This window comes from Streptomyces sp. NBC_00249 (assembly GCF_026342355.1).
Lineage (GTDB): Bacteria > Actinomycetota > Actinomycetes > Streptomycetales > Streptomycetaceae > Streptomyces.
This window is the reverse complement of record NZ_JAPEMV010000012.1, coordinates 56,743-112,524: the sequence shown is the minus strand read 5'-3', so window position 1 is coordinate 112,524 and position 55,782 is coordinate 56,743. Positions and strand designations below refer to the sequence as shown.

Sequence of the window (55,782 nt, the reverse complement as noted above, 5' to 3'; positions counted from 1 at the left end):
CGCGCCCACCCAGTTGCTTCACGAAACCGACGAAGGAGACCGACATGAGCACCGACACCGTCCTCAAGGCCCTCACCGCCGACATCGAGGAGGTCGCCGCCCTGGTCGCCGAACTCGACGAGCGGGCCTGGCGGACCGCCACCCCGGCTCCCGGCTGGACCGTCGCCGACCAGATCGCCCACCTGACCTTCGTCTTCAACCTCGCCAAGACGGCCGCCGCGGCCCCCGACACCTTCAAGGCCATCGCCGCCTCCGCCTCCGGCGACTTCGACGGCGCCGTCAACGCCGCGCTCCGGCAGTTCGACGGCCTGCCCCCGGCCGGGCTGCTGGCCCGCTTCCGGGCCGAGGGCGAGGCCTCCGTGGCGGCCCTGGCCGCGGTCCCCGCAGGACAGGTCGTCCCCTGGCTGGTCAACCCGCTGCCGCCGGTGGTGCTCGCCTGCGCCGGGATCATGGAGCTCTTCGCCCACGGACAGGACATCGCCGACGCCCTCGGCGTGCGCAGGGAGCCCACCGACCGGCTCCGCCACCTCGTCGACTTCGCCTTCCTGACCCGCGACTTCGGCTACGAGTCCCACGGCCTGACCCCGCCGGCCGGCCCCTTCCGCTTCGAGCTCACCGCCCCCTCGGGCGAACTGTGGACCGTGGGCCCCGAGGACGCCGCCGACGTCATCAGCGGCCCGGCGCACGACTTCTGCCTGCTGGTCACCCGCCGCCGGCACCGCGCCGACCTCGCCCTGACCGCCACCGGCGAGGAGGCGGACCGCTGGCTGGACATCGCCCAGGCCTACCGCGGCCCCGCCGGAGAGGGCCGCGAACCCGGCCAGTTCACGGACTCCGCGGCGTAGGCCGTCTCTTCCGGATCCGAGCCCACCGAGGAGGACCCCATGAGCGGCACCGGAGCGGACCGCGTCACCGTGATCGGCTGCGGAATGATCGGCACCTCCATCGGGCTGGCCCTGACCGGCGCCGGGGTGGCGGTGTCCCTGGAGGACCGCGACCCCCGCGCGGTCGCCCAGGCCCGGCTCATGGGCGCCGGTGCCCCCCTCACACCGCGCACGCCGCCCGCCGACCTCGTGGTCGTCGCCACCCCGCCGTCCACGGTCGTGGACACCCTGTTCGCGGCCCAGGCGCGGGGCCTCGGCCACGCCTACACCGACGTCGCCAGCGCCAAGGGCCGCATCTGGGCGGAGGCGGAACTGCGCGGCTGCGACCTGCGCGGCTACGTACCGGGACACCCCATGGCCGGCCGGGAACTGTCCGGGCCCGCCGCCGCCCAGGCGGACCTGTTCGCGGGGCGGCCCTGGATCCTGTGCCCCTACCCCACCGTCGAGCCGCGGGCGCTGGAGGCGGCCGACGCCCTGGTCACCCTGTGCGGCGCCCACCGCAGGGACATGACCCCCGCGGACCACGACCGGGCCGTCGCCGCCCTCTCCCACGCCCCGCAGCTGGTGTCCTCGGCCCTGGCCGCCCAGCTCGCGGGCCTGGACCCGGACGTGCTCGCGCTCGCCGGCACCGGCGTACGCGACACCACCCGGATCGCGGGCGGCGACGCCCGGCTGTGGGGCGACATCCTCGGACAGAACGCGGTGGCCGTCGCCGACGCGGTGGACCGGATCGCCCGCGAACTCGCCGTCACCGCACGGGAACTGCGCGAGCCCGGCGCCACCGGCTCGGCCGCGGTCGACGCCCTGCTCGACCGCGGCAACCTCGGCAGGGCCGCCCTGGTGGCACTCCGCCGCCCCCGGACCGGCCCCGCCGGACCCGCCGTGCCCGGTGCGTGACCGGGGTCAGAGGGGTTGCGGGGTCCGCAGGGTCTGCGGGGTCTGCCACCGCCCCGCGACGCGCGTGGCGGCGGCCATCGCCGCCCAGGACGTGAGCTCGATCAGCTCCCGGTCGCCCGGGTGCCGCGCCCGCAGCGCCGCCACGTCGGCGTCGGTCACCTGGTACGGGGCGAAGGCGGTGAGCAGCGCGAGCCGCGCCGCCGGCCGGTCGACGCCGGGCAGCGTCGCCAGCGGCTCCGTGAGCCAGGCCCGGCTCGGGCCCACCGGGCCGCCGTCCCACCCGTCGAGCAGCTCGCCCAGCCGTTCCCGTACCGACCGGGGCACCCAGCGGGCGGCGGCGTCCACGGCGGCCACGGCCCGGCCGAGCGCGTCGGCCACGACCGGGTTCTCCCGCGCCCACGGCCGGCCCGCCGGCGCGGGAGTCCCGGGCAGCAGGCGCAGGGACTCGCCCGGCCGCAGCGGCCCCGGCCCGACCGGCCGCATGGCCCGGGTCACCGTCCGCATGACGGGGGCACGCACGAAGCCGGGAGCCGCCGCGGGCATCGGGGAGTCGGCGAGGAAGACGGCGACCATCCGGTTGAGGTAGTGGAAGGTGAAGGCCACCCCGCAGATCTCCGGCGCCGCGGAGGCCGGGAACGGCAGCTCCCGCCCCGCCCCGGGGGCGCGGCCCGACCCCCGCGCCCACGCCCCGACCGCGTCACCGTCCGCCGGGACGGACGCCGGGGCCAGCCCCTCCAGCGCCGCCTGGTGCACCTCCACGCAGTACGGGCAGGAGTTGGCCCGCGACACCTCGGTGGCCACGCGCTCCTTGACCGCCCGGCCGACCGCACCGTCCACCAGGAGCGTCTCGCGCAGCATCAGCCAGCCCGCGGCGAGCGGGCCCGGCGCGGGCGAGTGCAGCGCCAGCGGCGGCGCCAGCACCCCGAAGTCCCGCTCGGCCTGCCCGTACACCTCGGCCACCAGCCCGTGCGCACGGCCCGGCCGCACGGGCCGTACGTACCGGACATCCTTGAGCGCACCCCGCAACACCGCACGTACGACCGGCCTCACAGTCATCCACCTCCCGAATCCTTCATGTCCCACCCACCGGTCGGCGGGAGGGCCGGGCACGCGGCGCAGTGGTCGCCGCGGTCCTCCTCCACGGGCGGCGCGGGGAGGGGGTCGGCGGCCGGCGCGCCGCCACCGAGCACCACCTGGTCCACGAACAGCCGGATCAGCGCCGTCGCCGCGCCCTGCGCCGCCGAGGCGGTGTAGAGGTGGGACGTACGGGCCGCCGCGAGGACCGCCGTGGCCGGCGCGTGCCGCGTCCCGTCCCCGTACTCGGCCGTGTCCTGTTCGGCTTCCGCAGCCGAAGGGCGGATTTCGCTCATGACCTGCCTCCCATGCCGGATCGGTCGCCGTGGCCGCGGTACGGCCACGGAGTGCAGAGCGGTGCGCGGTGGCCGGCCCGGCCGCGGGTCAGCGCAGGACGACACCCCCGTACCGGCCGACCGCCCGCAGCAGTTCCCCCCGGGACAGGGCCGCGGCGACCAGCTCGATGTCCCCCGACATCGCGCGGTCCACGCCGAGCGTCGGCACCAGCGCCCGCACCGCGTCGTACGCGGCCTGCGCGGCGGGGCCGAGCTCGTCGAAGCACCGCCGGAGGTCGACGGCCTGGGCGGCGGCGAGGAACTCCACCGCGAGGATCCTGTGGTTGTTCTCCAGCACCTGCCGGGCGCCGCGCGCCGCGAGCAGGCCCGGGCCCGCCACGTCCCGGCCGGAGCGGCGGTTCTCCGCCAGCAGCGCGGCCACCGCGCAGCCCACCGCGGCGAACCCGTGGTGGCCGGGGCCGGCCGGGCTCGGGAGCCCCTCCCCGCCGCCGCGCGGGTGCAGCAGCCCGTCGAGCCGGCGCCCCGCCAGCTCGCCGAGCCGGCGGAGCGCGCCCGTCACCCGGTGCAGGGCGGGCGCCACCGGCCGGCCGTGGCCGTCCGCCCCGCGGGCCGGGTTGAGTTCCGCCTCCAGGACGTCCACCGCCCCGTACAGGGCGTGCCGTACGCCGCCGAGCACCTCGGGTACGCCCGCGGGGAGTACGCCCGCCGCGCGGCCGCCCTCCAGCAGTGCCCGCAGGCCGGCCGCCGTGTCGCCGCGCCCCCGGTGCGGGCGGGCGAAGCCGTCGCCCCGGGCGGGGGAGGGGCCCGCCGCCGCGCCCGTGGCCTCGGTCATCAGCGCGGCCGCGATCTCGGCCTGGCGGACCTGCCCGAGGGCGCGCGCCACGACCAGGGACGCGACTCCCGTCGTCGCCGAGGCGCCCCCGACCAGCGCCCGCCCCTCGGTGAGGGACAGCCGCAACGGCTGCGTCCCGAGCCGGCGCAGCACCTGCGCCGTTTCCTCGCGGCGCCCGTCCCCCAGGACGTGGCCCTCGCCGATGAGGGTGGCCGCGACATGGGCGAGCGGCAGCGTGTCCCCGGCGGCGCCCAGCGAGCCGATCTCGGGGACGGCCGGTGTGATGCCCCGGTTCAGGTACGCCACCAGGCGCTCCGTCACCTCGGGCCGCACCCCGGCGCACTCCCCGGCCAGTGAGTTCAGCCGGGCGGCGAGGACGGCCCGGGCCTCGTCCTCGGCGAAGTGCGGGCCGAGGCCGACGCTGTGACTGCGGATCAGATGGGCGGCCCCGCCCGCCGGCTCCCCGGCCGGGGCGCCGCGCGCAGCGAGGGGACGCGGGGTGTCCCCGCTCCCGAGAACGCCCACCGGGGCGCGCTCCTCGGCGATGCGGCGTACCGCCTCGACGGTCAGGGTCCGCCCGTCGACGACGACGTGGGCGACCCCGGTCCCGGACACCGACAACGTCCCACCCCCCACGTCGTGCCACCAGCAGGGACATTCTGGAGCGGGCCCCGCGACGGGTGCGTCTCCTGCCGTGCGCAGGTCGACGGCCCGGACACTTGGCCACGTCCCTGTGTCCCCGCGGACGCTTTGCCCTTTGGATGGACGGACGTCTCCGCGCGCCTCGGCCCGGACGAGGCGCTCCCGCCCGCGTGCTCCGCGTGAGGAGTGACCATGGTGAACAGCACGGCGCGACAGCCGCGTACGCCGAGGATCCTGCGGCTGGGCCCCGCCGCTCCCGCGCGGGGGAGAACACGGCCCGTGGACGTGTGGCTGGCGGACGCGACCCGGCAGCCGGACCTCGTCGAGGACCTCGGGCGCCGGGTGCTGGACGCCGCCGAGCGCGACCGGGCGGACACACTGCTGCGCCCCGCGGACCGCCGCTGCTACCTCACCGCGCACGTCGCGCTGCGGGTGCTGCTCGGCGCCCGCCTCGGCGTCGCGGCGGACCGGGTGCGGTTCCGGCGCGAACCCTGCCCGTGCTGCGGCGAACCGCACGGCCGGCCCGCGCCGGCCGGCACCGGCGTGCCGCTGCACTTCTCCCTGTCGCACAGCGGGGACCTCGCGCTGATCGCCTTCGCGTCGACGCCGGTCGGCATCGACGTGCAGACGGTGGGCACCGTCGCCGCCGCGGACGAACACGAGGGGGTCCTCCACCCCCGCGAGGAGGACGAACTCGACGCCTGCGCCGCGGCGGACCGTCCCGCGGCCTTCGCCCGGGCCTGGGTCCGCAAGGAGGCGTACCTCAAGGGACTGGGCACGGGCCTGGCCCGCAGCCCGTCCCTCGACTACCTCGGCTCGGGCGCGGCAGCGGCCGGCCCGCCCGGATGGCACATCGAGGACCTCGCGGTCCCCGACGGCTACGCGGGCGCAGTGGCGCTCCGCGAGGAAACAGGGCGGGCGGCGCGCCCCGCGTGAACCGCCGGCCCGCGCCGCCAGGACGGCCTACGCGTACTCGGTCGCGGCGGCGACATCGCGGCCCGCGCCGATGTCGGCGAGTGCGCTGAGCACCATCGGGGGGTGCTCGGTGAGCCGCCGCAGCAGGTGCAGCCACCAGTTCGTGCCGTAGGTGGCGTAGATCCGGCACGGCCGCCCGGCCTCGCGGTAGTGGCGGAGCAGCCGGGGCTGGACCCCGTACAGCATCTCGACGTCCTCGATCCGGTCCAGCAGCCCGCCGCGGTCGGCCGCGGCGAGCACCACCGGGTCCTGCGTGGCCAGGCTCAGCCTGACGCCCTCGTCCACCAGGCGCCCGGCCAGGGCCAGGAAGCGGTCGTCCAGGGCCGGTCCGCGGCCCAGCGCGGTCCGCGCCGGTTCCGGGAAGGCGCCCTTGACCAGCCGGATCCGCCTGCCCGGCCGGGCCATGGCGGCGGCGTCGTCCTCGGTGCGGTGCAGGTGGGCCTGGAGGGTGATGCCCAGGTTCCCGTACCGGTCCGCCAGCGCCCCGTACACGCCGAGGACGGCGTCGACGGTGCGGGAGCGCTCCATGCTGAGGACGACCTCGCTGCCCCGGGCCGCGGCGGCCGCCGCGATGCGGCCGGTGTTCTCCGCCGCCAGCTCGGGGGAGAGGGCCAGGCCCACGTCGCAGAGGTCGAATCCGAGCCGGTCGGGCGCCGCCCCGTGCGCGAGCAGTTCCAGGTACTCGACGACGATCCGCTCGACCCCCGCCGGGTCGGACCCGTCCTGGTCGGGCGGGACGAACGCGGCGCTCACCCGGTACCCCTTGGCGCGCAGCGCCCGGGCCTCCTCGAGGAACCCCGCCCGGTCGGGGGCGATGACGTACCGCCGGGCGGCGGGGGAGAGGACCTCCCGCAGCGTGGAACCGGGCACGGTGAAGGCGGTGCGGCAGCGCGCGTCGCCGGCGAGCCGGCGCAGGCCCTCGGCCGCGGCTTCCAACAGGGCGCGCTGGGAGGGTTCGTGAGTCATGGCAGCGCCTCGGCATTCTTCTCGGTGGAGGCCGCAGGTGCGGAGCGAGGGAACGTCCAGGGTTCTGGCAAAATGTTGCCACAACGGGCCGACGCTTGGCAACATTTGGGCGCGCCGAGCCCCCGGAGCCGGCCTTGGGGCGGGGGACGGCTCCGGGGAGGGCGGACTCAGGAACGGGAGTCGGTGGGCGCCTGGCGCCGTGCCTTCATGAGGGACTCCGCGGCGAGCCGCCAGATCTCCGCGGCGAGATCGATGTTGGAGGTCTCCTGGGCCTGCGCGGCGAGCCGCTGCAGCCCGGCCAGGCCTTCCTCCTCCTCGCCGGTGAGCAGGAGCAGCTGGTTGTCCAGCACGTCGAGCCGGATCCGGGTGCGGTAGGACAGCCGTACGTCGGCGCCGTCGAGCCGGTTCAGCAGGGCGCGGGCGTCCTCGAACCGGCCCTCGTGGAAGGCGAGATGCGCCCGCAGAGCCGTCAGGGCCTGCTCCAGCGCCGGAGTGCGGGCGAAGGGCAGGCCCGCCTCGGCGGCCTCGATGCACCGCTGCGCGGCATCGGGCTCCGGCGGGAACTTCTGCAGGTGCAGCTCGGCCATGGCGACCCGCAGCCGCAGCCACAGCGTGAGGTTCTCGCGGCTGTCGAAGCCCTCCAGGGCCTGTTCGAAGAGCTCCTGCGCTGCGCTGAACTCGCCCTGGCGCACCCGCAGCGCGCCCGCCGTCCAGACGGCCTCGGCCCACAGGGCGTCGGACCGTCCCTCGACCAGCCGGGTCAGCTCGTCCGCGTGCCGCCGGGCGTCGGGCAGCCGGCCGGCCTCCGCCTCCACCGACACCAGCACCAGCAGGGCCGCGGCGACGTCCTGGGAGGAGCCGCTGTGGTCCCGCGCCAGCCGGTAGGCCGTCGTCGCGGCCTCGACCGCCGGGATGATCTCACCGGACACCCGCAGGGAGCGGGCGAGCTGGGTCAGCGCCCGGGCGCGCAGCTCCGCGAGCCCGATCTCCTCGCTGACCGCGACGAGTTCGTCCAGGTAGGCGCGCTCGGCGGCCTGTTCGCCGTGGCGGCGCTTCCACTGCGCGAGCAGCCACAGGGCCTGCCAGCGCAGCATGGGGTCCTGGCCGTGCGAGGACTCCAGCGCTTCGGCCAGCTTCTCGCTCGTCTCGTCCGATTCGAGGGAGGTGGCCAGCGACAGGCTCTGCGCGAGCGAGACGGCCCGGGACTGCTCGAACTCCGCCACGGGCACCCCGAGCTGCTGGGCAAGATGTGCCACGGCGCGCTCGGTGGGCTGCCTGGCACCCGACTCCAGGCGCGACAGGTAGCCGGTCGACATGCCGTCGCCGGCCAGGGCGGCCTGCGAAAGGCCCCGCTCGGTCCTCAGTCGCTTCAGCCGACGACCAAAGGATGGCTGCTCCAGCACCTGTGTGCCCCCCACGGTGAATGGCCTGCGAAGGTTCGGTCCGGGCCGGTTTGCCGCTGCCGTGTCACATAATTGGCTTCTCTTGTGCCAGATGGTATCCAACAAATGTGCAGGCAGCAATCATTTCGCCCCCGATGCCCTGTGCGGACGAACTCCTGGTGAGGGGGTTCGGGGCCAGGCCTCTTGCCTTCAACGTTGCCAAGTCGTTGTCAGATTGGCGTGATTGTCGTACGCTCTTTGGCAATACGAGGGCTGGGAGCGCCCGCCCGATTCCCACCCGTCCGATGGTGACGATGCCTACAGGAGTGGCCTCCATGACCCCTGACCGATGCGCAGTCGTCACCGAACCGGACGGTGACGTACGGGAGTTCATGATCAAGAGCTGGAGCGAGCTGCTCGGCGCCTCCGGCCTGACCGAGCACTCCGACTTCTTCGCCCGGGGCGGCGACTCCCTGCTGATGACACGGCTGGTGCGCAGGATCGGGGAGAGATTCGGCGTCACCGTCTCCCTGTCCGCCATGTCGCAGCGCAACCTCGGCGACCAGGTCCGCCTGGTCCACTCCCTGCGCCCCCGGAGCGACTCCGCCCGCGCCTCCAGGGCCGCCTGACCGCCCCGCAGCTCCGCCCACCGCGCCCCGCCGGAACGTCCTCCGGCGGGGCGCGGTGCTGTGCGGGCCCGCTCTGACCAGGGGGTTCCGCCGGGTGGGCCCCGGCTAGTTGCCAAAGTCTGGCAATTAATTGCCAGTTCGGGCGGGCTTCGCTAGCTTCCTCACACGAAAGACGTCCGGCACGGTCAGAACCGCCCATTCCCTCGAGGAGCCCGCCATGAGAACCGTCCTCAACGCCGCCCGCCCGTCCGCCGTGGCCGCCTCCGGCGAGAACGTCGACTGGCCCTGACCCCTGGTGGCCCGGCCGCCGGCCGGCCGCCCCCCTCGCACTCCTCAGGTCCCACCGACGACAAGGAGCTCCACGATGGGCGCGCGGCAGCAGTGGACCGAGGAACAGGTCCCGGACCAGAGCGGACGGACGGCCGTGATCACCGGGGCGAGCTCCGGCATCGGCTTCGAGACGGCGCGGGCCCTCGCGCGGCGCGGCGCCCATGTGGTGCTCGCCGTACGCGACGTGGACAAGGCGGCCGCGGCCGCCGCCCGGCTGCGGGCCGCCGTCCCCGCCGCCGAACTCACCGTCGTCCCGCTCGACCTCGCGGACCAGGCCTCCGTACGGGACGCGGCCAAGGAGCTCGGCGACCTCTGCCCCGGCATCGACCTGCTGATCAACAACGCGGGCGTGATGTGGACCCCGGAGGTCCGCACCGTCGACGGCTTCGAGCTGCAGTTCGCCACCAACCACCTCGGCCACTTCGCGCTCACCGGCCTCCTCCTGGACGCCCTGCGGGCCCGCCCCGGCGCCCGGGTCGTGACGATCAGCAGCTACCTCCACAAGCTGGGCCGGATCGACTTCGACGACCTCGACGGCGACCGCCGCTACGGGCGCTACCGGGCGTACAGCCGGTCCAAGCTCGCCAACCTGCTGTTCGCCCTGGAACTCCAGCACAGGCTGGCCGGGTCCGGCGCGGACACCGTCTCGCTCGCCGCCCACCCCGGCCTCGCCGCCACCGGCCTCGGCCGTGACTTCCCCGCCGCCCTGCGCACCCTCGGCCGCCCGCTCGCCCCGCTGTTCCTCCAGCCGGCGGAACTCGGCATGCTCGCCGGGCTGCGCGCCGCCACCGATCCCACGGCCCGCGGCGGGGAGTTCTACGGCCCGCTCGGCCCGACGGAGACAAGGGGACCGGTCGGCCCCGCCCGCCCCGGCCGCTCCGCCCGCGATCCGCGCGTCCGGCAGCGGCTCTGGGAGGAGTCGGAGCGGCTGACGGGCGTCCGCTACCCCTTCTGAGACGGGCGACCTGAACGGGCGGCCCGCACGGCACTCCAGGAGATGAGCCGCAGGGGCCCCGCGGGGTGGGATGGGAACCGGCCCGGAACCGTCCCTCTACGCATCAGGAGACGATCGCTGATGAAGGCACTGGTGCTGACGGGCGGATCCGGAGTCCGCCTCCGTCCCTTCACGTACTCCACCCCGAAACAACTCATCCCGCTCGCGAACAAACCGGTCCTGGAGCACGTGGTCGCCCACCTGCGGGAGCTGGGCGCGACGGAGGTCTGCCTCCTCACCGGCGACTGGGCGGAGGTGATCGAGACGGCCATGGGAGACGGCTCCCGCTTCGGGGTGCGGCTCACCTACCTGCGGCAGGACCAGCCGAGGGGACTGGCCCACGCGGTGCGGACGGCCCGCCCCTTCCTCGGCGACGACGACTTCCTGATGTACCTGGGCGACAACATCCTCGCCGACGCCACCGGCGCGGTCGCCGCCGCAGTCGGAGAGTTCCGCGCCCGCCGCCCCGCCGCCGGCCTCCTGGTGCAGAAGGTCGCGGACCCGCGGGCGTACGGAGTGGCCGAGCTCGACCCGGACGGCGCGGTGCTGCGCCTGGTGGAGAAGCCCCCGCACCCGCGCACCGACCTCGCCGTCGTCGGCCTGTACTACTTCACCGCGGCCGTCCACGCCGCCACCGACGCCATCTCGCCCAGCGCCCGCGGCGAACTGGAGATCACCGACGCCGTCCAGTGGCTGATCGACCGGGGGGAACAGGTCGTCGCCCGCCGGTACAGCGGCTTCTGGAAGGACGTCGGCCGGGCCGACGACGTCCTGCAGTGCAACCGCCGGCTGCTGGGGGAGCTGCGCACCGACGTCAGGGGCGAGGTCGACCCGGCCAGCGAACTGCGCGGCCAGGTCGTCATCGAGGCGGGCGCCCGGGTGGTCCGTTCCCTGATCGAAGGGCCGGCGATCATCGGCGCGGGCACCCTGATCGAGGACAGCCGGGTCGGACCGGGAACCTCCATCGGACGCGACTGCGTGGTGCGCGGCACCCACCTGGCCGATTCGGTCGTGCTCCAGGGCGCCCACATCTGCACGCCCCGGGGCCTGCGAGGCTCCGTCGTCGGCCGGTTCGCCACCGTCGGCCCGGGTGAGCAGGGCGATCCCGGCCACCGCCTCGTGATCGGCGACCACGCCTCGGTCGAGATGACCGCGGCCTGAGGGCCGGGTCCGGTACGGCCCCCGCCGTACCGGGCTCCCGCCGTACCGTCAGCTGACGCTGTACATGCCGCTGCTGACGTTGACGAACGTCCCGGTGATCGCGCCGGCCAGGTCGGACGCCAGGAACGCCGCCGTACCGGCCACTTCGGACAGCAGCGGCGACCTCTTCGTCATCCGCATCTGGTCGAGGTTGGCGAGGATGCCCGCCAGGCCCGCGTCGTCGACGACGGCGCCGTGCTCGGCCAGCTTCTCCCGGGTGATCGTCTCCGGCAGGCCCGCGGTCCAGATCCCGGCGACCCGCACGCCGGCCGGGCCGATCTCGGCGGCCAGGTTGCGGATCAGCACGTCCAGCGCCGCGTCGCCCGGGCCGGTGCCGCCCATCATCGGGCTCCCGACCGCCGAGCCGCTGTTCAGCGCCAGGATCACCCCGCTGCCCCGCTCGACCATGTGCCGGGCCGCGGCCCGTGCCGTGATGAAGTTCGCCCGCAGCTGGGCGTGCGGCAGCGAGGTCACGTCCTCGACGCTCATGTCGATCAGCGGAACGCCCTGCAGGCCGGGCACCCGGATCAGGTTCATCGACACGTCCAGCCGGCCGGCCTCCCGGACCACGGCCGCCGCGTGCTCGGTCACCGCCTGCTCGTCGAAGACGTCGAGCACCGCCTCCGCGGCGCTCCCCCCGCTGTTCGCGATCTCCTTGGCGACGCGCTGGAGCGGCTCCCGGGTCCGGCCGGCCAGGTGCACCGTCGCGCCCTCGGCGGCGAAGGCGCGGGCCACGGCGGAGCCGATCGAACCGCCGGCCCCGTAGACGATCGCGACCTTGTCCTTCAGCAACATGTCGTTCTCCCGTGCGTCGGGCACGCGCCCCTATGGCCGTGCGCCTGAAGAGGTAGACGACCGGCCCCGGCGAAACTCATCGGTCCCGGGACGTCGAACACCTGCGCGGGGAGTGATCGCATCCGGTCCGTTGACGCGGGCGCGGAGGGAACACGAAGGGAAACGCGAAGGGAAAACGCGTCCGCGCCCCGGCGGACCGGGGCGCGGACGCGCGATGTCGAGCGGCTGTTCCTCCGGAGCCGGTCAGCCGAGACGGGCCCGCAGCAGCGGCACACCCGCGCCCGACACCTGCTCCAGCCCGGCCTCCCGGTGGGTGAGCACCAGCAGGAACGCCGCGCTGCGGCCCGTCACCACCGGCCCCTCACCGACGTCCCAGGACGAGTCGCTCGCCACGAACCGGATGCCGCGCAGCTCCTTGCGGGGGTTGAACGGGAACCGCAGCCGCCACAGGCTCTCCAGACCCGCGCGGGCGGCGTCCGGCACGATCTCGATCTCCCGGCCCAGTGCGAGGGCGATGTCCTGGCTGTGGGTCAGCACGTCCATCACCGTCGTGTCCGCGCCGGCGCCCGGCGCGGGCGGGACGAGCCGCGACCCGGCGTGCTTGCGCAACCGCGCGGTGAGCTCGCCCACCGGCTCGCGGGCCGTCCGCACCGCCGACTCCCTGATCATCCGGTGGAACGAACCGCCGGAGCGCACCAGCTCCTTCATCCACCCGCCGGCCGTGAGCGTCGGCGGCAGCGTCAGGTGCGCCGCCACGTCACGGACCCGCCAGCCGTCGCACAGCGACGGGGCCTGCCACTCCTGGTCGGACAGGCCGTCCAGCAGGTCGGCCAGCCGCAGCCGGGCCGCCTCGACCTGCGCCCACACGGCGTCCTGCGCCGGGCCGTCAGCCATGGCCGCCTCAGCTCGCCGGCTTGCGGGCACAGAGGATCACGTAGCCCATGTGCTCAGGACCGGGCGCGAACATGTCCTTCTGGCCCTGCTTGACCGCGTCGACGAACTCCGCGCCGAACTCCGCCACCAGCTCCTCGCGCAGCGCCTCGGTGCGCGCGACGTAGCGGTTGCCCATGCCGTAGACGCGGTGGCCGCACTGCGTCCACTCCTCGACGACGAAACCGAGGCCGCGCACGACCTCCAGCCAGCCGTCGGCGGTCATCGGGCGGCGGCTGCGGAAGAACGGCGGCAGCTGGGCGTCGGGGTGCACCATGGTGGTCTCGGTGATCGCGAGGCGCCCGCCCGGCTTGAGCACGCGGTAGAACTCCGACAGGGCCTTCGCCAGGTCCACCGAGTGCGACAGTGCCTCCATCGCCATCACGGCGTCGAAGTGGCCCTCGTCGTACGGCAGTTCGTGGTAGTCGCGGACCTGGAACCGCACCCGGTGGAACAGCCCGGCCTTCGCCGCCCGCTTCTCCGCCGCCTCGCACTCGGCCGGACTGATCGTGATGCCGGTGACGCGGGCGCCGACCTCACGGGCGATCTGGGTCGCCGGCGCGCCGACCCCGCAGCCCGCGTCGAGCAGGTGCTCGCCGCGGCGCAGCCCGAGGATGTCGACGACCTTGCGGGTCAGGCGCTTGCCGGCCTCCTCGACGCTGGCGTCGTCCTTGTCGTCGTACCAGTAGCCCAGGTGCTCGTACCCGTCGTTGAACATCGTCGCCATCCGGCACGAGCTGTCGTACAGCTCGGCCACCTCGGCCGGTGTCCAGTCCGATTCGCTCATGGAACGTCCCTTCGCTGCCCTGCCAATCCTGGTCCCAAGTCTCGTTGTCCTGACGGGAGTTGGTCGTCTCCGGAGTTGCGCAGTCGGGCCCGGTGCCGCTCAGACGACCTCGGCCAGCAGCCGGGCGAGCCGTGCGACGCCCTCGGCGATCCGCCCGGGCTCCAGGGCGCTGCACGACAGCCGCAGCGCGTGCGTCCCGCCGTCGGCGTAGAAGAACCGCATGGGCGTCCACAGCACCCCGTACCGCTCGGCGGACAGCTCCAGCAGCTTCTCGTCGGCCGGCACGGGCACCTCCAGCACCACGAAGAACCCGCCGCTCGGCGCCGTCCAGCGGATGCCCCGCCCGGCCGCGTCCGGGAAGTGCTCCTCCAGCGCGGCCAGCAGCGCGCGCAGCCCGCGCCGGTAGAAGGCGGTCTTCTCCCGGGCGGCGGCCCGCAGGCTACAACCCGACTCGACCAGCAGGCCGCCGATCACCGCCTGCGCCACCGGCGAGGTGTTGACCGTGAGCATGCTCTTGACCGCCGACAGCTCCTGGGCGAGCAGCGTGCGCCGCCCGTCGCGGGCGACGACCGGCTGGTCGGCCACCAGGTATCCGACCCGCGCGCCGGGGAAACAGGACTTCGCGAACGAGCCGAGGTAGACCACCCGCGTGCCCCGGTCGAGGGCCTTGAGCGAGGTACGGGGCCGGTCGTCGAGGCCGAACAGGCCGTACGGGTCGTCCTCCAGCACGATCAGGTCCTCGGCCTCCGCGACGTCCAGCAGCGCCCGCCTGGCCGCCGTCGGCAGCGAGACACCGGACGGGTTGGAGAAGTTCGGTACGACGTACAGCGCCTTCGGGACGCGGCCCCCGGCCCGTACGGCGCGCGCGGCCTCCGCGACGGCCGCCGGATCGAGCCCGCCGGGCCCCTCCGGCACCGGTACGACCTCGATCCCGAGCAGCCGTGCCGCGCCGCTGAGCCCGACGTAGCAGGGCTCCACGGCGAGCACGACGTCGCCGGGACGCGCGCACAGGCCGCGCAGCGCGATGACCATCGCCTCCTGGCAGCCCGTGGTGACCGCGATCGCCTCCGGGTCCGCGGTGATGCCCTCGTCGTTCGCCAGCGTCCGCGCGATGAGCTCGCCGAGCACCCCGTTGGTCCTGCCGTACTGCATCAGCTGCGACCGGATCCCCTCCGGCGACGTCCCGGACGCCGCGAGGTGCTCCTCGAAGACGCGCAGGTACCGGGGGAGGTCGGCCGGACCGTGGAAACCGTCCCAGGGGCGCCCGGCCGCGAGGGAGATCGCGTCCGGGAAGCGGCCGGCGATCTCGTTGAGGAAGTTCATCGACGTCGCCACCGGGTCCCACACCGAGATGTGCAGCGACTCACGGGCCAGCTCGACCACTACGCGGCCCTCCCGCCCGGCGTCCCGCCCGGTGCTCCGCCCCGCGCCGCCGCGTCCGCGGCCGCCGCGGTCAGCTCGACGAGCCGGCTGCCGACGTCGACCACGGGCAGCGGGCACGCCGCGAGCACCTGCGGCAGCACCGCGGTGAAATGGGTGCACGCGAGCACCACGGCGTCGAACCGGGCGCGCCCGGCCAGCCGCAGCGTCTCGGGCAGGTTCGACGCGTGGAACGCCGCGGCCGGATCACCCGCCTCGACGGCCCGCACGAGCGCCGGGTCGCTGACACCGAGCGCGCTGTGGGCCGCCGACCGGGTGACCCGTTCGTAGCCCACCACCGCCGACCCGTTGCCGGTGACGACCAGCGCGCGCCGGTGGGCGGCCGCGACCTCGCGGTACACGGTGGCCGGGGAGATCACGCGGACCGCCGGGACCCGGGCGGCCGCCTCGTGGTCGACCACCGCCGAGAGCGAGTTGCAGAACAGCATCGCCACCCGGTGGCCGCGCGCCCCGAGGTCGCGCACCAGGGCGAGGTACGCGGCCCGCAGCGCGTCGGGCCGCTCGTACTGCAGGGCGTCCTGCTCGTCGGGGGACCCGGCCATGGGGTACGCGGTCGCCGGGTACCCGGCGCCGCGCAGCAGGCGCGCGCCGATCCCGGCGTCGAAGGGGGTACCGGCGACCACTGCGATCCCCATCTCCATCGCGCCTCTTCCCTCACGCGGTCGGGACACCTCTCCTAGGGCCTGTCGTCAAACTCCGGTCTGCCCCGCCCTCCGGGCGACGACACGAGTTTGACGACAGGCCCTAGTGCTGTGACCGGAAAGGTTCACCGTGTCGCGGCGCCCGGCACGGCACCTCGCCGCGTTGTCGGGCCACCCGAGTACGTCCAGTACGAGCGGCGGCCCTCCGCCTTGCGAGGTACCGCACCGGACACCGCGACCCGGCAAACCTTTCCGGCCACAGCACTAGAGCCTGACGGCGGGGCGGGAGGGGATCAACTCCTGCCGTGCGCAGACCGGACCACCTTGCCGGGGTTGAGGATGCCGGCCGGGTCCAGGGCCTGCTTGACGGCCTGGTGGACGCGTACGCCGACCGGACCGAGCTCGTGCGCGAGCCAGTCCCGCTTGAGCAGGCCGACGCCGTGCTCCCCGGTGCAGGTGCCGCCGAGGGCCAGGCCGAGCCGCATGATCTCGTCGAACACCGCCCGCCCCCGCGCCAGCACGGCCGGATCGGACCGGTCGACGACGATCACCGGGTGGAGGTTGCCGGTCCCGGCGTGGCCGACCACCCCGACCAGCACGTCGTGGCGGAGCGCGATCCCCTCGACCCCCTCGACCAGCTCGACGATGCGCTCGCGCGGCACGGCCACGTCGTCGACGACGAGACCGCCCCCGCCCCCGGGGAACCGCCGCGCCGCGAGGTGTTCCATCGCCGGATGCGCGAGCCTGCGGGCGGCGAGCAGCGCGTCGGCCTCCACCTGGTCGGTCGCCAGGTGCAGCTCGCCCGCCCCCGCCCGCTCGCAGTGCGCGGCCATGGCCTCCAGTTCGCCCCGCGCGGCGGGCCCGGCGTCGGAGGCGGCGAGCAGCAGCGCGCCGGCCCCCGTGTCCAGCCCGGACGGCCGGTACTCCTCGATGGCCCGCAGGTGCGTGCGGTCCAGCAGCTCCAGCAGGCTCGGGGTGACCCCGGCGGCGGTGATCGCGCTGATCGCCCGGCAGGCCGCCGCCACCGTGGGGAACAGCGCGACGAGCGTACGGTCCGGCCGCCGCGGCGGCCGCAGCCGCACGACCACCTCCGTGATGACGCCGAGCGTGCCCTCGGACCCGGTGAACAGCCCCGTCAGGTCGTATCCGGCGGTCCGGTTCAGCCCCTGCCGCCCGCACCGCAGGACGGAGCCGTCGGCGAGGACCACGGTCAGCCCGGCCACGTACCGGCCGGTGACCCCGTACTTCACACAGCACATGCCGCCCGCGTTGGTCGAGACGTTCCCGCCGATCGTCGAGGACTCCCACGAGCCGGGGTCCGGCGGGTAGTCCAGCCCCGCCCGGGCCGCCGCCCGGCTGAGGTCGGCGTTGACGACCCCCGCCCCCACGACCGCCAGGGACGCCCCGGCGTCGATGCTGATCCCCTTGAGCCGGGTGAGCGAGACGACGACGGCGCCGTCGACGGCGTTCGCCCCGCCCGTGAGCCCCGTCCGCGCACCCTGCGGCACCACCGGCAGCCCGTGCGCGGCGGCGACCCGCACCGCGGCGGCCACCTCGGCGGTGTCCCGAGGGCGTACGACGACCAGGGGCAGGCCCGCCGGGCAGAGGTCGGCCTCGTCGCGGCTGCCCGCGCGGAGCACCTCCGGGTCGGTGAGCACGCTGCCCGGCCCCGGCAGTGCGGCCCGCAGGTCCGCGACGGCGTCCGTCGTGAGCGTCATGCCGTCCACCATAAACAGCCCCCGCCGCCAACCTCCTTGTCCCGTACGGAACTTGCCCGACCACCGCAAACAGGGAGATGTCCACGACGACGGCGCTCCCCACACTGAATCGCGACAGGAAGTCAGGGCGGATTGGAGATTGACTGTGTCCCGGTTGGTACACGAGCTTTTCGCCGCACAGGCCGCCCGCACTCCGGACGCCGTGGCGGTGCGGTCCGACGAGACGACGCTCACTTATCGCGCACTGGACGAACGGGCCGACCGGCTGGCCCACCACCTGGTGACCCTCGGCGTCAAGCCGGGCGCCCCCGTCGCCGTGCTCCTGGAACGCTCGGCGGAGGCCGTCGTCGCCCTCCTCGCCACGCTGAAGGCGGGCGGGGCGTACCTGCCGCTGCACTCGGGCTACCCGGCGGACCGGCAGCGCTGGATCGTCGAACAGTCCGGCGCCGAGGTCCTGCTCACCGACGAGGCGACCACCCGGCGCGGCCTGCCCGACGTGGCCCGTACGGTCCTGGTCACGGCCGGCCCGGCGGCCGACCCGACGGCCGGCCCGGCACGCTGCCCGGTGACCGACCAGGCCCCCGCCACACCGCCCCAGGTGGCGGTCGGCGAGGACGACCTCGCCTACCTCATGTACACCTCGGGCTCGACCGGACACCCCAAGGGCGTCGCGGTCCGCCACGGCGGCACCGCCGACTTCGCCCTCGACCCCTGCTGGGACACCGGCCACCACGAACGGGTCTCGCTGATCGCGCCGACCGCCTTCGACGTGTCCCTCTACGAGATCCTGGTCCCGCTGCTGCGCGGCGGCACCGTGGTCGTGTTCCCCGAAGGCCCCTTCGACATCGGCCGGCTGCGCGCGCACATCACCGCGCACGGCATCACCGCCCTGCACCTCACCGCCGGGCTGTTCCGGGTCGTCGCCGACGAGGCGCCCGACACCTTCGCCACGGTCCGCGAGGTGCTCACCGGCGGCGACGTCATCGCCCCCGGCGCCGTCGACCGGGTCCTGCGGGCCTGCCCGGACCTCGTCGTGCGGTCCCTGTACGGCACCACGGAGGCCACGGTCTTCAGCACGCACGCCGCACTGACCGCCCCCTACCGTCCCGGGATCACCGTCAGCTCCGGCCGGGTCTTCGACGGGGTCGAGCTGCACGTCCTCGACGAACGGCTCGACCCGCTGCCGCCCGGCGCCGTCGGCGAGCTCTACGTCGCCGGCCGCGGCCTCGCCAAGGGCTACTTCGACCGGCCCGACCTCACCGCCGAGGCCTTCGTCGCCAACCCCTTCGGCGCCGACGGCGAACGGATGTACCGCACCGGCGACCTCGCCCGGCTGTCCGCCGACGGCGAGCTCGAATTCGCCGGACGCGCCACCGACCTGGTCAAGATCCTCGGCTTCCGGGTCGAGCTGGCCGAGATCGAGTCCACCCTCGCCGCCTTCCCCGGCCTCGCGCACGTCGCCGTCGTCGCCCACGAGGCCGGCGCCGACACCCGCCTGGCCGCGTACGTGGTGCCCGAAGCCGGCCAGGACCAGCCGGACCTCACGGCGCTGCGCGAACACGTCCGCGAAGCCCTGCCCGGCTACATGGTGCCCGCCGTGTTCACCGTGATCGACCGGCTGCCCCTGACCGCCAACGGCAAGGTCGACCGCGCCGCCCTCCCGGTACCGGAGTTCCGCGGCGAGAGCGCCTACCGGGCCCCCGCCAACCCGACGGAGGAGGTCATCTGCCGGATCTTCGGACAGGTGCTCGGCCTGCCCGAGGTCGGCGTCGAGGACGACTTCTTCGACCTGGGCGGCCACTCCCTGCTCGCCATGCGCCTGCTCAACCGCATCCGCGCCGAACTGGGCGTCGAGGTGGAGATCCGCACCCTGTTCAACACACCGACGGTGGCCGGCCTCGCCGAAGTGGTGGCCGTCGAGCGGGCCGCGTAGCACCGCCGACCCCTTTGGAACGAGAGGGACACAGATGAGCCAGACCATGGCCGACCAGGCCACCAACCCCTTCGACGACCAGGACGGCAACTTCACGGTCCTCGTCAACGCGGCCGGAGAGCACTCGCTGTGGCCCGCGGGCATCCCCGCGCCGGGCGGCTGGCACCTCGCCCACGGGCCCACCCGGCGTGCCGCCTGCCTCGCCTACGTCAACGAGGCATGGCCGCACCTCGGCGCCCGCGCCTGACGCGGACCAACCACTGAAACCGGAGAACTCATGCCCACGTCCGATCCGTACACCTTCGACGACCTGAGCCTGGACCACATCCGCTTCCACGTCCGGAACATCGAGACCACCCTGGCCTGGCTGATCGGCGGCTACGGCCTCGCGGTGCGCGCGGTGTCCCGGCCCGGGGCGGGCTCCGGCGCCGAGGCCGGTGCGCGGTCGGTCGAAGTGGGAGCGAACGACATCAGCATCGTGCTCACCGAAGCCGTCAGCGACAACCACGCCGCCGCCCGGTACGTCGCCCGCCACGGCGACGGGGTGGCCGACATCGCGCTGCGGGTGCCCGACGCCGCCGCCGCCCACGCCACCGCCGTCGCCCGCGGCGCCCGGTCCGTGGCGGCGCCGGCCCGGCACGGCGAGCTGGTGACCGCCTCGATCGGCGGGTTCGGCGACGTCGTCCACACCTTCGTCCAGCGTCCGGACGGGGCGGGCGGCCCGGTCGTACCCGGCCTGCGCCCCGTCCCCCGGGACGTCGCCACCCTGGAGAACAGGCTGCTGTCCGTCGACCACTTCGCGGTGTGCGTACGGCCCGGCGACATCGACGACACCGTCGCCTTCTACCGCGACGTCCTCGACTTCCGGCTCACCTTCACCGAGAAGCTCCAGATCGGGAGACAGGCGATGACGACCAAGGTCGTCGAAAGCCGCTCCGGCGACGTGACCCTGACCCTGATCGAACCCGACACCACCCAGGAACGCGGCCACATCGACGAGTTCCTCGACGACCACGGCTGCGCGGGCGTCCAGCACCTCGCCTTCGCCACCGACGGGATCGTCACCACCGTCGAGGACCTCCGGCGCCGCGGCGTGGCCTTCATGGGCACGCCCGACACCTACTACCGCACCCTGCCGGACCGCCTGGTACCGACCCGCTACACGGTGGACGAACTGCACGGCCAGCAGATCCTCGTCGACGAGGACCACGGCGGCCAGCTCTACCAGATCTTCGCCAAGTCCGTGCACCCCAGCAACACGATCTTCCTCGAACTCATCGAGCGGATGGGCGCCCGGAGCTTCGGCAGCGGCAACATCACCGCCCTCTACGAGGCCGCGGAGCGCGAGCGCAGCGCCGCCCGCGACGAGTCCCAGGCCGCCTGACCCCGGCATCCGACGAGCGCGAACGGAAACGAGTACATGGACCTACCCGGCGACCGCGCACCCCTTTCCACCAACCTCGACATGCTCCGCATGTTCGACAAGGGAGACCAGGACGGCTCCTTCGGCCCCCGGCACCTCGTCATCCTCGCCTGGCGGCTGTCCGGCGCACTGGACCTGACGGCCTTCCAGGGCGCCGTCGACGACGTGGTGGAACGCCACGAGATGCTGCGCACCCAGATCGTCCGCGACGACGGCGAGCCCTACCAGAAGGTGTACCCGCCGAGCCCGCCCGAACTGGTCGTCGTCGACCTCCCGCCCGACGAGTTCCGCTCGGACGACGAGCGGGTGGACGACTTCGTCAACGAGATCGAGGCCACCACCATGAGCGTGGCCCAGCTCCCGCACCTGCGGGTCGTGCTCGGCAGGATCGACAAGAAGGCCACCGTGTGCGTCCTCGTCACCCACCACGTGGCGAGCGACGGCGTGTCCCTGCAAGTGGTCATCCGCGACATCGCGAACTCCTACGCCGCCCGCCGGGGCTTCCCGGTCCCGGCCCCCGCGCCGGCCAGGCAGTACCGCGAGTTCACCGCATGGCAGCGGGAAGCGCTCGCCTCCCCGAAGGCCCAGGAGTCCCGCGACTACTGGCGGGACGCGGTGCGCGACGCCGAGCTCACCGACCTGCCCACCGACCACCTCCTGCGGCCCGGCGACCCCGCCCGCTACGCCGTGCACCGGTTCGTCCTCGACCGCGAGGTCACCTCGGCGACGACGGCGTTCGCCACGGCCATGCGCAGCTCCCCGTTCATGGTGATGACGGCGGCCTTCCACGTCCTGCTCCACCAGGAGACCGGCGTCGACGACCTGGTCTCGGCGATCATCACCTCGGGCCGCACCGAACCCGAGTACAACGAGACCGTCGGCCCGTTCTTCAACATGCTCCCGCTGCGCACCGCGCTCGGCGACTGCCGCAACTTCATGGAGCTGGTCCGCCGCACCCGCGAGGCCTGCCTCGCCGCGTACACCCACGAACTGCCGTTCGCGCAGATCGCCGCGCAGGCACCCACCCTCACCAGGACGTACGAGCGGCCGGGCACGGCCGTCTGGGCCTTCCAGGTGCTGCAGTACCCGGGCGCGACGGACGCCGAGCTGATCGGCGACGTGGAGTACACCGCGATCCGCAAGCGCCACGCCTCCTACCCGGTCACCTCCGACATCCCCAACGGCGTCCTGTGGGGACTGGACGTCCTGCCGTCCGGCGAGATCGCCGGCACCGCCAGGTTCAACACCTTGGAGTACGACGAGACCACCCTGACCAGGATGGTCGAGCGGTTCGCCCGCATCCTCCGCGGCGGCGTCTCGGACCCGGGGTCCCCGCTGTCCGCGCTGTGACCCGACGTCGGACGAGCCCCCAGGAACCCCAGGAACCCCAGGAACCCCAGGAACAGGAATGGAGAGTCCAGTGATCGCAGACGACGAGTTCGACGTCGTGGTGATAGGCGGAGGCCCCGGCGGTGCGGCGACCGCGGGCCTGCTGGCCAGGAAGGGCCACCGCGTCCTCGTGCTCGAACGGGAGAAGTTCCCGCGCTACCACATCGGCGAATCGCTCATCACCGGGCTGATGCCCACCCTGGAGGAGCTCGGACTCCTGGAGCGCCTGGAGGCGCTGGGCTTCACCAAGAAGTACGGCGGCACCCTGCTGTGGGGCAAGAACCAGGGCACCTGGGGCTTCCGCTTCACGGAATCCGCCCTGTACGACCACGCCTACCAGGTGCGCCGCGCCGACTTCGACGCGCTGCTGCTCACCCGCGCCCGCGAACTCGGCGTGACCGTGCTGGAGGAGACCGCCGTCAAGGGCCCGGTCTTCGAAGGCGGCCGGGTCGTCGGCGTGACCTACACGCAGAAGGGCAGCAAGGAGGTCCGTACCGCGCGCAGCAGGATGCTCGTCGACGCCTCGGGCCAGACCCACCTGCTGGGCCGGGAGTTCGACCTGGTCCGCTACCACGAGGACCTGCGCAACATCGCCACCTGGTCGTACTGGCAGGGCTGCAACCTCTACGGCGGCACCAAGGCCGGCGACATCGTCGCGGAGAACCGGCCGTCGGGCTGGTTCTGGTTCATCCCGCTGCACGACGGCACGGTCAGCGTCGGCTACGTCACCCCGATCGACGAGTACAAGGCCTCCGGGAAGACCCTGGAGGAGCTGTACGCCGACGAGCTGCTGAAGACCGAGGAGATCAGCACCCTCATGGCCGGCGCGCGGCGCGTCACCGGCTTCCGCAACATCAAGGACTGGTCCTACACCTGCGAGAAGTTCCACGGCCCCGGCTGGGCCCTCGTCGGCGACGCCGCCGCGTTCATCGACCCGCTGCTGTCCACCGGCGTCACCCTGGCGCTGCGCGGCGCCCGGGCGCTGGCCGAGGCCGTCGACGAGGCGCTCACCGACCCGTCGTCGGAGACGGAGATCCTCGACTGGTACGAGAAGAGCTACCGGACCTTCCTGGACTCCGTGCTCGACTTCGTACGGTTCTTCTACGACCGCACGAAGCACAAGGAGGACTACTGGGACAAGGCGCAGGCACAGCTCGACCCGGAGAAGCTGCGCCCCCGGGAGATGGACTTCGCGCGGATGCTGTCGGGCCTCACGGGCATCGACGACATCTTCGACAAGCGCAAGGCGGCCTGACCGGCCGGGCCCCGGCACAGCCGAACGGCCCGGCAGCGGAGAGAACCTCCGCTGCCGGGCCGTTCGACTGCGTCCTACGAGCGGCGGCTACCCGACCCTCTCCGCGGCCCGTTCCCCGTCGCGCGCGGCGCCCTCGCGCCGGCCGCTGAGCAGCCGCACCGCCGGCCGCTCGACGAGGACGGTCAGCAGCCAGCCCAGGGCGAGCACGGCGACGACCGTCACGGCGGACTTGCCGAGCGCGCCCCCGAGCGACAGCGGCGCCGTCCAGTTGGCGGGTACGGCGGTGTGGATCGGGCCGTACGAGATGACCACCCAGTGCACCAGGTAGGCGCCGAAGGAGATCCCGCCGAGCGCGACCAGGGGCCGCGCCCCGAAGACGGTCCGCCCGCCCTCGGCCTCACGCCGGGCCGCCGCCGCGACCAGCAGGGTGAGCGGCACCGCGGTCACCGCGAACCCCGAGTTCTCCCCGGCCACCTGAGCGCTGACCGCGAGACCGGCGAGGCAGAGCAGCACCGAGACCCCGACACCGGGACCCCGCCACCGGCCGGTCGCCACCATCCGCGCCGCGAACATGCCGAGCAGGAACTCCGGCATCCGGGCCACGGGCAGGTACCCGGTGAACCAGGTCTGCCACCACGGGTCGGGAGTGCCGGCCAGCAGCGGCTCGGCCGGGAGCAGCTTGGCCACCAGCGGAACCGCCACCAGCACGAGGACCACCGCGAACGCGTACGCCCCGAGCCGCTCGGGACGGATCCGCCGGACCAGCCGGTTCAGCCACGGGAACACCGCGTAGAACAGCAGCGCGCAGGACAGCGCCCAGGTCGGACCGTTGGGGTTCCCGGTGAGGGACACCTCCGGGTCCGGGATCCAGTTCTGCACCAGCAGCAGGGTGGGGACCGTCCGCCAGACCGACAGCGCGGCGCCGGCCCCCGCGGCCAGCAGCAGCGCGCCGACCAGCGTGATCACGTGACCGGGGAAGACCCGCGCCACGCGTCTGCCCCAGAACCGGCGCGCGTCGACACCGGCGTCGTGGACCCAGGTGAGGGCGAAGCCGGTGAGGACGAAGAAGAAGGTGAAGCCCATGACGCCGAGCTTGAAGTCGTAGGACCACAACGTCTGTGCCGTCGGGTCGACCCGGAGGATCAGCGAAATCCCGACGTGGGAGATGAGGACCATGCAGAGGGCGACGAACCCGAAACCGGCCAGGGAAGGCAGCCGGGCGGGCGTGGTGCGCGAGACGTTCATGGCGATCGATCCGTCCGTTCCAGTGTCGCTGGGAGTTCCCCATGGCCGGAACACGACCCGACCGGGGGCGGAAGGGTGAAGACCGCCGCATCGTCCGGTCACGGCGGGCCACAGGGCATCTCCGCTCGTGCGCACCTCGGGCACCGGCGGCCGGAAACCACCGCCTGCCGCCTACCCGCCTACCGCCTCAGTCGATCCACGCGCGCGGCGCCGGGCCGCCGTGACCCACCGGCGGGAAGATCTCCTCCAGCGCCCGGAGCTCCTCCGGCGACAGCCGCGCGTCCAGGGCGCGCAGGGCGCTCTCCAACTGCCCCACGGTGCGCGGCCCGATCACCGGGACCGGCGCGTCCGGCCGCGCCAGCAGCCAGGCCAGCCCGACCTCCGCCGGCTCCCGGCCCAGCCCTGCGCACAGCGCCTCGTACCGTTCGACCGCGGCCCGGTGCGCGGGCAGCGCCGCCACCGCCCGCCCCTGCGCCGACTTCGCCGCCGTCCCCTCCCGCGCCTTGCGCAGCGCCCCGCTCAGCAGCCCCCCGTACAGCGGCGCCCACACCAGGACGGCGAGGCCGTGCGCCCGGGCGGCGGGCAGGATCTCCAGCTCGGGGTGGCGGGTCAGCAGGTTGTACGCGCACTGCTCGGAGACCAGCCCGGCCATGGCGCGCCGACGGGCCGCGTGCTGGGCGTCGGCGATGTTCCACCCCGCGAAGTTCGACGACCCGACGTGGCGCACCTTGCCCTGGGTGATCAGCTGGTCCATGGCCTGCCACACCACGTCCCAGGGCACGTCCGGGTCGTAGCGGTGCATCTGGTAGAGGTCGATCCGGTCGGTGCCGAGCCGGCGCAGCGACGCCTCGCAGCCCCGGACGATGTGGCGGGCGGACAGCCCCCGGTCGTCCGGGCCGTCACCCATCGGCTCACCGACCTTCGTCGCGACGACGACCTCGTCACGACGGCGCGGCGAGCCGGCCAGCCACCGCCCGATCAGCTCCTCGGTGTACCCCCGGTGCACCCGCCACCCGTACATGTCGGCGGTGTCGACCAGGTTCATCCCCGACGCCAGCGCCCCGTCGAGGATGCGGCGCGCCTCGCGCTCGTCGGTGCGCCCGCCGAAGTTCACGGTGCCGACGGCCAGCCGCCCCACCCTCAGCCCGGTACGGCCGAACGGCACCTGCCGGTCCACGCGGCTCATGCGGCCCTCCCCACACTGCTGGTCCGTCCCCCGGGCCAGTGTCGGGCGGGCCCCCGGGCGGCCGCATCTCCGTGCGTGCACAGCGCCCCGCACGAGGCAATCGGGGAGATGCCCCCGCCCGGTCCCGCCCCGGACAATCGCAGGCCTGTGCATCAGCCGGTCAGCGTGAGGAGCCATCCGTGAGTGACGGTAAAACGCTCTGCCAGACGTGCGAAGACGTCGTGGTCAGCGAGTTCTTGCCGCTCGGCATGCAGCCCGCCTGTCTCTTCCTGGACGACGAGGCGGAAGCGGAGAACGAACAGACCTGGCCGCTCGACCTCGGGTTCTGCCCGAACTGCGGCCTGGTCCAGATCATGGAGCCGGTCAGCGAACGCATCCTCTTCTCGGGGGACTACCACCACATCGCCGGCCTGACCGGCGGGTACCGCAGGCATCTGCGCGGACTCGCGGACGAACTGGCGGAGCAGCACGGCGCCGGCCCGGGCGCGACGTCACCGCGCCGCTCCGTCGTCGAGATCGGCAGCAACGACGGCAGCCTGCTGGACGAACTGGCCGGGCGCGGGTTCGAGGTCCTCGGCGTCGACCCGAACGGCACGCGGTCGCCCGCCGGGTCACCGGTCGTCAAGGACTACTTCAGCGCGGACGTCGCCGCGCGCATGGTCGCCGAGGGCGGACCGGCGGACGTCGTCGTGGCACTGAACACCTTCGCCCACATCACGGACCTGCACGACTTCCTGCGCGGGGTGAGCACCCTCATGAGCCCCCACGGGATGTTCGTGTCGGAATCCCACTACCTGCCGGACCTGCTCCAGGGCCTGCAGTACGACTTCGCGTACCACGAGCACTCCCGCTACTACGCGCTGACGTCGCTCCAGGCGAGCTTCGAACGGCACGGACTGGAGGTCTTCCGCATCGAACGGATCGACACCCACGGCGGGTCGGTCCGCGTGTACGCCGGCTTCGAGGGCGCTCGCGACGTGGACGCCTCCGTCGAGGAACTGCGCCGCTACGAGGACACCCTCGCCCTCACCGAGGAGTCGACCTACCGGACCTTCGCCGCCCGGGTGGAGGAACACCGCGACCGGCTCCGCGGCCTGCTCCAGGAGCTGAGGCGCGACGGTTCGCGGATCGCGGCCGCCTCCTCCCCGGCGCGGGCGGTGACCCTGCTGACCTACTGCGCACTGGGCCCCGCCGACATCGAGTTCATCTCGGAGATCAGCCCGCGCAAGATCGGCAAACTGTCCCCGGGCACGCACATCCCGATCGTCCACCAGGAGCGGCTGTGCGGCCCCGACCAGCCCGCATACGCCCTGCTGCTGTCCTGGCACATCGCCGACGAGCTGATGGCCCGGCTGCGGGAGGAGGGGTTCCGGGGGAAGTTCGTCGTCCCGCTCCCGGAGCCCCGGGTGATCGGCTGACCATGAGGACGCGACCGCACCCGTCGAGGGGGAGAACATGACCAGCACCGAACGCACCGAACGCACCGGGGTCACCACGTTCCGCGGGAACCCGGTGACCCTGCTCGGACCCGAGATCGCCGCCGGCGGGCGGGCCCCGGACTTCACCGTGCTCGGCAACGACATGGCACCCGTCCGGTTCTCCTCGCTGAGCGGCACCACACGGGTGATCTCGGTCGTCCCGTCGCTGGAGACGCCCGTGTGCGACCTGCAGACCCGCCGCTTCGACGAGGCCCTCGCCGAACTGGACGGGGCCACCGTGCTCACCGTGTCGGTGGACCTGCCCTTCGCTCAGGCCCGTTGGTGCGGCGCGGCGGGCACCGCGCGCGTACGGACCGTCTCCGACCACCGCGACCTCTCCTTCGGCCTCGCCTACGGTGTGGTGATCAAGGAGTTCCGGCTGCTGGCCCGCGCGGTGTTCGTGGTGGACGCCGCCGACACGGTCGTCCACGCCGAGTACGTCCCGGAGGTCGGCCGGCACCCGGACTACGACGCCGCCCTGGCCGCGGCCCGCACCGCCGAGGACGCGCGCCGGTCCGCCGCCCGCGCCGCCTGACCGCCGCTTCCCGCCGGCCGTACGACGAAGGCCGCCGCCCGGGTCCCCACCCGGACGGCGGCCTCCGCCGTGCAGTGCCCCGCGCGTCAGGCCGCGGTCCGGCCGCGCTCCCGCTCGGCCACCGCGCCGTAGTAGCGGGCGATGGCCCGGAAGGACTCCTTCGGCTCGGCCCGGTACGGCGACAGGTTGTCGAAGTAGTCCTCGCGGATCGACTTCGTGATCGTCATCGAGGCGGTGTCCAGGTCGTACTTCGGGTCCGCCGAGTGCGGGTGCGTCGGGTGGACCAGCTCGGTCACCGCGACGCTGTGCATGCCCAGCTCGTCGAAGAGGCGCAGCGAATCCAGGTGGAAGTCGGCCTGGGCCTGCTCGTCGCGGACGAAACCGGGGAACACCGTCGGCGGCTCCACCGTACGGTCGACGATGTCGAAGCCCAGCAGCCCCTTGGTGTGGCTGTCCTTGTACGTGAACGACCCGTACTCCGAGATCATGACGGGCTTGCCCCACTTGAAGTACGCGCCCAGCTCCTTGGCGTACGCCTCCCGCGACGGGTGCGGGTAGAAGTACTCGACCAGGCCGATGTAGTCGACCACCGACCAGTCGACGTCCTCGAACGGGCCGCCGGAGTAGGTGATCCCGCCCTTGAACGCCGCCCGCCCGACGTCCGCCGCCTTCGCGAGGAAGGCGTTGAGCTTGAGCGCGACGTCCTCCTGGTCGATGGGGCCGACCGGCTTCAGGAAGTGGTGGTCGGCGTCGGGGAAGGCGTTGCCCATGCGGTTGTGGTAGAACTCGCCCGGCATGATGCCCTCGGTCTGGATCGAGTGCGTGCAGCCGATGCTCAGGTGGATGTCGCCGCCCTGCCGGCGGAACGACTCGGCCAGCGTGCCGACCTCGCCGATGAAGTCCAGTACGTCCGGCTGGGCGCCGTCCATGAGCCGGGGCTGCAGCCACACGTGCAGGCCGCGGCCGATCGCGTACGCCACCGCCGCCTCGACCCGGTCGAGGGCGGTGCCGTAGATCGTGATCGAGTTCGCGTTGAGCTCGTCGGCCACCAGGTCGATCTCCGACCGCATCAGCTCGTCGCTCCACACCATGCGCGACAGGGCGCCCTGACCGGTCTGGTGGTTCGAACCGACGTCGTAGGCGACCCCGCGGTAGTGCAGCCCGCTGCCCTTCGCCGCGAGTATCGCGCGGTCCTCGTTCGCCACAGTGATCTCCTTCTCTGCTGGTCCGCGTGGACTACGCGGCGTCGGGGAGTGTGCTGTCGGAGGGCCCGGGCGCGGGGGCGGGCACGCCGCCGCCCGGAGCCGGCATGTCGCGGGAGGCCCGCAGGACGCGGGCCATCATCCACGGCTTCATCAGCGCGGCCGGCGGGTCGATGAGCCCGGCGACCCGCATGAACCCCTTGGCGACCTCGGGGTCCTTCGCGGCCGCGTACTGCACCCGGCCCACATAGGCGTTGCCCATGGTGACCTTGAACGTGCGCCTGCCCTCGACCCCCGGGAAAGCCAGGTCACCGCCCGCGGAGACCTCCCACGGGTTGTCCACGACCTTGCCGAGCGCCTTCAGGTACGTCCCCGGGTCGAACCGCCCCCCGCGCAGGTGCTCGCGGAGCGTCATGACCTCCCAGGCCGCCACGCTCATGCCCTGCCCGTACACGGGGTTGAAGCTGCACACCGCGTCGCCGAGCACGGCCAGGCCGGCCGGGAAGGCGCGCAGCCGCTCGTAGCGGCGCCGGACGCTGGCCGGGAACCCGAAGGAGGTCGCGTCGTCGATCGGCTCGGCGTCCTTGATGCCCTCGTACACGTCCGGCACCGGAAGCGACCGGGCGAACTCCAGGAACCCCTCGGGGTCGGTCGGCGGGTGGTCGCCGAGGATGCCGGTGAGCGACACGATGCACATGTCATCGGTCGACAGGCCGAAGAACGCACCGCGCGGATGGGCGGGGGAGGCGACCGGGTTGATCGACCAGGTGTCCTCGAACGAGCCGGGCACGCGGTGGTAGAAGCGGGTCGTGTACGCGAGCCCGATCCGCACCCGGTCCTCGGCGGGCCGCTCGTAGCCCATCTCCTCCAGCCACGCCGGGGTCCGCGAACCGCGGCCGGTCGCGTCCACGACGAGGTCCGCGTCGAGCACCACCTCCTCGCCGGCGCCCGCGCCGTCCCGCGGCCGCACCCGCGCGCCGGTGACCCGGCCGTGGTCCGGGGTGGACTCCAGGCCGAGGATGTCGTGGCGCTCCAGGTAGCGGACGTTGCCCAGCGCGGCCACCCGCGTACGGATCTCGTCCTCCAGGACCGGCCGGGTCGGGGTCACCGACACCAGCCCCGTCTTCGTGTACGGCAGCCGGCGGCCGTTGAAGTACCACCGCATCTCGCCGAGGTCCCCGACCGGATAGCCCTTGGCCGCCATGTCCCCGGTGAAGCCGGGGAACAGCTCCTCCAGGATCAGCTGCCCGCGGGCGTGCAGGCCGTGGGCGTGACGGGTGTGCGGGGTGCCCTTGCGGGTGGTCGAGACGCCGAGGACGGTGTCCCGGTCGACCACCACGACGTCGCGGTAGAACTCGGCGAGCACCCGGGCGGCCAGACTCCCCGTCACGCTCCCCCCGAGAACGACCGCGCGGTTTCCGACGTGGTCGCGCATGCGCGTTCCTCCTGGTTCTGCCCCGCCCGACGCCGGGGCGATGGATGTGCCGGCGGATGTGTCAGTAGCGGATGACCGCGCGGAACCGGACCTCGCCCTTGTCCACCCGGTCCACGGCCTCCGCGATCCGTTCCTTCTCGAAGACCTCCACGAGCGGCCGTACCGCGCCGGAGGCGACCAGCGCGAGCGCGTCCCGCAGGATCGGCGTCCCGTCGTGGCTGGCGCCCAGGATCCGCTGCCCCAGGCCGAAGAACGGCAGCCCCGGCGGCAGGGTGAACGCGCCCGCGGTGTCGATCCCGGCGAGCACCAGCCGCCCGCCGGGCCGCAGACCGGCCATCGCGTCGGCCGCGGCGGCGTGGGAGCGCCCGGTGGCCAGGACGACGTCCGCGCCGCCCGCCGCGAGCAGGCCGGCCCCGTCCGAGACGACCGCGGCCGCGCCGAGTTCCCGCGCGAGCCCGTGCTTGTCCGGGGACGAGGTGACCGCCACCGTGTCGTGGCCCGCCGCCCGGGAGTACTGCAACGCGAGGTGGCCGAGCGCGCCGATGCCGAGCACCGCGACCCGCTCGTGCGGCAGGACCCGCGCGGCCCGCAGGGCGCTCAGCGCGGTGTAGCCGGCGCACAGCACCGGCACCGCCTGCTCCGGGGTGACCCCGGCGGGGATACGGACGGTCTCCGAGGCCCTGGCCACGAGGTACTCGGCCTGACCGCCCTGCACCGTGAACCCGGTGGAGACCGGCGCCGCGCACAGGAACGCGGCGCGCGCCGACAGGGGCTCCTCGCGCGCGCAGTAGTCGCACGCGCCGCAGGTGCCGCGGATCCACGTGGCGCCGACGAGGTCACCGACCGACCGGCCCGTCACACCGGGGCCCACCTCGACGACCTCACCGACCGGCTCGTGCCCCGGGACCGCCGGATCGGTCGACGGGAAGGGGAGCACGCCCCGGCCGGCCAGGATGTCGTTCGAGCACACCCCGCTGGCCAGCACCCGGACCAGCACCTCACCGGGGCCGGGGACCGGCGTGGGGACCTCGCGGACCTCCCACGCCCCGCCCACCTCCGGGATCACGATCGCCTTCATCGGACACCACCTTCGTCTGCGGGGAACCGGGCCCGGCGCGGCCCACGGTGCGACGCTCGCACCCGTGTGCGCCGCGCCGCACCTTCGGACGTGCGCGATGGCCGCCGCCCGCCCCGCGCCGGGCGGGCGGGGCCGCTCATGCGGCGCCGCTGTCCGGCAGCGCCAGCCACCGGTCGTCGGCCCGCGCCCACTCGATCGTCTTGACCAGCCCGTCCCGCAGGGAGGTCCGCGGCCGCCAGCCGAGGATCCGGCCCGCCTTGGCGTTGTCCGGTACCCGGCGCCCGAGGTCCTCGTAGGACGCGCCGAGCGCGGTGGCGGTGTCGACGTCCACCACGGACGTCGTACCGGTCAGCTCGGCGACGAGGCCGACCACCGTGCCCACGGCCGTCTCCACCATGCTGCCGATGTTGAACGCCTCACCGGCCGCGGCCGGCTCGTCCGCCGCCCGGAGCGTCCCGGCCACCGCGTCGTCGACGAAGGTGAAGCAGCGCGTCTGCCGGCCCCCGTCGTACACCACCAGCGGGCGGCCGTTCAGGGCGCGGTGCACCGAGCGGCTCACCACGTACGCCGGACGCTGGCGCGGCCCGTAGACGTTGAAGTAGCGCACGATCGTCGCCGCCAGACCGTGCTGGCGTACGAAGGCGAACGTCAGGTGCTCGGCCAGCGCCTTGCTCGACGCGTACGACCACCGGTCGGAGGCGGTCGGGCCGAGGACCCGGTCGCCGTCCTCCGGCCACGGCACCGCCGGATTCTTGCCGAACACCTCGCTGGTGGAGGCGAGCACCACCTTCGCGCCCGCCCGCACGGCCACGTCCAGGACGTTGCGGGTGCCCGAGAAGTTGATGTCGATGACGTCGAGCGGCCGGGCGAGGTACTGGTCGACGCCGACCACCGCCGCCAGGTGGTGGATCACCTCCGCGCCGCGCGCGGCCCGCGCGAGCGCCGCCCCGTCGCGCAGGTCGCCCTCGACGAACCGCACCCCGGACAGCGCCGCGCCCCGCGGGGCCACCGCGTCGAAGACGGTCACCTCGTCCCCCCGGTCGCGCAGCCGCTCGACCAGGTGGTGGCCGACGAACCCGGTACCGCCGGTGACCAGGACGCGCTGCGGTGTGTGAGCGCCCATCAGCTCGCCTTCGCCCAGTCGGCGACCCGCGCGCCGCGCGGGCCGCGCACGGCCGGTCCGCGCCCGATGCCGCGGTACACGTACCCGGCCGCGGTCAGCTCGGCGATCCGCTCCTTCGGGTAGGACGCGCGGCCGTCGAGCAGCACGCAGTTCCCGGCGACCGGCAGCGCCGCGAAGTCGATGCCCGCGAACTCGCGGTGCAGGGCCAGGACCGCGACCCCGTCGGCGCCGGCGACGGCCTCCTCGACGGTGGCGCTCAGCGGTATGCCGAACAGCGCCTGGGCCTCCTCCACGTCGACGAGCGGATCGTGCAGCCGTACGGTCACCCCCGCCCGGACGAGCGCCCGGACGGTGTCCAGCACCGGGGTCGCCCGCAGGTCACCGGTGTCGTTCTTGAAGGCGAGACCGAGCACGGCGACGGTCGCGCGCGCGGGATCCTTGCCCTGCGCGGCCAGCTCGTCGGTCAGCAGGCCCGCCGTGTACGCGGGCATCCCCGCGTTGACCTCCCGGCCGGCCCCGGCCGTCAGGATCTCCACACCGAAGCGCCGCGCGGTGTTCCACACCATCCACGGGTCCTTCGTCAGGCACGACCCGCCGACCCCGACCCCGGGCCGCAGGATGTTGATGCTCCCCGTGCCCTTCTGGATCGTGTTCGCCGCCCCGATGACGTCCAGCACGTCCACCCCGTACACGGCGCAGAACTTGGCGAGCTCGTTGGCCAGCGCGATGTTCAGGTCGATCCACCAGTTGCTGGCGAGCTTGACGATCTCGGCGGCCTCCAGCGAGTCGACGGGGATCACCTCGACCTCCAGCGCCCGCTGCCAGAACGCGGTCGCGGCGCGGACGCTCTCCTCCTCGTACCCGCCCGCCACGATCGGGAAGGTGCGCAGCTCCCGCAGCGCCGCCCCCTCCGCGAGCCGCTCCGGGGTGAACGCCAGCCCGAAGTCGACACCCCCGGTGAGCCCGCTCTTCTCCAGCACCGGCAGCACGATCTCGCGGGTCGTACCCGGCGGCACCGTGCTCTTCAGCACGACGAGCTGCCCGGGCCGCAGGTGCCCCGCCAGCGCCAGGGCCGCGCCCCGCAGCTGCTCGTCGGCCAGCGAACCGTCCTCGCGGACCGGGGTGCCCACCGTGATCAGGACGACGTCGGCGGCCCCGGCCGCGGCGATGTCCGTGGTCACGCGCAGCCGGCCCGACTCCAGGCCGGCGAAGACCATGTCGGCGAGCCCCGGCTCCTCCAGCCGGAACCGCCCGCGCGCGAGCTCCTCGACGAGCCGCTCGTCGGTGTCCACCCCGACCACGTCGAAGCCGCGCTCGGCCAGGGTCGCCGCGATGCACGAGCCGACGTACCCGAAGCCGATCACGGCGACGGCCGGCCGGCCGCTCCCAGGCAGGAACCTCATGCCCGTCATCCCCTCGCCGTGGACGCCGTGTAGCGGATCGGCAGCGCCATCAGGCGGTGCACGTAGTAGCTCGGCTTCCACTCCAGGCTCGACTCCGGCACGGCCAGTTCGATGTCCTGGAGGCGGTCCAGCAGGGTGGTGAAGAAGACCTCGCCCTCCAGCCGGGCCAGCGGGGCGCCCAGGCAGAAGTGGATGCCGTGGCTGAACGACAGGTGCGGCTTCTGCCGGTCGATGTCGAACCTGCCCGGCTCCGGGAACTCGCGGGCGTCGTGGTTCGCCGCCGGCATCGAGATCACCACGTGCTCACCCGGCTCCACCACGACGTCGCCGATCGCGACGCTGTCCTTCGCGAAGTGGTAGGCCACGGTCGCCACCGGCGGGTCGATGCGCAGCATCTCCTCCACCGCCTGCGGCACCAGCGACGGGTCCGCGCGCAGCCGCGCGGTCTGCTCCGGGTTGCGGATCAGGGCCAGCAGCCCGCCCGCGATCATGTTCACCGCGGTCTCGACCGAGCCCGTCAGCATCAGGAAGATGTTCGCCCGCAGCTCGATGTCCGACAGCGTGGCGTTGTCCTCCTGGCCGTGCAGGATCGCGGAGATCATGTCGTCCCCGTCGCCGTCGACCCTGCGGTTCGCGATCAGCTCACCGAGGTAGCGGTCGAAGTACTTGCCGGCCGCGCCCAGCTCGTTCTCGTCCGTGCTCACCGCCAGACCGGTCACCACGCCGCAGTAGTACCGGAACTCCTCCCGGTCGTTCATCGGCACGCCGAACCAGTCGCAGATCACCGAGTTCGGCAGCGGCACCGCCAGCGACTCGATGACCTCGGTCTCGCCCGCCGCCACGATCCCGTCGATCAGCCCGTCGGTGATCCGCTGCACCTTGGGCCGCAGGTTCTCCAGGTACCGCGGGGTGAAGGCCTGCGAGACGAGCTGCTTCATCCGCGTGTGCCGGGGCCGGTCGTTGAAGACCATCGAGTGACGGAAGAACTCGTCGTTGTACAGCGCCAGGTACTTCTTCAGATCGGGCCCGGCATGCTCGTCGCTGCGGCCCAGCCGCGGGTCGGACAAGGCCCGGCGCGCCTCCTTGTACCCGGTCACGAGCCAGCCGGGCATACCGTCGGGCAGCAGCACCTTGTGCACCGGACTGTCGGTGCCGACCCGGTCGAGCAGGGCCACCGGGTCGGTCATCTCGGCCGCGGTCAGCGCGATCGGGGCGCCGTCTCGCTCAGACATCGTTCTCTCCTCGGTGATCTTCGTTCGGGTGATCGGGTCGGGTGATCGGGTCGGGTGATCGGGCGTCTCAACGAGACAGGTCCGGAACGGTCCACCCGTCGAGGTCGTACTCGGCCAGGCACCTGTCGACGAAGGCGCGGTAGTCGTCGATCTGACCGCCCGCCAGCTGGCTGAACAGCAGCTCGATCCGGGTGTTCTCGTGGTTGCCCGCGTAGTTGCGCTCGTACAGCTCGTGCCGGCCGGCGAACTCCGTGCCCACCGAGTCCCACAGCAGCTTCATGACCTTGGCGCGGGTCACCGCGTCGATCCCGTTCGAGCCGCGCAGGTACGTGTCGAGGTAGGGGCGGATGGCCGGGTTCGCGAAGTCGTCCGTGCTGGAGTTGATGTAGATCAACGCGCTCGCCACGTCCTGCAGGACGATCTCCCGCACGCGCGGGTAGCCGATCTGCGTGAACCACCGGTACGCCTGCCCGTACTGCGGATTGGGCAGCAGCGCCCCGTTCCGCCACGGCACCGGATTGCGCGCCGCCGCGTCCGACAGGCCCCAGAAGAGGTTCCGCCACGCCAGGACCTCGCCCATGCGGGTCTGCACCCCGCGGAAGTCCTCGGTACCGGTGATCTCCAACGCCTTGGACAGCAGCCCGGCGATGAACTCCAGCTTCACCGCGAGACGCGTGCAGCCCTGGAACGTCGAACGCTCGATGAAACCCGACTCGCCCGTGAACGTCTGGGCCTTGCCGACGTCCCCGTAGACGAGCACGTTCTCCCACGGGATCAGCACGTTGTCGAGGACGAGGATCGTGTCGTTCTCGTCCAGCCGCGAGGACAGCGGATAGTCGAACGGCGAACCCGTCGCCGACGCCTGCTTCGTGTACGACGGGCGGCACAGCAGCTTCATCCCCTTGGCGTCCATGGGGATCGTGGCCACCAGCGCGAACTCCCGCTTCTTGATCGGGAGCCCGTGATGGGCGATGAAGTTGTAGTGGGTGAGCGCCGAACCGGTCGCGACGACCTTGGCACCGCTCACCACCAGCCCGGCGTCGGTCTCCTTGCGCACGTGGACGAACACGTCCGACACCTGGTCCGGCGGCAGCTTGCGGTCCACCGGCGGGTTGACCAGCGCGTGGTTCCAGTAAAGGACCTTCTCCTGCGACTCGCGGTACCAGCGGCGCGCGTTGTCCTCGAACGGCGCGTAGAACTCGGCGTTCGCGCCGAGCGTCCCCAGGAACGAGGCCTTGTAGTCGGGGCTGCGGCCCATCCAGCCGTAGCCGATCCGCGCCCACTCGGCGATCGCCCGCTGGTCGGCGACCATGTCCTCGACGCTGTGCGGCGTACGGAAGAACCGGTGCGTGTAACCGTCGCTGCCGGTGTCGGTGGGAGCGGTCAGCACCTCCTTCGTCGCCGGGTCGTGCAGGGCGTCGTAGAGGCGCGCCGTCATCCGGATCGGGTTGCGGAACGCCACGTGCTCGGTGACGTCCTTGACCCGCTCGCCGTAGAGGTACACCTCGCGGCCGTCCCGCAGGCTCTCGACGTACTCGTCGCCGGTCAGCGGGCGGGTACGCCGGCGGCCGCCCGCCCCGGCGCCGCCGGACGCGTCCCCACCGTGCTCGGATGCGCTGGTGGCCATCGGTCAGAGCCTCCGCGCGAGCGTCACACCGTCGGCGAACGGCAGCATCACCGTCTCGAAGCGCGGGTCCACGGCGAGCTTCGCGTTGACCTCGCGTATCGTCTCGGCCGCGTAGCGCCGCAGATCGTCCTCCACGTCCTGCGGCGCGAAGACCGTGCCGTTCAGCAGCACGTTGTCCAGGATCAGCAGCCCGCCGGGGCGCAGCAGCCGCGCCGCCGTCTCCACGTACAGCGGGTACGACAGCTTGTCCGCGTCGACGAACACCAGATCGGCCTCCCCGTCCCGCACGAGCTTGGCCAGCGTCCGGCGCGCCGGGCCCAGCACGAACTGGATCCGGTCGCTGACCCCCGCCGCGTCCCAGTGCTTGCGCGCGATGTGGATCCAGTCCTCGGTCACGTCACAGGTGTAGACCCGCCCGCCCGGCGCGAGACCACGGGCGAAGCACATCGCCGACAGCCCCGTGAACGTACCGATGTCGATGACCGTGGTCGGCGCCATCGTCTTGGCGAGCGTCGTCAGGAAACCCGCCTGCTCCACCGGGGTCAGCATCTCGTACAGGTCGCCGAGCTCCTGGGTGTCGGCGATCACCGACGCCACGACCGGGTCCGGTCGCGTGCACGAGGAGACGATGTAGCTGCTGGCGTGCTCGTCGACCCGAAACGTACTCATGCGGCCTCCCACGGCCTTGGTCCGATGTCCGGCCGTCAGTGTCGGGCGGGCCCCGGGGAGGTCGCATCTCCCTGCGTGCACTGCGTCCGGCGCTCTCCGCACGACCAGAGATGCGGGCGCGGGGCGGACCGTCCGACGATCGAAAAGGTCACCTGCCCGCGCGGAACCCGGTGGGACGCCGCCGCCGATTGGAGAACCCATGCGTGTCCTGTTCACCATCTACCCGAACTCGCGCGCTCACCTCTACCCGGTGGTGCCGCTGGCGTGGGCGTTCCAGAGCGCCGGCCACGAGGTACGCATCGCCACCCACCACAGCTCCGCCGAGATGATCCTCGGCACCGGCCTCACCCCCGTCCCGCTCGGCAACCCGGAGCAGGTCCCCGTCCGGCTGACCGAGGACTGCAGCCAGCCCGAGCACCCCGACGTGGTGCTGAAGTACGCCGACGCGATGGGGCTGAGCCCCGAGGACCGCGAGCACTGGATCGTCTTCTTCCAGTACCTGATGAACCCGATATCGGACTACGTACGGGTGGACCGCACCGAGGCGAGCGACCTCGTCGACTTCGCCAGGACCTGGAAGCCCGACCTCGTCCTGTGGGACCCCACCCACCCGGCCGGCGCCGTCGCGGGCAAGGTGTCGGGCGCCGCCCACGCCCGCCTCCTGATCAGCCAGGACCAGTTCGGCTGGTCCCTCGACCGGCTCGCCGAGAGCGCCGACGCCCTGCGCGCCGCCGGCCTGGACGAGAACCCCCTCGCCACCCTGCTGGCACCGCTCGCCGAGAAGTACGGGCTGGAGGTCGACCGGGAGCTGCTCGTCGGGCAGTGGACCGTCGACCCGATGCTCGAGGACTTCCGCCTGCCGACGACCACGAAGAAGCTGCCCATGCGGCAGGTGCCCTACGTGGACCCGCAGGTGTTCCCCGGCTGGCTCCACGAGCGCCCCGAACAGACCCGCTGCGACTGCTGCGGCCGCCGCGGCGCGCGCCGGGTGGCCCTGTCGCTGGGCGAGTCGGTCCGCCGGTTCATCCCCGGCGACTGGGACCGCGCACCGAAGATCCTCAAGGCCTGCGAGGGCCTCGACGACATCGAGTTCATCGCCACCCTCGACAAGATGCAGCTGGCCGACGTCGACAAGGTCCCCAGCAACGTCCGCACCATCGACTGGGTACCGCTGCCCGCCCTGATGCCCACCTGCTCCACCCTGATCCACCACGGCGGCAACGGCACCTACGCCTCGGCCGTCGCCTTCCAGGTACCGCAGCTCGTCTGCGACATCAAGGGCGAATCGGTGCTGCTGAAGCTGGTCGAGGACTCGCCCGACGAGCTGCGCACCGGCACCTACCGCAACGGCTACGAGGCGGGCGTCCGCGAGGAGGCCGCGTCCGGCACGCACTGGGAACTGCCCGCCAAGAAGATCGAGGCGACCCCCGTGTCGGAATTCGTCATCGCCAAGGGCGTCGGGGACCGCCTCGACCACCGCGCGCAGAGCGTCGACGAGATCCGCGAGCTGATCTGGCGCACCGCCCACAACCCCTCGTACCACCACGCGGCCATCGACCTGCGCAACGAATGGCTCGCCATGCCCAGCCCCAGCGACATCCTCCCGGACCTCGAAAAGCTCGTCGTCCAGAACCGCCGCCGCGTCTGAACCCCTTCCATGACCCCCTCCCCCCACCCGTCCCCGTCGCGAAGCAACACCTCTGGAGGCCCTGTGTCGACCACGGAAAAACCCGGCCGGGAAGAGCTCGTGGCCCGCGCCGCCGCACTGGTGCCGCTGCTGCGGGCCGGCGCCGCCCGCGCCGACGAGAAGCGCAGACTCTCGCCGGAGGTGATCGAGGCCCTCGCCGACGCCGGCGTGTTCCGCCTGCGCGTACCGGCCCGCTATGGCGGCTACGAGGCCGACGCCCGCACGGTCGTCGACGTCACCACCGAACTCGGCCGCGGCGACGGCTCCGCCGCCTGGGTCGCCCAGGTCTACTCCATCCCGGGCTGGATGGTCGGCATGTTCCCGGACGCCGTGCAGGACGAGGTGTTCGCCACCCCGGACGTGCGGGTGTGCGGCACGCTCAGCCCGTCCGCGACGGCCGCACCCGTGCCCGGCGGCATCGTCGTCAACGGCAGGTGGAACTTCATCTCCGGCGCCCACCACGCCCAGTGGCAGGTGACCATCTCGGTGCTCTTCCCCGAGGAGGGCGCCCCGTACCCGGTGATGGCCCTGGTCCCGATGTCCGCCCTGCGCACCGTCGACGACTGGTACGCCAGCGGCCTCAAGGGCAGTGGCAGCATCACCACGATCGCCCAGGACGTGTTCGTCCCGGCCGAGCGCGTCATGCCGCTGCCCGCGGTGCTGGAGGGCCAGACCCTCTCGGCGAGCAGCGCCCTGATCCCGATGTACCGGAGCCCGCTGCTGCCCGTCGCCACCGCCGCGACCGTCGGCACCCTGCTCGGTCTCGCCAAGGGGGCCCGCGAGGTCTTCGCCGAACGCCTGCCCGACCGCAAGATCACCTACACCGGGTACGAGAGCCAGCGCAGCGCGCCGGTCACGCACCTCCAGGTCGCCGAGGTCGCGCAGAAGATCGACCAGGCCGAGTTCCACGCCCTGCGGCTCGCCGCGGTCGTGGACACCAAAGCCGCCGACGCCGCGCCCTGGAAACTGGAGGAACGTGCCCGCGCCCGGGCCGACGTCGGAACGGTCTGTTCCCTCGCCAAGTCGGCCGTGGAGACCCTCGCGGCGGCGAGCGGCGGATCGTCGCTGTACTGGGACGTCCCGATCCAGCGGATCGCGAACGACCTGCGTGCGGCGGCACTGCACGCCCTGATCAACCCCACCACCAACGCGGAGCTCTACGGCCGGGTCCTGTGCGGACTCGAACCTGACACGCCGTACATCTGACGGCGCGCCGAGTTCCGTGATGTCCACCCCAGCCGGCCGTTCACCGCACTCAACGGCAGTCCGCACGTTGGAAGTTGCCGCGTCATGGTGAGCCTGGGACGCTCGCGCAGCGTGCAGGTTGGTTTTCATGGCACGCAGTGGAATCGCACGGACTTCGAATGGCAGGCGCCATTGTTAGGAGAAACAAAATGACCGGCACAGACGTAGCCCCGCCCAGCGCCGACAGGCGGCAGTGGTGGGCTCTGGTTGTGCTCGCGCTGCCCACTTTCATGGCGGCCATGGACATCACAGCCCTCTTCCTCGCGCTCCCGCACATCTCTGCGGATCTCCACACGTCGAGCACACAAGAGCTGTGGATCACAGATATCTACGGGTTCCTCATCGCGGGCTTCCTGGTCACGATGGGCACGCTCGGCGACCGGGTGGGCCGGCGCAAGGTGCTGCTGGTCGGAGCCACCGCCTTCGGCATCCTCTCGGTGGTCGCCGCGTACTCGACGAGCCCGGAGATGCTGATCGTCGTCCGTGCCCTGCTGGGTGTCGCCGGTGCCACGATCATGCCGTCGACGCTCGCGTTCATCATGACGATGTTCCAGAACCCCAAGCAGATGGGCACGGCGATCGGTGTCTGGGCGACCTCGATGCTCGCCGGCATCGCCGTCGGCCCGGCCATCGGCGGCCTGCTGCTCGGGGCCTTCTGGTGGGGTTCGGTGTTCCTCATCGCCGTCCCCGTCATGCTCGCCCTGCTCATCGCCGGCCCGAAGCTGCTGCCCGACATCAAGAACCCGATGGCGGGCAAGCTGGACCCGCTGAGCGTGGTGCTGTCCCTGCTGACGATCCTGCCGGTGATCTACGGCCTCAAGGAGACCGTGAGCCACGGCTGGTCGGCCGTCCCCGTACTCGTGTTCGTGCTCGGCCTGGCCTTCGGCGTCACCTTCACCCTGCGTCAGCGCCGGCTGGAGCACCCGCTGCTGGACCTCAGCCTGTTCGGGATCCGCACGGTCAGCGGCGGTCTGGTCCTCGGCCTGATGTTCGCCATGATCCAGGGCGGCATGGGCCTGCTGACCACGCAGTTCCTGCAGATCGTCGGCGGCTGGTCGGCGCTGGAGACCGCGCTGTGGCTGCTGATCCCCGCCGGTGTCATGGTGATCGGCATCCAGCTGACCACCCCGATCAGCCAGAAGGTACGCCCGGGCGTGGTCCTGATGACCGGTCTCGTCATCGCGTCGGCCGGCATGTTCCTGCTGACCCAGGTCGAGGTCGTCGGCGGCACCGCGCTGCTGGTCATCGCCACCACCGTCGTCTACCTCGGCGGAAGCCCGATCGGCGTCCTGGTCAACCAGGTCGTCATGGGCGCCGCGCCGCCGGAGCGGATGGGCTCGGCCGCCTCGCTGCAGTCCACCGGCGGTGAACTGGGCGTCGCCCTGGGCATCGCCACCGTGGGCACCATCGCCACCGGCTTCTACACCAACGCCCTCACCCTGCCCGACAACGTACCCGCCGACGCGGCGAGTGCGGCGCAGGAGAGCATCGCCGGTGCGGCCGCCGTGGCGGGAAACCAGACCCCCGAGGTGGCCCAGGCCGTCCTCACCGCCGCACAGGAGGCGTTCACCACCGCGCTGAACTCGACGGCCGCGATCTGCGGCTTCGCGTTCCTCGCCCTCGCGGTCCTCGCCTACACCACCATCCACCGCGTCGCCGCCCCGACGCCGCCGCCCGCGGCGCCGCCGGCCGGTGAAGCGGGCAAGACGGCCGACGAGGACGCCCTGCACACCTGACCGACGGGCCTCGCGCCCCACGACCGGAACAGGCCGGACCCCGTGACCCCGGGGGTCCGGCCCTTCGCGTACCCGCCCCGCGTACCGGCCCTGACCAGCGCCGACACATGAGCAACCCAGGAGATGTCCGCACACCCGGCGAGGAGCGACCCTCGTCCCGAGGCGTTCCACAGGTCCGCTTGCATCCCGTCGACGTGGAGGTTGCGATGTCTGTTGTGGGTCCCGATCTGGATGCCTATTACGGGTCGTTCACGAGTGAGCGTGAGAAGGAGGTCCTGCAGGTTCCGCTCCGTCTGGTGTCGGCGTGGTCGCGGAACGACGCGGACGGGGTGGCGGACCAGTTCACGGAGGACGGGATCCTGATCCTTCCGGGTGACGTGTTCAAGCGGGGGCGTGAGGAGGTCCGTTCGTTCATGGCGGCCGCGTACGCGGGTCCGTTCAAGGGGACGGGCGTGACGGGTACGCCGGTGGACGTGCGGCTGGTGGGTGACGAGGTCGCCCTGGTGCGTACGCACGGCGGGATCCTGCCGCCGGGGGAGTCGGAGATCGCTCCGGAGCTGGCGGTGCGGTCGACGTGGCTGCTGGTCAAGCGGGACGGCGACTGGAAGCTCGCGGGCTACCAGAACAGCCCCCGGGGCGCGGGCGCCACCCTGCGCTGGTAACCACCCCGAACGGACCCCATCCCACCCCACCCCTACACACAGGGAGAACACCCATGTCCTCTGCAGTCTCCAGCTGGGGCGATGCCTCCCAGCTGCTGGCCGCCGCCGGCGTCGAGGAAGACCCGTCGTACTACCGCGAGTTCACGGGCGAGGACGAGAAGGCCGTCCTCTCCGTGGCCGTGCGGATACAGGCCGCCTGGGCGGCCAACGACGCGGACACCTTCGCCGGCCTGTTCGCGGAGAACGGCAGCCTGCTCATGCAGGACGAACAGCTGACCAGCCGCGAGCAGATCCGCGCCTTCATGGCCGCGGGCTTCGCCGGCCCGCTCAAGGGCGCCCGCGTCAGCGGCGGCCCGCTCCTGCTGACCTTCCTCAGCGAGGACGCCGCCATGGTGATCACCGAGGGCGGGATCATCCGCGCCGGTGAGGCCGGCATCGCCCCCGAGGGCGAGATCCGCGCCATGTGGGTGATCGTCAAGGGCGCCGACGGCGCACCCCAGCTCCTCTCCCACCAGAGCAGCCCGGTCAAGGGCTGACCCGGACCGGAATCCCGTCGATGTGGAGGTTGTGATGTCTGTTGTGGGTCACGGAGGACGGGGTTCGGACACGCCCGTGTCCTCCAAGGCGGCAGCGCTGGTCAGCCAGGCCAAGCAGTGGGCCGGCAACTACGGTTCGTACTCCAACGGGGAGGAGGGCGCGGCCTACACCGCGCCCCTGCGCGTCCGGGCCGCCTGGGAGTCCCAGGACGCCGACGCGGTCGCCGACATGTTCACCGAGAACGGCAGCCTGCTCGTCGGCGACGAACAGCTCACGAGCCGCGAGCAGATCAGGGAATTCCTGCGGAAGGCCTTCCGCGAGGAGCAGCGCGGCACCCGGATCCCCGAGGAGCCCGTGGAGGTCAGGCTGCTCGCCCCGAAGGTCGCCCTCGCGATCACACACGGCGGACGGGTCGCCGAGGGCGCCGGGACCTGGACGCCCGAGGACGAGTACCGGGCGATGTGGGTGCTCGTGAAGCAGGACGGCGACTGGCGCGTCAGTTCCCGCCAGACCAGCCCGGTCAAGGGCTGAGGCCGATCCGGCGCGGCGGGCACGGACGAAGGGCCGGCGGGGACCGAATGGTCCCCGCCGGCCCTTCCCCTTTCCCCTGCCCCGCTCAGTCGCGGTCCGCGAGGTAGCCCTTCGCCGCCAGGAACGCGCCGATCCCGTCGTACACCGCCGGGTCCTCGGGCGTGATCGCCGCCAGCCCGTCCACGTACCGGTTGAACATGCAGAACGCCGCCGCGATCAGCACCGTGTCGTGGATCGCCTCGTCGTCCGCGCCGGCCGCGCGGGCCGCCGCGACGTCCTCCTCACCGACGGTCCGGGCATCGCCCCGCACCTTCCCGGCCAGCGCCAGCAGCGCCCGCATCCGGGCCCCGACCGGCGCGCTCGCCGGGTCCCGCTTCACGGCCTCGACCACCTCGTAGTCACCGCCCAGGGCGTGCGCCGCGGCCGCCGAGTGGGAGCCCGTGCAGTACCGGGTGCCGTTGCGGAAGGAGACGTAGGCGGCGATCAGCTCCCGCTCGCCCACGGTGAGCGGCGAGGGACCGCGCAGCAGCTGTTCGGCGAGCTCGCTCAGCTTTCGGCCCGAGGCGGGCTTCGTGTCCATCAGACCCCGGATCCCGTCCACCGGGGCGCGCAGTGCGATGTGCGGCATGAGAACCTCCTAGTTCTTGAACCACGGCGTGGTCGTCGCGTCCGTCGAGAACTGCGCGAGCATCAGGTCGGCGACCTTCTGCTCCCCGGCCGGCCCCGGGTGCACCCCGTCGCCCTCCAGGTCGGAGCACTTCCATTCCAGTCCGTCCGAGCGGCCCGGAGTGCCGCCCGCCACCCCGTCCGGGCCCAGCCCGTCCGCCCAGAGGTACGGCCCCCAGGACAGCCACGGAGCGACTCCGCCGGCCCCGTACGACAGGGTGGGATCGCCGTTGATCTGGTCCTGGATCAGCTTCTTCACGGCGAAGCCCTGCTGGTAGGCGCCCGCGCTGCGGGCCGGGTCGTACGTGTAGATCCGGCTGGCGACGTAGCCCAGCGAGAGGTTCCCGTACTTCGTGCGCGCGTTACGGACGATGTTCGCCAGAGCGTTGCGCAGGTTCTGCGACCCGGCCGGGAAGGCCCCCAGGCTGTCCCCGACGAACTGTTCCTTCAGCCACACCGCCTGCACCTGCGCCGGGGTCACCCCGGCGGCCGACAGCCGGCCGGCCAGCACCGACCAGGTGGTGTTCGAGGGGTCCGCCCAGGCGGAGGCGTCCTTGCCGCCCTGCGCGCCGTCCACCAGCACCAGCTTCGAGCTGAGCCCGGAGTACTGTCCGGCCGTCTGCACGAACTTCTGGAACTCCTGCGTGGTGTTGGACATCCCGATCGAGATGAGCACCACCTTGCCGTTCACCAGGTCCACCTGTCCGGCGGCGTTGCGCGGCAGGACCTGGTTCTGCGCGAGGTTCACCCCGGCCGTGTGGTGCGCCGAGGGCCGGGTGTTCGTCCCTCCCGGGTACAGGCCGCCCTGGGCGCCCTGGTACGTTCCGGTCCCCAGGTCGGTCAACGGCACCAGCCCCGTCGACGTGTGGGCGCAGTTCGCAGCGGCCCCGGCCGTCTGCGGGACGAGCGCCAAGGCGCCGCCCATCAGTGCCGCCACCGCGACACGCGTGATTCGCATGAGTCCTCCCAGGCGCTGCAAGGTCACCGACACCGCAGATCCTGGGCGCCGCCCCCCGCGCCCCGCACCTTCCGGATTGCCCCACTCCTCAGAGCCCGGCGGCGGCCCGGCGGAAGCTCACTTCTCCACGGCCCGCGCCGGCGCCCAGATCCCCCGGTCCACGGCGAGCCGGTGCTCGTCCTCGGCGGTCGTCTCGACCCGCGCCATCGTCCAGCGCAGCAGCGGCGGCGCCATCAGCGAGGTGACGACGGCGACCAGGACGACCATCGTGTACGAGGCCGAGGTGAGCACCCCCATCCGCAGCCCGGCGGTGGCGATCACCACCTCGATCACCCCCCGGGCATTGAGCGCGGCCCCCAGAGCGAGCCCCTCCCACCGGGTCATCCGGCTGGCCACCGCCCCCAGGAAGGCCCCCGCGAACTTGCCCAGGACGGCGACCGCCAGCACCAGCAGGGCCAGCGGCGCCAGCCGCGCGTCGGCCAGCGCCGTCAGATCGATCCGCAGCCCCGCGGTCGCGAAGAACAACGGCGCCAGCACACCGGTCAGCATCCGGCGCAACGGATCGAGGGCCGACAGGCCCTGCCCTCCCTCCGAGGCGACCGAGCGGATCGCGAGCCCGCAGGCGAACGCGCCGACGATCGCCTCCAGCCCCAGCGCCTGACTGCCCGCCGCCGAGAACAGGATCAGCACCACCAACGACGTCAGCACCGCCCCCGACCCACGGGCCCGGCGCAGCACCCGGCGGGCCACCGGCCGTACCACCCACACCGCGGCGGTGCCCGCCGCGACGAGCGAGAGCACCGACCGCACCACGTCACCCGTGTGCAGCCCCGACGCGGCCATCGCGGACAGCAGCGAGAGCATCACCCACCCGCAGATGTCGTCGAAGACGGCCGACGCCATCGTCAGCTGACCCACCCGACGGTGCATCAGGTTCATGTCGGTGAGGGTCTTGGCGATCACCGGAATGGCACTCACACACATCGCGACGCCCATGAACAGGGCGAACACCACCGGATCGGTACCCGGCCCGGCCAGGCCGGCCGGCAGCAGCAGCCCCAGCCCCACCCCGCCGGCCAGCGGCACCACCAGCCCGCCCAGACTCACCCGCAGCGCTGTCCCGCTCTGGCGGCGGACCAGCCCCAGGTCGACCTGCGTCCCCGCCAGCGCCACCAGGAACAGCACGCCCAGCAGCCCCACGGCGTCCAGCAGGTGCAACTGGTCGGCGTCCCGGGGGAAGAGCCGGTCCGACAGCGCGGGCGCGAGCGAGCCCAGCACCGACGGACCGAGCAGCACCCCGGCGGTCAGCTCCCCGACCAGCGCCGGCATCCGCCACCGGACGGCCAGGGTCCCGAGCGCCGAGGCCAGCGCCAGCAGCGCCCCCGCCTGGAGCAGGAACAGCAGCACCGCGTGCGAAGAGAGCGGCGCCACCGCCGCCGCGGACATGAAAACCGTCAACTCGATCGGCCTCCCGAGTCATTCAGCCGGCCCCCGGCCGCAATTCTCGGCGCCGCCCGGCCCCGGGGCTTCTCCTGACATGCGGACCACGCCCGGCCCGGCCCGAGGGGCAGCAGCCGCAGCGGGTGCCCTCCGGCGCGGCACGTAGGGAGTTGGCCGTCCTCCCGCCCCTCGCGACGATGTTCCCCGCCCGTCACCGAGACCGGAACCGACCGGGAGAGCCCATGAGTTCGCCGTCCACCGCGCCGTCCCGACGCCGGGCGGTCACCGCCACGGTCGTCGGCAACTTCGTGGAGTCCTTCGACTGGCTCGCGTACGCCCTCTTCGCCCCGCTCTTCGCGCCCGCGTTCTTCCCCTCCACCGATCCGCTCACCTCCCTCCTCGGCGCCTTCGCCGTGCTCGGCATCGGCGTCCTCGCCCGGCCCGTCGGAGGCGTCCTGCTGGCCCGCTTCGCGGACCGGCGCGGCCGCAGACCCGCCCTGATGCTGGCCATCGGCCTGATGACCGGCGGCTCGCTGCTCATCGCCCTCACCCCCGGCCACAGCAGCATCGGCCTGGCCGCCCCGCTCCTGCTGCTCCTCGCCCGGATCGCACAGGGCATCTCCGCCGGCGGCGAATGGCCCACCGCCGCCGCCTACCTGATGGAGCAGGCCCCGCGCGGGCGGGCCTGCCTCTACGGCAGCCTCTTCTCCCTCACCACCGCCTCCGGGGTGCTGCTCGCCTCCCTCCTCGGCGCCGGGCTGACCGGCGGGCTCGGCCCGGAGGCGATGGCCTCGTGGGGCTGGCGCGTACCGTTCCTCGTCGGCGCCGCCCTCGGCCTCGTCCTCATGGTGATGCGCACCCGGATGACGGAGACGGAGGTCTTCCGGCGCGAGGTCCGCAGCCGCCCCACCCGCGGTTCGCTGCGCCGGGTCCTCACCGCCCACCGCCGCCAGGTGCTGGTCTCCGTGCTGTTCGTGGCGGGCACCGCCACCGTCGGCGGCACCTGGACCGCCCTGGTCCCGGCGATGGGGGCGCGGCTGGTCCCGCCCGGGACGATGTTCTGGGTGGTGGTCTGCGGCACCGCCCTCGTGATCGCGGCCAACGTGCCCGTCGGCCTGCTCGCCGACAAGGTCGGACCCCGCAGGTTCCTGGCCGCCGCCAGCCTGCTCTTCGCCGCCGTCGGCTCGTACGGCTACCTCACCATGAGCGGGAACTTCGCGAGCCTGCTGCTCGCCTACGGCAGCGGCGCCCTCTTCCTGGTCTGCGCCACCACCACGCTGCCCGCGATCCTCTCGGGGATCTTCCCGCCCGAGGTCCGCGTCCTCGGCATCGGCCTCCCGCACGCCCTCACCACAGCGGTCCTCGGCGGTGTGGGCCCCGCCCTCGCCACCTACCTCGACGGGCGCGACGCCTCGGGCTGGTTCATCGCGGGCGCCATGACCGCCGTCCTCCTCTCGCTTCCGGCCGCCGCCCTGTCCGCCGCCGCTCCCGACGGCTCCGGCGCGGCCCCCGACCAGGCGTCCGCCCCGCTCGCGCACGCCACCGGCGCCTGACCGGCGCACGCGCACGTCCCCCGAACCCGTCCCCCGAGGAGGAACCATGACCGAGGTTGCGTCCCGTCCCGCCGCAACACCCCGCCCACTGCGTCCGACCCGAACCCCCTCCTTCTTCTTCAACGGCCACGTCCCGCGCCGCCGGGGCCTCGTCCTCCTGCTCGGCGCGCTCATCGGCTTCGCCCTGACCGTCGTCTGGTCGGCGGAGTTCGTCGACCAGACCATCGGCGGCAACGTCTCCGAGGCCCTCCTCGGCCACCCCGCCAAGGACGCCCCGCTCACCGGCGCCCTCGCCGGCATCGCCTTCGCCCTCGCCACCGGCGTCGCGGGCTCCTTCACCGCCTGCAACATCGCCGTCTTCAGCGCCGTCGCCCCCCTCGCCGGGCAGGTCGCCACCCGTCGCGGCCGGCTCGCCGCGGCCCTGCGCCCCCTCGGGCAGCTCGCGGCCGGAGCGCTCCTGGTCTCCGCCGCCTACGGGGTCCTCGTCGCCGTCGTCGGCACCGGCATGCCCCAGTTCCAGACGGCCTCCCAGGGCGGAGGCTTCTCGCCCCGCATGATCCAGGCCATGGTGGTCTACGGGATCATGGGCCTGGCCATGACCTACCTGGGCCTGGCCGCCGCCGGCCTGGTCCGCGACCCGCTGGCCCGCCTGACCGCCCGCTTCCCCGGCGCCCCCATGTTCGTCATGGGCGTGATGACCGGCTCCCTGCTCCTCGGCCGCCCCTTCGGACTGTTCCGCCAGCTCTTCCGCGACGCCGCCGCCAGCCACAACGTGTTCTACGGCGCCGCCGCCTTCGGCCTCCAGGCCCTCGGCAACATCGTGATCGTCGGGCTGCTCTTCCTGCTCGTCACCGGGCTCTTCGGCGACCGCCTCCACCGCTGGCTCACCGCCCGCCCCAGCCGCCTGTCCGCCGTCATGGCCGTGGCCTTCGTCGCCGCCGGCATCTTCATGATCCTCTACTGGGACGTGCGCATCCTCGCCCGCCGCGACCTCATCTGGTACCCGATGGCCCCCTGGGCCCACTGACCCCCGGCCCGCGGATCAGGTGGTGTTCCGGGACCGGAACACCACCGCAACACCGTCCGAGCCGGACCCGAGACGCCGCCCAGCACAGTGCTCACATGACTTCGACGACCTCCGCCCCCGACACCTCCGAAGCGCTCCCCACCCGGGCCGGCCCGCGCCAGTGGCTGGGCCTCGCCGTGCTCCTCCTGCCCGTCACCCTGATGACCGCCGACCTGGGCGTGCTCTGGCTGGCCACCCCGTACCTGACGGCCGACCTGCACCCCTCCAGCAGCGAGCTGCTCTGGACCACCGACATGTACGGGTTCATGACGGCCGGCTTCCTGGTGATCATGGGCACGCTGGGGGACCGGATCGGCCGCCGCAAGCTGCTGCTCGCCGGTTCGGCCGGAGTCATCGTCGCGTCGCTGCTCGCCGCGTACGCCGCCAACCCGACCATGCTGATCGTCGCCCGGGCCCTGCTCGGAGTGGCCGGGGCCGCGGTGCTCCCGTCGACGCTCGCGCTGATCAGCCACATGTTCGAGGACGCCCGCCAGCGGGCCACGGCCATCGCCATGTGGGTGACGGCCCTCTCCGTCGGCATCGCCGTCGGACCCGTCATCGGCGGTGTCCTGCTGAACAGCTTCTGGTGGGGTTCGGTCTTCCTGCTCGGCGTCCCGGTCATGATCCCCGTGGTCCTCCTCGCACCGCTGCTGCTGCCCGAGTACCGCGACCCGTCGGCCGGCCGGATCGACCTGCCCAGCGCCGGACTGTTCCTGCTGGCGATCCTCCCGGTGGTCTACGGCATCAAGAAGCTCGCCGAGTTCGGACCGGAGGGCTCCTACCTGGCGGCCATCGCGGTCGGCGCCGCCTTCGCCTTCCTCTTCGTCCGCCGCCAGAACCGGCTCGCCACCCCGCTCCTGGACCTGCGGCTCTTCTCCAGCCGCGCCTTCACCGGCGCCCTGCTGGCCCTGCTCCTCGGCATGATGGCCCTGAACGGCATCGAGTACCTGGTCCCGCAGTACCTGCTCGCCCTCGGCGGCCTCACCCCCCTCGCGGCCGGCCTGTGGCTGCTGCCCGGAGCGGCGGGCCTGGTCCTCGGCTCCCAGCTCACCCCGGTCCTCGCCCGGCGCCTGCGCCCCGCCTACGTGATCCTCGCGGGCCTGGTCTTCACCCTGCTCGGCTTCTGGCTGGCGACGGTCGACGGGGTCGTCGCGGTCTCCCTGGGCCTCGCGCTCGTCATGTTCGGCATCGCCCCGATCAGCGTCCTGGGCACCGCCCTCGCGGTGGGCTCCGCCCCGGCGGAGAAGGCGGGCTCGGCGGCGGCGACCGGCCAGACGGCGTACGACCTCGGGCTGGCCCTGGGCATCGCCGGTACCGGCAGCGTCGCGGTGGCGGTCTACCGGGACGACGTGGCCGCCGCGGCTCCGGCGGGCATCCCCGCCGAGGCCCTGGCCGCGGCCCGCGACACGATCGGCGGCGCGGCCGACGCGGCGGCCCAGCTGCCCGGCACCCTCGGCGCCGACCTCCTCACCGCGGCCCGGGAGGCCTTCGCCTCCGGATTCCACACGGCTTCCCTGGTCAGCGCGGGCCTGGCGGTCCTGACGGCCGTCGCGGTGGCGGCGCTCCTGCGGCGCATCCCGCCGATCGGCGGCGGCGAGTAACCGCACCTTTCTCCACCGAGGGGCTGCTCTCCGAGCAGCCCCTCGGGCGTGTCCCGCACCGGCCTCAGACCAGGGCCAGGACGGCGACGGCCGGGGCCGCGTAGATCATCGGGAAGACGACGTGCGCGTAGTCACGGGCGCGCAGCACGGTCACGACGGCCCCGGTGAAGTAGGCGACGAGCCCGACGGCGGCGGCGATCCCGACGGCCGGGACGGCGAACCCGGCGAGCAGCCCCAGCGCCCCGGCGACCTTGGCCGCGCCGAGCCAGTTCCACCAGGACTTCGGGACCCCGTACGCGCCGAGCGGCTCGACGACGAACTTCGCGCGGACGAAGATCGAGACCCCCGAGAACCCGGCCATGAAGGCGGTGACGAGGGTCAGGACGGTGGCGGTGGTGGACATCTGGGGCTCCTCGGATGGTGTTCCTGCGTGCTGGACACCCCTATGACCCGCCGCCCCGGACCGATGTGACAGCCTGCCGGATTTATTTTTCCCCGAGTACCGCCAGCAGCCGCGCGGCGAACTCCGCCGGCCGCTCCGCGCAGCCCACGTGCCCGCCCGGGAACTCCGCGAACGCGGCCCCGGTCAGCTCCGCGAGCCGCCCGGCCGGCCCGTACAGGGGGACCAGCCCGCGCGAGCCCCGGCCCGCGGCCAGGACGAGCCGCTCCCGCGCCTCCCGCAGCGCGGCCACGTCCGGCCGGCTCCCCGTGAAGGGGCACAGGATGTGCTCCAGGAACACCGGCAGGTTCGCGTACATCCGCGGCGCCATCTCCGCGACAGCGGCCGGCACCCCACCCCCGTGCTCCTCCTCCCCCTTCTCCTCCGGCTCGCCCATCCCCTCGCCCATACGGGCCATGGCCGCACCGACGCCCTCCGTCCGCGCCAGCTCGCGCACCTCGGCGAACACCGCCCGGTACGGCGCGGGGTCCTCCAGCACCTCCACCAGCGGCGGTTCGTGCGCCACGACCCGGCGCACCCGCCCGGGGTGACGGGCCAGCAGGTCGAGCGCGGCGACCGCCCCCGCGCTGCACCCGAGGACGTACGCCTCCTCGTGCGGGGAGAGCAGTTCGAGCATCCGGTACGCGTCGTCGCCCCAGTCCGCCACCCGATGGTCGGCGGCCGGCCCGTCGAGCGGGCTGCGGGACTGGCCGCGCGGATCGTAGGAGACCACCGTGTACCCGGCGGCGGCGAGGTCCCCCGCCACCCCCGCGTACAGCCCGGCGTCCGCGCCGCCGCCGGGTATCAGCAGCAGCACCGGACCGCTGCCGCGCCGCTCGTAGTACAGGGTGGCGCCGGGCACCTTCAGCGTGCCGCACTCGTACGGGTCAGGGGTGTTCACCGCTCGCTCTCCTCATCAGGGGACGGCCAGTTCTCCAGAGCCACGTGCAGGGCGTCGAGCCCCCGGGACCAGGACGCGCCGACCTCGCGGGAGTGCCCGAAGCCGCCGCTCAGCTCCAGGTGGACGTAGCCGTGGAAGGTGCTGCGCAGCAGCCGGCCCGCGTCGGTCAGATCCGGCTCCGCCAGCCCGTAGCCGCGCAGCATCCCGTAGGTCAGCTCGACACTGCGCCGCAGCCCGGCCGAGCCCGCCACCTCCTGCGGCTCGAACCGCATCTGCGTGGCCGCGTAACAGCCGGGGCGCTCCAGCGCGTACGCCCGGTAGGCGTCGGCGAAGGCGACCAGCGCGTCCTTGCCGGACCGCCCCGCGACCGCGTCCGCGATCCGGCCGGTCATCTCCTCGGACGCCAGCAGCCCGACCCGGACCCGCAGGTCCCGGAGGTTGCGCACGTGCGAGTACAGGCTCGCGTCCTTGACCCCGAACCGCCGCGCGAGCGCGGACAGCGTCACCTTCTCCAGCCCGCCCTCGTCGGCCATGACGGCGGCCGCCTCGACCAGCCGCCCGGCACTCAACCCCGCACGCACCATGCGGAACCTCCCCGTGAACCCATAGGAACCTAGTAGCTCTAGTCCCAAACCTAGAGTGCCTAGGAAACGGTGTCCACCCAGAATCCGCCGCCCGCACCCGGACACGCGAAAGGTCCGGTAGCCCACCCCCCTCCAGGAGTGCTACCGGACCCGTCTCGTACCGCGCTTCGCGTTTCCCTCTCCGTATCTCTCCCTCGCTTCTCTCCCTCGCCTCTCCCTCCGTCGTTCAGGCCCCCACCGGCACCGCCGCCGGGACGACCCTGCCCTCGCCGACGCCCCCGAAGGACGCCAGCACCTCCTCCGCCGCCGCGAACACCTCCCGCGCCCGCGCCTCGCGGAGCGTCTCGGGGATCCCGGAGAACTCCGTGCCGTACAGGAGCCGCACCGCCGACTCCCCGACCCCGCAGAACTCCGACACCCCCACCCTCAGCTGCAGTTCGAGCGCCTTCCCGAGCCCGGTGCTCTCGTAGTACTCGGCCGCGTGCCCGGCCAGCCCCAGCCACAGCATCCGCTTGCCCGCCAGGCGCGGCTTGCTGCGCCCGTAGGCGAAGCCGTAGTTCCACACCCGCTCGATCCAGCCCTTCACCACGGCCGGCGGCGCGAACCACCACACCGGGAAGACCACCACCAGCTCGTCGGCCTCCTCGATCCGCCGCATGTGCGCGTGCACCTCGGGGGAGTACCGCTTCTCGCGGTCCTGCCAGTCGGGTTCGTCCTGCGGCGTCAGCCGGGGGTCGAAGCCCTCCGCGTACAGGTCCATCAGGTCCACCGAGTTCCCCGCCGCCTCCGCCCGGCGGCGGGCGCGCTCCGCGACCTGCGCGGTCAGGGAGTCGCCTCGGGGATGGGCCACTACGAGCAGGGTCCTGGACACGGGACGGCCTCCAATGCGGGCACGGGCAGCACTCACGGACAGCGGGCTGGATCGGTACGGACGGACAGTGCGGACGGTGCGGATGCTTCAGGTGTTGAGGGGCCGCCCGGTCACCGCGCGGGGGTTCGCAGTGACCGGACGCCCCCGGCCGGGCCCCGCCGGAACCGGGGCCCGACCGGACCGGGGGGTCGTCAGATGCCCATCCCGGAGCCGCCGCTGACGTCGATGTTCTGGCCGGTCACCCAGCGGGCGTCGTCGGTGGCCAGGAAGGCCACCACATCGGCCACGTCGTCCGGCTGCCCGACCCGGTTGAAGACCGAGAAGCCGGCGGCGTGCGCCTTCGCGGCGGGATCGGCCATCCACGGATGGATATCGGTCTCGATGGTGCCGGGGGACACCGCGTTGACCGTGATCTGACGGGACCCGAGCGTCTGGGCGAGGGTCAGCGTCAGCACCTCCACCGCGCCCTTGCTCGCCGCGTACGAGGTCATCCCGGGGAAGGCCACCTTCGTGACGCCCGAGGAGATGTTGATGATGCGCCCGCCGTCGCGCAGCCGGTCCAGGCCCTTCTGGATGATGAAGAAGGGCGCCTTGGCGTTGATCGCGAAGACCTTGTCGTAGTCGGCCTCCGACACCTCGTGGATGAGGCCCGGCCCGGCGATCCCGGCGTTGTTGACGAGGATGTCCACCCCGTCGGCGTGCTCGTCGAAGGCCGCCCACAGCGCGTCCGCGTCACCCGGCAGCCCCAGTTCGGCGCGGATCGCGAAGGCCTGCCCGCCCGCCGCCTCGATGGTGTTCACCGTTTCCTTCGCGGCGCCCTCGTTGCCGGCGTAGTGCACGGCGACCCGGGCGCCCTCGGCGGCCAGCGCCAGTGCGATGCTCCGGCCGATCCCGCGGCTCGAACCGGTCACCAGTGCCGTCTTGCCGTCAAGCTTTCCCATGGCGGGGCTCCCTCTTGCTCTCGTTCGCTGCGTCTCTTCGTCCTCGCCGGTCGCCTCCCTTGTGGCCCCGACGTGATTCAGAGTGCGGCCGGGCGGCTCGGATCCGGTTCGGGTTCTGTTACGGCCCCGTTCGGGCCCCGGGATACGGTGACCGCATGCGATTCGGGGTATTGGGCCAGCTGGGCGTGTGGACGAGCGACGGCACACCCGTCAGGGTTCCCGAACTGAAGGTGCGGACCCTGCTCGCCTCCCTCCTCGTCGAACCCGGACGCCCGGTGGCCACCCACCGCCTCATCGACGGCCTGTGGGGCGAGGAGCCCCCCGGCAACCCCACCCGCGCCCTCCAGGCCAAGGTCTCCCAGCTGCGCCGCGCCCTCGACGAGGCCGAACCCGGCGCCCGCGACCTGGTCGAGTCCCAGGCCCCCGGCTACGTCCTGCGCACCCCCGAAGGCAGCCTCGACAGCGCCGCCTTCGCCTCCCTCGCCGCCCGCGCCCGCGCCGCCGCCGAACCCTCCGTGCGCGCCTCCCTCCTGGCCGACGCCCTCGCCGTCTGGCGCGGCCCCGCCTTCGCCGACTTCGAGCAGGAACCCTTCACCCGCGCCGCCGCCAACCGCCTGGAGGAGGAACGCCTCGTCGTACGCGAGGAACACGCCGAGGCCCGCCTCGAACTGGGCGAACACGCGCAGCTCGTCGGGGAACTCGCCGAACTCGTCGAGCGGCACCCGCTGCGCGAACGGCT

General features: G+C 73.1%; 52 protein-coding genes (1 of these 52 only partly in view). 23 read left to right on the top strand and 29 right to left on the bottom strand.

The features are described 5' to 3' along the window. Positions 1-44 precede the first annotated feature (44 nt). Together OOK31_RS37650 and OOK31_RS37645 are read left to right on the top strand one after the other, a co-directional pair. Complete coding sequence (locus tag OOK31_RS37650; protein WP_267091954.1) at positions 45-845, top strand: TIGR03084 family metal-binding protein; 801 nt, start codon at positions 45-47, stop codon at positions 843-845. A gap of 39 nt (positions 846-884) precedes the next feature. Continuing rightward, positions 885-1,781, top strand: a complete 897-nt coding sequence (locus OOK31_RS37645) for a prephenate dehydrogenase (RefSeq protein WP_267091953.1) — start codon at positions 885-887, stop codon at positions 1,779-1,781. Between the two features lie 6 nt (positions 1,782-1,787). Here OOK31_RS37645 and OOK31_RS37640 read toward each other — a convergent pair whose 3' ends face one another. The 3 genes from OOK31_RS37640 to OOK31_RS37630 all read right to left on the bottom strand — a co-directional run bounded on the left by OOK31_RS37640 (position 1,788) and on the right by OOK31_RS37630 (position 4,598). After that, complete coding sequence (locus OOK31_RS37640; protein WP_267091952.1) at positions 1,788-2,837, bottom strand: carboxymuconolactone decarboxylase family protein; 1,050 nt, start codon at positions 2,835-2,837, stop codon at positions 1,788-1,790. After that, entirely contained in the window at positions 2,834-3,151 is a 318-nt protein-coding gene (locus OOK31_RS37635; RefSeq protein WP_267091951.1) for a hypothetical protein, read from the bottom strand. Before OOK31_RS37635 ends, OOK31_RS37640 begins: the two co-directional genes overlap by 4 nt. A gap of 88 nt (positions 3,152-3,239) precedes the next feature. Further along, a complete protein-coding gene (locus OOK31_RS37630) occupies positions 3,240-4,598 on the bottom strand; it encodes an aromatic amino acid ammonia-lyase (RefSeq protein WP_267091950.1) in 1,359 nt (452 codons plus the stop codon). 219 nt (positions 4,599-4,817) lie between these two features. Here OOK31_RS37630 and OOK31_RS37625 point away from each other — a divergent pair, with 219 nt between their 5' ends. Next, positions 4,818-5,561, top strand: coding sequence for a 4'-phosphopantetheinyl transferase superfamily protein (locus OOK31_RS37625; protein WP_267091949.1), 744 nt, complete (start codon positions 4,818-4,820; stop codon positions 5,559-5,561). 27 nt (positions 5,562-5,588) lie between these two features. Here OOK31_RS37625 and OOK31_RS37620 read toward each other — a convergent pair whose 3' ends face one another. Next, a complete protein-coding gene (locus OOK31_RS37620; protein ID WP_267091948.1) occupies positions 5,589-6,566 on the bottom strand; it encodes a proline dehydrogenase family protein in 978 nt (325 codons plus the stop codon). 167 nt (positions 6,567-6,733) lie between these two features. After that, on the bottom strand, positions 6,734-7,984 hold the full coding sequence (locus tag OOK31_RS37615; protein WP_267091947.1) for a helix-turn-helix domain-containing protein: 1,251 nt from the start codon (positions 7,982-7,984) through the stop codon (positions 6,734-6,736). A gap of 299 nt (positions 7,985-8,283) precedes the next feature. Here OOK31_RS37615 and OOK31_RS37610 point away from each other — a divergent pair, with 299 nt between their 5' ends. The 3 genes from OOK31_RS37610 to OOK31_RS37600 all read left to right on the top strand — a co-directional run bounded on the left by OOK31_RS37610 (position 8,284) and on the right by OOK31_RS37600 (position 11,062). After that, positions 8,284-8,577, top strand: coding sequence for an acyl carrier protein (locus tag OOK31_RS37610; protein ID WP_267091946.1), 294 nt, complete (start codon positions 8,284-8,286; stop codon positions 8,575-8,577). A gap of 364 nt (positions 8,578-8,941) precedes the next feature. Further along, positions 8,942-9,862: an oxidoreductase gene (locus tag OOK31_RS37605; RefSeq protein WP_267091945.1), complete on the top strand. Its 921-nt coding sequence runs from the start codon at positions 8,942-8,944 to the stop codon at positions 9,860-9,862. 120 nt (positions 9,863-9,982) lie between these two features. Further along, the gene (locus OOK31_RS37600; protein WP_267091944.1) at positions 9,983-11,062 is read left to right on the top strand and encodes a glucose-1-phosphate thymidylyltransferase; all 1,080 of its coding nucleotides are present in this window, start codon (positions 9,983-9,985) and stop codon (positions 11,060-11,062) included. Positions 11,063-11,110: 48 nt separating this feature from the next. Here OOK31_RS37600 and OOK31_RS37595 read toward each other — a convergent pair whose 3' ends face one another. From OOK31_RS37595 to OOK31_RS37570, 6 genes are all read right to left on the bottom strand, one after another. After that, on the bottom strand, positions 11,111-11,896 hold the full coding sequence (locus OOK31_RS37595) for an SDR family NAD(P)-dependent oxidoreductase (protein WP_267091943.1): 786 nt from the start codon (positions 11,894-11,896) through the stop codon (positions 11,111-11,113). A 243-nt stretch (positions 11,897-12,139) separates the two neighbouring features. Beyond that, positions 12,140-12,790: a maleylpyruvate isomerase family mycothiol-dependent enzyme gene (locus OOK31_RS37590; RefSeq protein WP_267091942.1), complete on the bottom strand. Its 651-nt coding sequence runs from the start codon at positions 12,788-12,790 to the stop codon at positions 12,140-12,142. A 7-nt stretch (positions 12,791-12,797) separates the two neighbouring features. Next, positions 12,798-13,613 carry a methyltransferase domain-containing protein gene (locus OOK31_RS37585; RefSeq protein ID WP_267091941.1) on the bottom strand — a complete coding sequence of 272 codons (816 nt, stop codon included), beginning with the start codon at positions 13,611-13,613 and terminating at the stop codon, positions 12,798-12,800. Between the two features lie 99 nt (positions 13,614-13,712). Beyond that, positions 13,713-14,996, bottom strand: a complete 1,284-nt coding sequence (locus OOK31_RS37580; RefSeq protein ID WP_267091940.1) for a PLP-dependent aminotransferase family protein — start codon at positions 14,994-14,996, stop codon at positions 13,713-13,715. After that, positions 14,996-15,688 carry an aspartate/glutamate racemase family protein gene (locus tag OOK31_RS37575; RefSeq protein ID WP_267091939.1) on the bottom strand — a complete coding sequence of 231 codons (693 nt, stop codon included), beginning with the start codon at positions 15,686-15,688 and terminating at the stop codon, positions 14,996-14,998. The genes OOK31_RS37580 and OOK31_RS37575 overlap by 1 nt, the downstream gene beginning before the upstream one ends. Positions 15,689-15,987: 299 nt before the next feature. Continuing rightward, entirely contained in the window at positions 15,988-17,412 is a 1,425-nt protein-coding gene (locus OOK31_RS37570) for an FAD-binding oxidoreductase (RefSeq protein WP_267091938.1), read from the bottom strand. A 154-nt stretch (positions 17,413-17,566) separates the two neighbouring features. Here OOK31_RS37570 and OOK31_RS37565 point away from each other — a divergent pair, with 154 nt between their 5' ends. From OOK31_RS37565 to OOK31_RS37545, 5 genes are all read left to right on the top strand, one after another. Further along, positions 17,567-19,345 carry a non-ribosomal peptide synthetase gene (locus tag OOK31_RS37565; RefSeq protein WP_267091937.1) on the top strand — a complete coding sequence of 593 codons (1,779 nt, stop codon included), beginning with the start codon at positions 17,567-17,569 and terminating at the stop codon, positions 19,343-19,345. 34 nt (positions 19,346-19,379) lie between these two features. After that, a complete protein-coding gene (locus OOK31_RS37560) occupies positions 19,380-19,592 on the top strand; it encodes an MbtH family protein (protein ID WP_267091936.1) in 213 nt (70 codons plus the stop codon). Positions 19,593-19,622: 30 nt separating this feature from the next. Continuing rightward, on the top strand, positions 19,623-20,729 hold the full coding sequence (hppD, locus tag OOK31_RS37555; RefSeq protein ID WP_267091935.1) for a 4-hydroxyphenylpyruvate dioxygenase: 1,107 nt from the start codon (positions 19,623-19,625) through the stop codon (positions 20,727-20,729). Between the two features lie 36 nt (positions 20,730-20,765). Beyond that, entirely contained in the window at positions 20,766-22,118 is a 1,353-nt protein-coding gene (locus OOK31_RS37550; RefSeq protein WP_267091934.1) for a condensation domain-containing protein, read from the top strand. 70 nt (positions 22,119-22,188) lie between these two features. Next, positions 22,189-23,412 carry an NAD(P)/FAD-dependent oxidoreductase gene (locus OOK31_RS37545; RefSeq protein ID WP_267091933.1) on the top strand — a complete coding sequence of 408 codons (1,224 nt, stop codon included), beginning with the start codon at positions 22,189-22,191 and terminating at the stop codon, positions 23,410-23,412. 87 nt (positions 23,413-23,499) lie between these two features. Here OOK31_RS37545 and OOK31_RS37540 read toward each other — a convergent pair whose 3' ends face one another. Then, positions 23,500-24,657 (bottom strand): acyltransferase, encoded by a 1,158-nt coding sequence (locus OOK31_RS37540; protein ID WP_267091932.1) that lies wholly within the window; start codon positions 24,655-24,657, stop codon positions 23,500-23,502. A 187-nt stretch (positions 24,658-24,844) separates the two neighbouring features. Next, the gene (locus OOK31_RS37535; RefSeq protein WP_267091931.1) at positions 24,845-25,843 is read right to left on the bottom strand and encodes an aldo/keto reductase; all 999 of its coding nucleotides are present in this window, start codon (positions 25,841-25,843) and stop codon (positions 24,845-24,847) included. Between the two features lie 179 nt (positions 25,844-26,022). On the opposite strand from OOK31_RS37535, the gene OOK31_RS37530 reads away from it, so the two are divergent. Further along, entirely contained in the window at positions 26,023-27,261 is a 1,239-nt protein-coding gene (locus OOK31_RS37530) for a class I SAM-dependent methyltransferase (protein ID WP_267091930.1), read from the top strand. Between the two features lie 37 nt (positions 27,262-27,298). Beyond that, positions 27,299-27,856, top strand: a complete 558-nt coding sequence (gene tpx / locus OOK31_RS37525) for a thiol peroxidase (RefSeq protein ID WP_267091929.1) — start codon at positions 27,299-27,301, stop codon at positions 27,854-27,856. 86 nt (positions 27,857-27,942) lie between these two features. On the opposite strand, the gene OOK31_RS37520 is transcribed toward tpx, so the two are convergent. The 8 genes from OOK31_RS37520 to OOK31_RS37485 all read right to left on the bottom strand — a co-directional run bounded on the left by OOK31_RS37520 (position 27,943) and on the right by OOK31_RS37485 (position 37,625). Then, positions 27,943-29,061: a hypothetical protein gene (locus tag OOK31_RS37520; protein ID WP_267091928.1), complete on the bottom strand. Its 1,119-nt coding sequence runs from the start codon at positions 29,059-29,061 to the stop codon at positions 27,943-27,945. A 31-nt stretch (positions 29,062-29,092) separates the two neighbouring features. Continuing rightward, positions 29,093-30,493 carry an NAD(P)/FAD-dependent oxidoreductase gene (locus OOK31_RS37515; RefSeq protein ID WP_267091927.1) on the bottom strand — a complete coding sequence of 467 codons (1,401 nt, stop codon included), beginning with the start codon at positions 30,491-30,493 and terminating at the stop codon, positions 29,093-29,095. 61 nt (positions 30,494-30,554) lie between these two features. After that, a complete protein-coding gene (locus OOK31_RS37510; RefSeq protein ID WP_267091926.1) occupies positions 30,555-31,571 on the bottom strand; it encodes an alcohol dehydrogenase catalytic domain-containing protein in 1,017 nt (338 codons plus the stop codon). 136 nt (positions 31,572-31,707) lie between these two features. After that, on the bottom strand, positions 31,708-32,694 hold the full coding sequence (locus tag OOK31_RS37505) for an NAD(P)-dependent oxidoreductase (protein WP_267091925.1): 987 nt from the start codon (positions 32,692-32,694) through the stop codon (positions 31,708-31,710). Beyond that, entirely contained in the window at positions 32,694-34,097 is a 1,404-nt protein-coding gene (locus OOK31_RS37500) for a nucleotide sugar dehydrogenase (RefSeq protein ID WP_267091924.1), read from the bottom strand. Before OOK31_RS37500 ends, OOK31_RS37505 begins: the two co-directional genes overlap by 1 nt. 5 nt (positions 34,098-34,102) lie before the next feature. Further along, the gene (locus tag OOK31_RS37495; protein WP_267091923.1) at positions 34,103-35,329 is read right to left on the bottom strand and encodes a cytochrome P450; all 1,227 of its coding nucleotides are present in this window, start codon (positions 35,327-35,329) and stop codon (positions 34,103-34,105) included. Positions 35,330-35,396: 67 nt separating this feature from the next. Continuing rightward, on the bottom strand, positions 35,397-36,956 hold the full coding sequence (locus OOK31_RS37490; RefSeq protein ID WP_267091922.1) for a 4-hydroxyphenylacetate 3-hydroxylase N-terminal domain-containing protein: 1,560 nt from the start codon (positions 36,954-36,956) through the stop codon (positions 35,397-35,399). A gap of 3 nt (positions 36,957-36,959) precedes the next feature. Next, a complete protein-coding gene (locus OOK31_RS37485; protein WP_267091921.1) occupies positions 36,960-37,625 on the bottom strand; it encodes an O-methyltransferase in 666 nt (221 codons plus the stop codon). A gap of 199 nt (positions 37,626-37,824) precedes the next feature. On the opposite strand from OOK31_RS37485, the gene OOK31_RS37480 reads away from it, so the two are divergent. From OOK31_RS37480 to OOK31_RS37455, 6 genes are all read left to right on the top strand, one after another. Next, on the top strand, positions 37,825-39,273 hold the full coding sequence (locus tag OOK31_RS37480) for a nucleotide disphospho-sugar-binding domain-containing protein (RefSeq protein WP_267091920.1): 1,449 nt from the start codon (positions 37,825-37,827) through the stop codon (positions 39,271-39,273). Positions 39,274-39,336: 63 nt separating this feature from the next. After that, the gene (locus OOK31_RS37475) at positions 39,337-40,518 is read left to right on the top strand and encodes an acyl-CoA dehydrogenase family protein (protein WP_267091919.1); all 1,182 of its coding nucleotides are present in this window, start codon (positions 39,337-39,339) and stop codon (positions 40,516-40,518) included. A gap of 188 nt (positions 40,519-40,706) precedes the next feature. Continuing rightward, positions 40,707-42,293, top strand: coding sequence for an MFS transporter (locus OOK31_RS37470; RefSeq protein WP_267091918.1), 1,587 nt, complete (start codon positions 40,707-40,709; stop codon positions 42,291-42,293). A gap of 206 nt (positions 42,294-42,499) precedes the next feature. Beyond that, complete coding sequence (locus OOK31_RS37465) at positions 42,500-42,955, top strand: SgcJ/EcaC family oxidoreductase (protein ID WP_267091917.1); 456 nt, start codon at positions 42,500-42,502, stop codon at positions 42,953-42,955. A gap of 53 nt (positions 42,956-43,008) precedes the next feature. Then, entirely contained in the window at positions 43,009-43,491 is a 483-nt protein-coding gene (locus OOK31_RS37460; protein ID WP_267091916.1) for an SgcJ/EcaC family oxidoreductase, read from the top strand. Positions 43,492-43,567: 76 nt separating this feature from the next. Next, positions 43,568-44,023: an SgcJ/EcaC family oxidoreductase gene (locus OOK31_RS37455; RefSeq protein ID WP_267091915.1), complete on the top strand. Its 456-nt coding sequence runs from the start codon at positions 43,568-43,570 to the stop codon at positions 44,021-44,023. Positions 44,024-44,108: 85 nt separating this feature from the next. Here the strand turns inward: OOK31_RS37455 and OOK31_RS37450 are convergent, their stop codons facing one another. The 3 genes from OOK31_RS37450 to OOK31_RS37440 all read right to left on the bottom strand — a co-directional run bounded on the left by OOK31_RS37450 (position 44,109) and on the right by OOK31_RS37440 (position 47,105). Next, a complete protein-coding gene (locus OOK31_RS37450) occupies positions 44,109-44,651 on the bottom strand; it encodes a carboxymuconolactone decarboxylase family protein (protein WP_267091914.1) in 543 nt (180 codons plus the stop codon). 9 nt (positions 44,652-44,660) lie between these two features. Further along, positions 44,661-45,647: a hypothetical protein gene (locus OOK31_RS37445; protein ID WP_267091913.1), complete on the bottom strand. Its 987-nt coding sequence runs from the start codon at positions 45,645-45,647 to the stop codon at positions 44,661-44,663. A 117-nt stretch (positions 45,648-45,764) separates the two neighbouring features. Continuing rightward, positions 45,765-47,105 carry a cation:proton antiporter gene (locus OOK31_RS37440; RefSeq protein WP_267091912.1) on the bottom strand — a complete coding sequence of 447 codons (1,341 nt, stop codon included), beginning with the start codon at positions 47,103-47,105 and terminating at the stop codon, positions 45,765-45,767. A 224-nt stretch (positions 47,106-47,329) separates the two neighbouring features. Between OOK31_RS37440 and OOK31_RS37435 the strand changes: the two genes are divergently transcribed. From OOK31_RS37435 to OOK31_RS37425, 3 genes are all read left to right on the top strand, one after another. Then, positions 47,330-48,640 (top strand): MFS transporter, encoded by a 1,311-nt coding sequence (locus OOK31_RS37435; RefSeq protein ID WP_267091911.1) that lies wholly within the window; start codon positions 47,330-47,332, stop codon positions 48,638-48,640. Positions 48,641-48,686: 46 nt separating this feature from the next. Then, complete coding sequence (locus OOK31_RS37430; RefSeq protein WP_267091910.1) at positions 48,687-49,667, top strand: hypothetical protein; 981 nt, start codon at positions 48,687-48,689, stop codon at positions 49,665-49,667. Between the two features lie 95 nt (positions 49,668-49,762). Then, positions 49,763-51,307: an MFS transporter gene (locus OOK31_RS37425; protein ID WP_267091909.1), complete on the top strand. Its 1,545-nt coding sequence runs from the start codon at positions 49,763-49,765 to the stop codon at positions 51,305-51,307. A gap of 64 nt (positions 51,308-51,371) precedes the next feature. Here OOK31_RS37425 and OOK31_RS37420 read toward each other — a convergent pair whose 3' ends face one another. The 5 genes from OOK31_RS37420 to OOK31_RS37400 form a co-directional block, all read right to left on the bottom strand. Next, a complete protein-coding gene (locus tag OOK31_RS37420) occupies positions 51,372-51,710 on the bottom strand; it encodes a DoxX family protein (protein ID WP_267091908.1) in 339 nt (112 codons plus the stop codon). Positions 51,711-51,792: 82 nt separating this feature from the next. Then, positions 51,793-52,647: an alpha/beta fold hydrolase gene (locus OOK31_RS37415; protein WP_267091907.1), complete on the bottom strand. Its 855-nt coding sequence runs from the start codon at positions 52,645-52,647 to the stop codon at positions 51,793-51,795. Next, entirely contained in the window at positions 52,644-53,231 is a 588-nt protein-coding gene (locus OOK31_RS37410) for a TetR/AcrR family transcriptional regulator (protein WP_267091906.1), read from the bottom strand. Before OOK31_RS37410 ends, OOK31_RS37415 begins: the two co-directional genes overlap by 4 nt. Before the next feature lie 226 nt (positions 53,232-53,457). After that, positions 53,458-54,102, bottom strand: a complete 645-nt coding sequence (locus OOK31_RS37405; protein ID WP_267091905.1) for an NAD(P)H oxidoreductase — start codon at positions 54,100-54,102, stop codon at positions 53,458-53,460. Between the two features lie 191 nt (positions 54,103-54,293). Beyond that, a complete protein-coding gene (locus OOK31_RS37400) occupies positions 54,294-55,043 on the bottom strand; it encodes an SDR family oxidoreductase (protein ID WP_267091904.1) in 750 nt (249 codons plus the stop codon). Between the two features lie 155 nt (positions 55,044-55,198). Here OOK31_RS37400 and OOK31_RS37395 point away from each other — a divergent pair, with 155 nt between their 5' ends. Next, positions 55,199-55,782, top strand: the start of a protein-coding gene (locus OOK31_RS37395; protein WP_267091903.1) for a BTAD domain-containing putative transcriptional regulator. 2,743 nt of this gene lie beyond the right edge of the window; 584 of the gene's 3,327 nt are visible here — the first part of the coding sequence; its start codon is at positions 55,199-55,201; the stop codon falls past the right edge of the window.

What these genes read in the sequence shown, in the direction of transcription:
- OOK31_RS37650 (WP_267091954.1), top strand. Translation starts at nt 45, where the DNA reads ATGAGCACCGACACCGTCCTCAAGGCCCTCACCGCCGACATCGAGGAG.
- OOK31_RS37645 (WP_267091953.1), top strand. Translation starts at nt 885, where the DNA reads ATGAGCGGCACCGGAGCGGACCGCGTCACCGTGATCGGCTGCGGAATG.
- OOK31_RS37640 (WP_267091952.1), bottom strand. Translation starts at nt 2,837, where the DNA reads ATGACTGTGAGGCCGGTCGTACGTGCGGTGTTGCGGGGTGCGCTCAAG.
- OOK31_RS37635 (WP_267091951.1), bottom strand. Translation starts at nt 3,151, where the DNA reads ATGAGCGAAATCCGCCCTTCGGCTGCGGAAGCCGAACAGGACACGGCC.
- OOK31_RS37625 (WP_267091949.1), top strand. Translation starts at nt 4,818, where the DNA reads ATGGTGAACAGCACGGCGCGACAGCCGCGTACGCCGAGGATCCTGCGG.
- OOK31_RS37620 (WP_267091948.1), bottom strand. Translation starts at nt 6,566, where the DNA reads ATGACTCACGAACCCTCCCAGCGCGCCCTGTTGGAAGCCGCGGCCGAG.
- OOK31_RS37610 (WP_267091946.1), top strand. Translation starts at nt 8,284, where the DNA reads ATGACCCCTGACCGATGCGCAGTCGTCACCGAACCGGACGGTGACGTA.
- OOK31_RS37605 (WP_267091945.1), top strand. Translation starts at nt 8,942, where the DNA reads ATGGGCGCGCGGCAGCAGTGGACCGAGGAACAGGTCCCGGACCAGAGC.
- OOK31_RS37600 (WP_267091944.1), top strand. Translation starts at nt 9,983, where the DNA reads ATGAAGGCACTGGTGCTGACGGGCGGATCCGGAGTCCGCCTCCGTCCC.
- OOK31_RS37595 (WP_267091943.1), bottom strand. Translation starts at nt 11,896, where the DNA reads ATGTTGCTGAAGGACAAGGTCGCGATCGTCTACGGGGCCGGCGGTTCG.
- OOK31_RS37590 (WP_267091942.1), bottom strand. Translation starts at nt 12,790, where the DNA reads ATGGCTGACGGCCCGGCGCAGGACGCCGTGTGGGCGCAGGTCGAGGCG.
- OOK31_RS37585 (WP_267091941.1), bottom strand. Translation starts at nt 13,613, where the DNA reads ATGAGCGAATCGGACTGGACACCGGCCGAGGTGGCCGAGCTGTACGAC.
- OOK31_RS37575 (WP_267091939.1), bottom strand. Translation starts at nt 15,688, where the DNA reads ATGGGGATCGCAGTGGTCGCCGGTACCCCCTTCGACGCCGGGATCGGC.
- OOK31_RS37570 (WP_267091938.1), bottom strand. Translation starts at nt 17,412, where the DNA reads ATGACGCTCACGACGGACGCCGTCGCGGACCTGCGGGCCGCACTGCCG.
- OOK31_RS37560 (WP_267091936.1), top strand. Translation starts at nt 19,380, where the DNA reads ATGAGCCAGACCATGGCCGACCAGGCCACCAACCCCTTCGACGACCAG.
- hppD (WP_267091935.1), top strand. Translation starts at nt 19,623, where the DNA reads ATGCCCACGTCCGATCCGTACACCTTCGACGACCTGAGCCTGGACCAC.
- OOK31_RS37550 (WP_267091934.1), top strand. Translation starts at nt 20,766, where the DNA reads ATGGACCTACCCGGCGACCGCGCACCCCTTTCCACCAACCTCGACATG.
- OOK31_RS37540 (WP_267091932.1), bottom strand. Translation starts at nt 24,657, where the DNA reads ATGAACGTCTCGCGCACCACGCCCGCCCGGCTGCCTTCCCTGGCCGGT.
- OOK31_RS37535 (WP_267091931.1), bottom strand. Translation starts at nt 25,843, where the DNA reads ATGAGCCGCGTGGACCGGCAGGTGCCGTTCGGCCGTACCGGGCTGAGG.
- tpx (WP_267091929.1), top strand. Translation starts at nt 27,299, where the DNA reads ATGACCAGCACCGAACGCACCGAACGCACCGGGGTCACCACGTTCCGC.
- OOK31_RS37515 (WP_267091927.1), bottom strand. Translation starts at nt 30,493, where the DNA reads ATGCGCGACCACGTCGGAAACCGCGCGGTCGTTCTCGGGGGGAGCGTG.
- OOK31_RS37510 (WP_267091926.1), bottom strand. Translation starts at nt 31,571, where the DNA reads ATGAAGGCGATCGTGATCCCGGAGGTGGGCGGGGCGTGGGAGGTCCGC.
- OOK31_RS37505 (WP_267091925.1), bottom strand. Translation starts at nt 32,694, where the DNA reads ATGGGCGCTCACACACCGCAGCGCGTCCTGGTCACCGGCGGTACCGGG.
- OOK31_RS37500 (WP_267091924.1), bottom strand. Translation starts at nt 34,097, where the DNA reads ATGAGGTTCCTGCCTGGGAGCGGCCGGCCGGCCGTCGCCGTGATCGGC.
- OOK31_RS37495 (WP_267091923.1), bottom strand. Translation starts at nt 35,329, where the DNA reads ATGTCTGAGCGAGACGGCGCCCCGATCGCGCTGACCGCGGCCGAGATG.
- OOK31_RS37490 (WP_267091922.1), bottom strand. Translation starts at nt 36,956, where the DNA reads ATGGCCACCAGCGCATCCGAGCACGGTGGGGACGCGTCCGGCGGCGCC.
- OOK31_RS37485 (WP_267091921.1), bottom strand. Translation starts at nt 37,625, where the DNA reads ATGAGTACGTTTCGGGTCGACGAGCACGCCAGCAGCTACATCGTCTCC.
- OOK31_RS37480 (WP_267091920.1), top strand. Translation starts at nt 37,825, where the DNA reads ATGCGTGTCCTGTTCACCATCTACCCGAACTCGCGCGCTCACCTCTAC.
- OOK31_RS37470 (WP_267091918.1), top strand. Translation starts at nt 40,707, where the DNA reads ATGACCGGCACAGACGTAGCCCCGCCCAGCGCCGACAGGCGGCAGTGG.
- OOK31_RS37465 (WP_267091917.1), top strand. Translation starts at nt 42,500, where the DNA reads ATGTCTGTTGTGGGTCCCGATCTGGATGCCTATTACGGGTCGTTCACG.
- OOK31_RS37460 (WP_267091916.1), top strand. Translation starts at nt 43,009, where the DNA reads ATGTCCTCTGCAGTCTCCAGCTGGGGCGATGCCTCCCAGCTGCTGGCC.
- OOK31_RS37450 (WP_267091914.1), bottom strand. Translation starts at nt 44,651, where the DNA reads ATGCCGCACATCGCACTGCGCGCCCCGGTGGACGGGATCCGGGGTCTG.
- OOK31_RS37445 (WP_267091913.1), bottom strand. Translation starts at nt 45,647, where the DNA reads ATGCGAATCACGCGTGTCGCGGTGGCGGCACTGATGGGCGGCGCCTTG.
- OOK31_RS37435 (WP_267091911.1), top strand. Translation starts at nt 47,330, where the DNA reads ATGAGTTCGCCGTCCACCGCGCCGTCCCGACGCCGGGCGGTCACCGCC.
- OOK31_RS37430 (WP_267091910.1), top strand. Translation starts at nt 48,687, where the DNA reads ATGACCGAGGTTGCGTCCCGTCCCGCCGCAACACCCCGCCCACTGCGT.
- OOK31_RS37425 (WP_267091909.1), top strand. Translation starts at nt 49,763, where the DNA reads ATGACTTCGACGACCTCCGCCCCCGACACCTCCGAAGCGCTCCCCACC.
- OOK31_RS37420 (WP_267091908.1), bottom strand. Translation starts at nt 51,710, where the DNA reads ATGTCCACCACCGCCACCGTCCTGACCCTCGTCACCGCCTTCATGGCC.
- OOK31_RS37410 (WP_267091906.1), bottom strand. Translation starts at nt 53,231, where the DNA reads ATGGTGCGTGCGGGGTTGAGTGCCGGGCGGCTGGTCGAGGCGGCCGCC.
- OOK31_RS37400 (WP_267091904.1), bottom strand. Translation starts at nt 55,043, where the DNA reads ATGGGAAAGCTTGACGGCAAGACGGCACTGGTGACCGGTTCGAGCCGC.